We start from the raw sequence: 57671 nt of genomic DNA, 5'->3' as shown, positions 1-57671 counted from the left end.
GAGTATCGTTGCAGTTACACCTACCGCTTCAGGAAAAACCATGTGTTATAATCTGCCCGTTCTTCAAACGATTGTTCAACAGCCTCAAGCGCGAGCATTATACATTTTTCCTACAAAAGCGTTGGCTCAAGACCAGAAAAGTGAAATAAATGAGATCATTCAAGAATCGAATTTGGATATAAATAGCTATACATATGATGGAGACACACCAGCAAATATCCGTGAGAAGGTGCGTAGAGCAGGGCATGTTGTGATTACAAATCCTGACATGCTTCATTCAGCCATTCTCCCCCACCACACGAAATGGGTTTCCCTCTTTGAAAACTTAAAATATGTGGTCATTGATGAGTTACATATTTATAGAGGGGTGTTTGGAAGCCATGTAGCGAACGTGGTTCGTAGGTTGAAAAGAATCTGTCGTTTTTATGGAAGTGACCCCATTTTTATTTGCACATCTGCTACGATTGCTAATCCGTTAGAATTAGCGGAAAATTTGACGGGAGCAAAGATGGAGTTAATTGACAACAACGGGGCTCCAAGTGGAAGAAAACATTTTCTATTTTACAACCCTCCAATCGTCAACAAGCCATTAAATATAAGAAGAAGTGCAACTTTAGAGGCTAGAAAACTTGCTGGAGAGTTATTAAAAAATAGGATTCAAACAATCGTTTTTGCAAGAAGTAGAGTAAGAGTAGAAATCCTTCTTACATACTTACAAGAACTTGTAAAACACCAATTAGGTCCTAAAGCCATCAGAGGCTATAGAGGAGGGTATTTACCTACCGAGCGTAGAAAAATCGAGCAAGGTTTGCGAAATGGAGAAATTTACGGAGTAGTAAGTACAAATGCATTAGAGCTAGGTGTGGACATTGGGCAATTACAGGTTTGTATTATGACTGGCTATCCTGGATCCATTTCAAGCTCTTGGCAGCAAGCTGGAAGAGCAGGTAGAAGGCATGGGGAGTCTTTGGTTGTCATGGTGGCAAGCTCAAGCCCGTTGGATCAATACATCGTTCAGCATCCAGAGTATTTTTTTACAAGAAATCCAGAAACAGCTCGAATTAATGCAGACAACCTCATCATTTTAATTGACCATATTAAATGTGCTGCATACGAGTTACCTTTTAAAAAAGGAGAGCAGTTTGGATCATTAGAGACAGAAGATGTTCTAGAATATTTAGTGGAAGAAAGAGTTCTTTATCAAAATGGTGAAAAGTGGTACTGGATGAATGACTCATTTCCTGCTACGAACATTAGCCTACGGTCAGCTTCACAAGAGAATGTTGTAATTATTGACCAATCGGATATTGCCAATGTAAAAGTCATCGGAGAAATGGATCGCTTTTCAGCCATGACCTTATTGCATGAGGAAGCGATTTATTTGCATCAAGGGGCACAGTTCCAGGTAGAAAAACTAGACTGGGAAGAAAAGAAGGCTTTTGTAAGAGAAGTGGATGTAGATTACTTCACGGATGCTAATCTTGCGGTAGAATTAAAGGTTTTAGAAATAGATAAGAATCGCTCAATCAGTTCGACAGAGATTGGCTATGGGGATGTAAGTGTCTTAGCGAAAGCAACGATTTTTAAAAAAATAAAATTTGAAACCCACGAGAATATTGGATCTGGACCTATCCATTTACCTGAAGAAGAGCTTCACACAAGTGCTGCGTGGATTTCAATTGATGAGGAAGCATCTAATTTCACGAAGGAACGATTAGAAAAGGGGCTTATAGGAACAGCACATGTTTTAAAGCATATTGCTCCACTGTTTGTGATGAGTGACCCACAGGATATTCACGTCGTTCCACAAGTGAAGGCTGTTCATAATGAAAAGCCAACTATTTTCTTCTATGACAGGTACCCTGGTGGAATAGGCTTAAGTGAGAAAATCTACGATGGGATTGAGACCGTGTTACAAGATGCTGTAGGAATGATAGAGCGATGTCAATGTGAGCAAGGATGTCCATCCTGCATCGGTACAGATGTTTCGACTGAATCTGGTAAAAGCGATGTTTTGAAAATCTTACGGAAGTTTTCATCTAGTATGGCAGGGTAGGTGTAAGATATTGTCACTGAAAAACAAACTAAATCGTTTAAAACCGCATCTCTCATTATCATCGTCAAATTTAACAGTCAATATGGAGAAAAATTTAGATAACACTGGGTTAAAAGAGGACATTCCATATCTTATCGAGTGGAAAAAGGACTATGTTTCTCCTTTTTATTTTGATGGTGAATATTGTTTAGTGAGGGAAGTTCGTTACCCATTAACACATACGTATGGAAAATACCGATTTTCTGATTTTATCAGAGCGGTAGAGGCATGGAATCATTCATCTATTTCACATCCATTATCTTCGAAGGGATTTAAAGCAGAGGACTTGTTTTTTTTCGATACAGAGACAACCGGTCTTGGTGGGGGAGCAGGAAATACCATATTTCTATTAGGACATGCTAGTGTAAAAGGTGACCAAATTGTTCTGAAACAGCATTTATTACCCAAACCAGGTGGAGAGATTCCTTTATACCAAAGTTTTTTGGAGAATGTAAATTATACAACTTTGGTCACTTACAATGGGAAAGCATTTGATTGGCCCCAGGTCAAAACTAGGCACACCTTAATTAGAGACCATGTACCCAACCTGCCTTCCTTCGGTCATTTTGATCTATTTCATGCAGCAAGAAGACTTTGGAAGCACAAGTTAGAACGGATGAAACTTTCTATAGTTGAAAAAGAAGTGTTGAATATCGAGAGGAAAGATGATGTCCCAGGATTTTTGGCTCCGATGATCTATTTTGATTTTGTAGAGCGACAAAATCCTGAGGGAATTATGGGGATTTTAAGACATAATGAAATGGACATTTTATCATTGATCACTTTGTATACCCATCTTTCCTTTCAACTCTTGAATGCTGATCAAAACCAAAGTGTGAAAGAAAGATATGAAGTTGGGAGGTGGTATGCCCATCTTGGAGAGAATCAGACTGCTATGGATGTTTTTTCGCAAATCTCTCATGGGGATGAACAAGATGCTGTACAAGCGAAGTTAGCTCTTTCCATGGAATATAAAAAACAAAAGGAATGGAAGGAAGCGGTCGAGTTATGGACAGAGGTTTCTAATAATGGGATAGCCTTATTTGCTTTTGATGCCTGTATCGAATTAGCAAAAGTGTATGAACATAAGGAGAAACAACTAGATAGAGCTCATTTTTATTGCCAAAAAGCAAAGGCATTACTCGCGACAGAATTGGAACATCTGCGACATAAATATGAAAATGAGATTGATAAAAGACTGCTTAGAATAAGAAGAAAATTAAATTAGTATATACAGTAAATTTTGTACTAAAAACACCATAAAAATCCACTATTTCCTAGTTGAATGTGTATCTTTTAACATGTAAAATGTAGGTTGTTATAAATGATATTTAGGTTATAGTGGAGCTGGTTCTTTATGTATAAAGCGATTTTATTCTTATTTTTTCTTGTGATTTGTTTAACAGCATTCTTATTTTCAAACTTAAAAGGCAACTTTTACGCTTTTATGTTTTAAATATAGAAAATTGGCTTATCCAACTAGTCTATTTATGATGAAAACCCATAAAATTAGGTATTTTAATTAGTACAAGATAGTCTCCTTAATCATAGGCTGTTAATGTAAAAACAATAACACAACTATGAAAGGAGATTTTTTATTATGCATCATCACTGCAAACCTAATAATGTACTTCCTGCTGTTGTACACCCAACGAAGTGCTGTGTAAATCATACGTTTACTAATAATGTGGTTCCACACATCCACCCACAGCATACGACAACTGTAAATCATATTAACTTCGAGCATCAACACTTCTTCCCTCAAACACAATCTGTTGTGAATGAGGTAACACACACTCAAGCGGTTGCTCCACCAGCACCAGTAGCTCCTGTTGCTCCAGCACCAGGGCCTGGATTTGGCGGACCTGGATTCGGCGCACCAGGATTCGGTGGACCTGGATTTGGCGGACCTGGTTTCGGTGCACCAGGATTTCGTAAAAAGTAGTAACGATAGTTGATAAGGGCTACCTAGGAAAGTCAGTAGAAGCTGACTTTCCTGGAAGCCTTTTTCTTTAAATATATAAATTTAACGATTTCTATAAACTAAACTACTCAGTGTTTAATGTGAGTAGTTTTTATGTTTTAATAAAAACATAAAACCAATTGAAAAGGGGCCTAAAAAGGTTGGCTAAAGTAGCAGCAGTATCCGGTTATAAGCCTTTTGAGTTAGGGATATTTCAACAAAATCATCCTAGTGTGACATACATAAAAATGGCCATAAAAAAACAACTAGAAGCACTATTAGATGAAGGCCTTGAATGGGTTATGATTAGTGGACAGTTAGGTTCTGAACTTTGGGCAGCAGAAGTTGTATTTGAATTACAAGAAGAGGGCTATGATTATTTACAGTTAGCTTTGATTACCCCCTTTTTAAATCAAGAGGAAAATTGGAAAGAGCCCAATAAAGAATGGTACGAATCGATTATTATGCAAGCTGATTTTGTTGATTCGATTACGAAAAAACCATACGAAAGCCCTGCCCAGTTTCGATTGAAAAATCAATTTTTTATTGAAAAAAGTGATGCTCTTGTTCTTTTGTATGATACGGAAAAGGAAGGAAGTCCAAAGTTTCTGTACGAAACTGCATTGCAATATCAGAGTAAGAAGGAATATGAGATTAGGATGATTACCTTTTACGATTTGCAAGTAGCTGTTGAAGAGGATCAATTAAAAAATCAGGATTTTTAATAAAATGTTTAACACATGAGAGTTAGTCCAGTTCTTTCACACATTTTGTCCTAGTGAGGTATTCCCTTAGAAAGCTTAGAACGTTTATGTTTTGTGTCTGAACATGATATCAAACTCAATTAACTAAAATGATTTTCCCATATTTGTTAATTACGTTCACGTTTTAGTTAATTTTCTGCTAAATTAACTTGAAACTAATAAAGATAAATTGACAAAGGTACATATTTTTGAAAAAATAAAAGATAACGATTGGTGAAATACTGAGGTGAGTTGCATGCTTGATAAAGTTAACCTAACAGCTAAAGATGTTCTAGAAAAAGAATTTAAAACTGCAATGCGTGGATACAAACAAGAAGATGTTGATAAATTTTTAGATCTTATTATTAAAGACTATGAAATATTTCATCAAGAACTTGAGGATCTTCAACAAGAAAACTTGCGGTTAAAAAAGCAGCTGGATGATTCTTCGAGACGTCCATCTACGGCACAACAAACTGCTGGTACGACTAATTTTGATATTTTAAAACGACTGTCAAATTTAGAAAAACACGTTTTTGGAAGTAAGTTGTACGATTAACAGTATTTATCCTTTTTTCTTGTTATTAACCATTGCTAATACATGAGCTATTACATATAATAATATATGTATCGTTAATAGCGTTCGGGTAATCGCTGTGACTCTTAACGAGTTGCAGAGGAAAGTCCATGCTCGCACGAGCTGAGATGCTCGTAGTGTTCGTGCCTAGCCAATTCATAAGCTAGGGCAGCTCGGCAATTAGCTGGGTTGACGGCAGGGAAAATGCCTAAGTCCTTTTTAGGATATGGCATGAATACCTTTAAAGTGCCACAGTGACGGAGCCTACTCAGAAATGTGTAGGGTGGAACGAGGTAAACCCCACGAGCGAGAAACCCAAATAATGGTAGGGGCACTTTCTCTAAGGAACTGAACGAGGAGAAGGACAGATTTAATATCTGTAGATAGATGATTACCACCGGAGTACGAGACGATGAGTCGTTTGTAGTACGAAGGCACAAAACATGGCTTACAGAACGTTATTAATGAATGTTTGAGTGTTTATAAAAGCTCTCCTTGAGGAGAGCTTTTCTTATATACATATAACTTGGATGAAATTTACAGTGTTCTAGTAGTGAAACGTATATATCTGGCCTAACTTTATACATCCTGGGGGTTTTTTATGTGTACAACCGGCGGCTAATTGGGAATGTTGACGAGGAGAAATCTTTATCAGAAATAGTCTTCAAGCATATGCAAGAGGGAATTCTTGTATTAGACGAAAATATGAGAATCTTATCGCTAAATCCTTGGGCTCAAAAAGTGTTAGAGTATGATGAAGAAGAAATCCTTGGTGAAAACTTTAGCCATTTGTTTTTTGATCAAAGAGAATTGGACTCGCTATTAAGTCATCTTAAAAGAGATGGAAAATGGAAGGGCGAAGTCTTAAAGAGACGTAAGAGCGGGGAAGTTTATCCTGAATGGATCAATATACGTACAGTATTGGATTCTGAAGGTGGTCTTTCTAATTACGTTGTCGTTTTTCGAGATATTACCAAACAAAAAAATTCACAAAAAGAGATAAGGTTAGCAGCGAAGGTTTTGGAAAATACTAGTGAAGGAGTTCTTGTTACTGACGGGAGAGGAAAGATTCTATCCGTGAATCCAGCATTCGAGATTGTAACAGGATATAGTCAAGAAGAGGTTATTGGCCAAAATCCTAGCATTCTTCAATCAGGTATCCATGATCAAGATTTCTATAGTAGTATGTGGGGAACGATTGAGAAAAATGGTAATTGGAAAGGGGAAATATGGAATAAACGTAAAAATGGAGAAATTTTCCCTGAATGGTTAACCATAAGCTCAATCAAAGATGAACATAATAAGGTTACTAATTATGTAGCCGTTTTTTCAGATATTACAGATAGAAAACATGCAGAGGAACAATTAAGAAGACTTGCTCATTACGACTCACTAACAGGAGTTGCAAATAGATATTCGCTAAATAAGAGACTAGAAAGCTTAATATCCACTGCAGCAAGATACAACCAGCAATTAGCTGTTCTATTTTTGGATTTAGACCGATTTAAACACATTAACGATACATTAGGTCATAATTATGGTGATTTACTTTTAAAATTAGTTTCCACACGATTGAAGAATTTAATTAAAAATAAAGATATGATTGCTAGACTTGGTGGAGATGAATTTGTCATTGTTCTACCTAATCTTAAGCATCCAAAAGAAGCCATACACATAGCTGAAAGCATCATACAGGCCCTTACACAACCTTTTCAATTGCACCATCAGGAAGTATATATATCTACTAGTATAGGCATTAGTCTCTTTCCACTTGATGGATTTTCCATGGAGTCTTTACTCCGAAATGCCGACAAAGCCATGTATCAGGCGAAATCGCGAGGAAGAAATCAGTTTGAACTTTATCATACTGATATGCATAGAAACGAGACAAAACAAATGCGTATGGAGAATTTTCTTCGAAAAGCATTAGAAAAAGATGAATTCTTTCTTGTATACCATCCTCAAGTAGATACAAAAACAAATAAAATCGTTGGTGTAGAGGCTCTTATTCGTTGGAAACAAGAAGAATTGGGCATCGTATCCCCTGCAGACTTTATTCCCTTAGCCGAGGAAACAGGCTTAATTATCCCGATTAGTGAGTGGGTTCTTAAACAGGCATGTGAAGACCTTAAAAAAATTCATTTAAATGGGTATCCTAATATTAGAATGTCTGTTAATATTTCTGCTCTGCATTTTAACCAAGAAGGTTTCATAAAGTCTATTCATTCAGTAATTCACCATACAAATGTGAACCCGCATTTTATGGAGTTGGAGTTAACTGAAAGCATGATTATGCCAAATGCGACAGAGACCATTGATAAACTTGTTAAATTAAAACAGATTGGTCTCAAACTTTCTGTTGATGATTTTGGGACGGGATATTCATCATTAAGTTACTTAAATCGTTTTCCAATTGATACATTAAAAATAGATAAAGGCTTTATCAAGAAGCTTTGTGATTATAAAGAAGATTTTTCTATTGTACAAGCTATTATTACTATGGCACATCGATTACATCTTCATGTTGTTGCCGAAGGAGTAGAAAATAAGAAGCAGTTTGACTTCTTAAAGGAAGAGAATTGCGACTTAATCCAAGGCTTTTATATAACCAAACCATTAACGTTCCCTGACTTAATTGACTTTCTTGAGAGTTGGGATTACGAATTATTCTTTTAAGGGTGAAAAAATGTCAAAATACAACTTAATTGCAACATCCGCCATGGGTCTTGAAGCGATTGTAGCGAAAGAAGTACGTGACTTAGGCTATGAGTGTGAAGTTGAAAACGGGCGTATCAGTTTTGTCGGAGATGAAAATGCCATTGTGAGGAGCAACCTTTGGTTAAGGACGGCTGACAGAATTAAAATTAAAGTGGGTGAGTTTAAAGCAACCACTTTTGATGAATTGTTTGAAAAGACAAAAGCTCTTCCATGGGAACGATTTTTGCCTGAAAATGCTCAGTTCCCGGTGTCTGGAAAATCTGTTAAATCAAAACTTTTTAGCGTATCGGATTGCCAGGCTATTGTTAAAAAGGCGATTGTTGATCGACTAAAAACTCATTATAAAAAGAGTGGATGGTTAGAAGAAAATGGTCCTGTTTTTAAAATAGAGGTATCTCTTCAAAAAGATATCGCTTTTTTAACCATAGATACAAGTGGAGTTGGTTTACATAAACGTGGTTATAGAGTGGATCAAGGTGAAGCCCCTCTTAAGGAAACGCTGGCGGCAGCACTAGTTCTGTTAACGAATTGGACACCCGATCGACCATTTTTAGATCCGTTTTGTGGCTCTGGAACAATTCCAATTGAAGCAGCTCTAATTGGCCAAAATATCGCACCCGGCTTTAACCGGGAGTTTATATCAGAGCACTGGGGCTTGATTCCCGAAAAAGTTTGGGAAGATGCTAGAAATGAAGTAGAAGACTTGGCAAATTATGATCAGCCATTAGATATTACAGGAACGGATATTGATCATAGAATGGTTAAAATCGCTCAGGAGAATGCTTTTGAAGCGGGATTAGCTGATCTCATTTCCTTTAAGCAAATGCAAGTGAGAGATTTCACGACGACCAAAGAGTACGGTGTAGTAGTTGGGAACCCTCCGTATGGTGAACGCCTGGGTGATAAGCCTGCTGTTGAGCATATGTATAGAGAAATGGGAAAAGCGTTCTTACCATATGAAACATGGTCAGTTTACATGCTTACCTCAAATGAAAACTTTGAAGAATGTTACGGTAAACCTGCGACAAAAAAGAGAAAATTATTTAATGGATTTATTAAGACAGATTACTATCAGTACTGGGGTAAGAGACCCCCTAGAAAACAGTAAATTTGTTCGGAATAAAACTCCTTTATACTGAATAAAATACCCTTATTAAATACAAGGAGAAGGAGGGGTGACAATGAAAGGTTCGAACATTGATTTTAATAGAATTTCACAAGCAATCAATTACTCAATTGAGGTGTTAAAAGGAGAAGAATCTCCATCGTCCTCTTCAGCACTAGATCAGCTAATAAATGCTCAAGATGAGTTAAACCAAGCGTTGTCATTTTCTTTATCCTCAAACCTTAAATAACGGGGTGCTGGCTCAAAAACCTTCTAGAGTCAGCTCTTTTTTTTGAATAAAATAATTTATGGAATTGAATTTAAGTTAGAATTTCGGAGGAAACATCATGCAAAATAGAATGCCGTTCACACTTTCCAAGACAGAATCTTTTTTTGAAAAATTAGGAGAGTGGATTGGAGATGTATTTTACGATATATTACCTGAGGCTGGCTTCGAGCTCAGAGATGAGCAAATATATATGGCCTTTCAGCTTGAAAAAGCATTTAAAGAGAAAAAGGTCATATTTGCTGAGGCTGGTGTAGGAACTGGAAAAACCATTGTTTATCTTCTATACGCAATTTGTTATGCGCGTTATACGAATAGACCAGCAATCATTGCTTGTGCTGATGAAACGTTAATCGAGCAATTAGTAAAAAAAGAGGGAGATATTGCTAAGCTCGAGAAAGCTTTAAATTTGAATGTAGATGTCCGTTTAGCGAAGTCACGTGATCAATATTTGTGCTTAAATAAATTGGATAAATCGGTTATTAAAGACGAGACCTTTAATCAAATTTTTGATGAACTGCCGGAATTTGTTCATAGCGGTGCGTCTATGCAGTCTTTTGATCGGTATGGTGATCGAAAGGAGTATCCAACTCTAACGAATGAGCAATGGGGACATGTTGGCTGGGATCCGCTACAGGACTGTTTTACATGTGACAAGAGGCATCGTTGTGGACAAACTTTACATAGAGAATATTATCGAAATGCAAAGGATCTAATCATCTGTTCTCATGACTTTTACATGGAACATATTTGGACAAAGGAATCACGCAAAAGAGAAGGACAACTACCGCTATTACCTGAAGGTTCAAGCGTCGTTTTTGATGAAGGTCATCTTTTAGAGTATGCTAGCCAAAAGGCTTTAACCTATAGATTAGCGGAAAATACTCTTGAAACGCTCCTTACAAATCTGTTAGAAAATGAGGTCAGGGAAAAAACTCTAAATATTATTGATGAAGCAATCCTGGAAAATGAACGTTTCTTTGATGCATTAGCAAGTGATTCTCTAAAAACAGCTGGTTCTGATAAACAAATGATTACGAAAACCCCTAACGTTATTAAGCATGGGAAGAGATTACACTACCTCTTATCATCCCTAGAAGAAGAACTCGTATTTGAAAGCGAAATGTATACGATAAATGAGTACAATTTGAAGATTGTGGAAGAGTATTTAGAACAGATTACCTTTTCATTGTCGTTATTTTTAAAAGAGTTAAAGGGGATCATTTGGTTTGAGGAGACTGATGGAGAAGGAACATTAGTTATTATGCCAAGAATGGTTGAAGATATTATGCGTGAAGAAGTGTTTTCACAACAAAAGCCTTTTATATTCTCTTCTGCGACCCTATCAAACAATAAGTCATTTGATTATATTGCAACAAGTCTAGGAATTGATGAGTATTTATCATTTACCGTTGCCTCTCCTTTTGATTATGAGGAAAATATGACAATTCAGATGCCTTCATTCCATGAAGGTGATTTAGATGAAAAGATGGAATATACGTTTAAACAATTGAAGGAAGCTGGCGGTAGAGGTCTCGTTTTATTTACGAACGAAAAGGATCTAAATCACTTTAAAACCTATACCAACTCACAAGTAGATTTTCCGATGTTTTTTGAGGGAGATGCTGAGATAAGTACGTTAGTATCCAAGTTTCAAAATGAGGAAAAATCTGTATTATGCTCTACCCATTTATGGGAGGGACTCGATATACCAGGGCGCTCGTTAGAAAATGTGTTCATATTCTCATTACCTTTTCCACCACAAGATCCGGTTTTCACTGCAAAAAGAGAAGGTGCGGAGAATCCATTTGAAGAGGTTGATCTACCATATATGTTGCTTCGTTTAAGACAAGGTGTAGGGAGACTCATTCGAAGTCAAGATGATAAAGGAATTGTACACATTCTAGTTAATAAACAAGAATATCCTCATGTCATTGAACTCGTTAAATCTGTGCTACCAACGAATATTCAATAATTACCAAAGCCCCTGACTTTCCTAATGGTAAAGTCAGGGGCTTTCAAATGATATAAAATTTCCGTCTGTTATTCCTCGTTGCCCTCACTACAAGTGAAACATAGTAATTGCTCACCAGCCACAACACCGTCAAAAAAGCCTTCTAAACAGTACAGCTCCTTCTTGCAAATAAAACAGTGACCGACAAATTCTTTCATCGTTTTCACCCCTTCATTGATTTGTGTGGTTTAACGACTTTGTAAATGTGTATTTACGAATTAGGTAACTGATAAAGAGCGTATTTATGAGTAAGGCAGCACCACCTATTACAAAACCTTCATTATAATCTACTGAAAGAAGTCCAGTGATGGAAGAACCAGCTACTACTCCTAAAGAGAAAAAGGCATAAAATAATCCAAATACTTTCCCTCTTGCCGCTTTCGAGCTATTTTTAATCATCAGTGTAGTTAGTGAAGGGAATAAAATAGCAAAACCTATTCCATAACAAGTCATAACTATAAAGAGTAATTCCAACTTAGATGTGAAGCTTAAGCCAGTAAGTGATATAGCAATAATGACCAATCCTACAACTAACATTTTTGTGTGACTGTACCGGTCAAAAATTCTATTTGTCGGAAGCATGAAAATCATTATGGCTACAATCCCGAATGTACTAAGTAGCAAGCCACTAAAATGACTCCCGTATCCAAGGTCTTCAACTTTCAATGGGAGCATATAGGCTAAAACTCCCTGTGCAAACATTAACGAAAAAGCTCCGACATAGCCCACAAACAATACGGGTGTTTTGATCAACTTGATTGCTTCAGCTAAATGAAGAGACTCGTCTCCTGAATCGGAAGTGGGCGTTCTTGTTAAGTACACACTAACTAGTAAAGCCATTAGAACCATCGTAATAGAAATTGGGATGAAAACGAAATTTATACCAAAGCTACTTGCAACGATCCCACCAAATGCAGGACCAAGAATCGCTGAAATCCCAACAGCTGCTCCCGATAAGGCCATTGATTTACCTTGCTGATCACTTTTACTAATAAAAGAAAGTAATGTGAATGCTGCTGGGACTAAAAAACCAGCACTTAAACCATGGAAGAATCTAACGACTAATAGTTGACCAGGTGTAGAGACAAACACATAAAAACTAACAATTAATCCAGTAATAGAAAGACCTATCACTAACACCGTTTTTGGACCTATTTTATCAATAAAATAACCTGATAGCATGTTACCAATCATGTTTGATAACGAGTACATGCCTATTATTGAACCAATTAAAACGTGTGTGGCACCAAGAGACTGAGCAAACGGACTCATAATTGGTAACTGTGAAAACATATCAATGAATGAAACAATAACAATTAAATAGATTAATTTTTTCATCAACTAAATCTTCCTTTTGGTTCTACTTTAAACACCATATAACAAGTATAAAGGATACCATGTGATCAGGGACATGGGGTGGGAAAATTTCAACTATTATATGAATTATTATAAGTCATTACTTAATATTATTTTACTAGGGATATAAGATTCCCATTTATTATTTATCAGAAAAGTATGATAAAATGATATAGTATTTTGGCTAAATGGGGGTAATCACAGTGAATGAAGCAATTAAACAAGCTGAAAAAGAATTTTTAGAATATGTAAAAAAGATGGGTGCCTATAATGAAGCACTATCCATTATGTTTTGGGATTTAAGAACGGGAGCTCCTAAGCAGGGTGTTGAGCAACGCTCAGAGGTCATTGGAATGCTTTCCTCTGAAGTGTTTAAAATGTCTACATCAGAAGAGATGGCAGCATACATAGCAAACTTAACAACTGCAGAGGCAAAATCGGAACTATCCGAAATCACTCTAAAAACAGTAGAAGAATGTAAGAAAGAGTATGATAGAAATAAGAAAATTCCGGCCGATGAATATAAGGACTATGTTATTCTTCAATCCAAGGCCGAAAGTATTTGGGAAGAAGCAAAAGATAAATCTGATTTTGAATTATTTCGTCCATACTTAGAAAAACTCGTTGAGACAAATAAACGTTTCCTTGAGTATTGGGGATATGAAGGAAATAAATATAATACATTACTAGATATGTATGAACCAGGAGTAACCGTTGAGGTGTTAGACAAAGTTTTTGGTGAGCTTCGCGAAAAAATTGTTCCTCTTGTGCAAGCCATATCAGAATCGCCTAACAAGCCAGAAACAGCGTTTTTATTTGAGAACTTTTCAAAAGATAAGCAACGTGCATTTAGCCTTGAAATCTTAAAACAAATGGGCTATAACTTTGATGCAGGTCGATTGGATGAGACGGTACATCCTTTTGCAATTGGTATTAATCCTGGAGATGTACGTGTTACTACCAACTATGATGAAAATGACTTCCGCACAGCAGTGTTCGGTACGATCCATGAGGGTGGTCATGCCCTATATGAGCAAAATATTTCAAGTGAGTTAATCGGTACTCCTCTTTGTTCTGGAACATCAATGGGGATTCATGAATCGCAGTCGCTGTTCTTTGAAAATTTTGTTGGTCGTAATTATTCTTTCTGGAAGAAGAACTATGCCCTTTTAAAGGAATATGCTAGCGGTCAGTTTGATCATGTGGCATTAGAGGATTTCTATCGAGCTATCAATGAATCGAAGCCTTCCTTAATTCGAATTGAAGCTGATGAATTAACTTATCCGCTACATGTCATTATTCGATATGAAATTGAAAAAGGCTTGTTTAACGACGAAATAGAAGTAAAAGATCTTCCTCAAGTTTGGAACAAGAAGTATGAAGAGTATTTAGGTGTAATACCACCAAATGATGCTAAGGGTGTCCTACAAGATGTACACTGGTCTGGTGGCAGCTTTGGATACTTCCCATCATACGCGCTAGGCTATATGTATGCTGCACAATTAAAAAATGCTTTACTAAAAGAGATTCCAAACTATGATGAATTATTAGAATCAGGAAATATTGACCCAATTAAAGAATGGTTCACGAAAAATGTTCATCAATACGGAAAAATGAAAAAACCACTAGAGATCCTTACTGATGTTACAGGTGAGGGGTTAAATGCAAAGTATCTAGTAGAATATTTATACGAAAAGTACGGGAAGGTCTATCAGCTAAACTTATAAGAAAGCTCAAGCTCCTTGCTAGGCGCTGGAGCTTGACACCAGTTTAGCTTGAAAAAGTTATACTGTATTTCCTAATAAAAACAAAAGGATGACGTCTTGTCATCCTTTTTGAGCGTGGTGATGTAATGAAAAAACTACTTCCATATTTCATGATTGCCTTTGGAGCGTCACTGTGGGGAGGAATAGCTCTCTTTGTAAGGGGATTAAAGGAGCTGGGTCTGACGGAGATGGAAATTGTAGCCGTTCGAGTAACCTTTGCCTCTATGTTTCTACTTGTTATTGGAGTCGCAAGATATAGACATTTATTTAAAATTCAGTTAAGTAAGTTGCCCTTATTTTTAGGAACGGGAATTTTAAGTATTGCTTTTTTTAACTGGTGCTACTTTACAACAATCAATTTGATGAATATTTCTTTAGCGGTTGTATTGTTGTACACTTCACCAGCATTTGTCGCAGTTCTATCATTTATATTTTTGAAAGAATCCTTACACGTAAAAAAAGTAATAGCAGTGATTGGAACAATTATTGGCTGTATTCTTGTAACTGGATTACAAACAAACACTTCATCATCCATAACGCTAATCGGCTTACTTATAGGACTCGGATCGGGGCTTGGTTACGCACTATATAGTATTTTTGGGAAGGTAGCACTAAGGCATTATGCGCCTTTTACTGTAACCCTGTATACCTTTTTAGTTGCCATGATTACGCTGTTGCCTTTATCGGGAGTTTGGAATAAAGGGGAGCTTTTTCTTAATCCTAAGGTGTTATTATATGGGGCAGGTTTAGGGTTAATTCCAACGGTAATCGCCTACTTTGCATATACATGGGGATTGGAGAAAACAGAGAGTAGTAAGGCAGCAGTTATTGCAACTGTAGAGCCAATTGTTGCAACGTTAATGGGGTTGATTTTGTATGACGAACATTTGACAATTATTCAACTGGCCGGATCGACATTTATTATCCTTTCCGTTGTCATCATTAATCTTCCTGGACGAAGAAGGAAGTTACTCCCTAAAATAGTGGATAAATAATTAAAAAAGCTCCGATATATCGGAGCTTTTATAGTGCTTATCTTACCAGAGTTTAAATCCTTTAGATCCAACTGGAGCATTTTGTAACATATCAATAAACGGTATTGTATATGCGAATAGGATTAAAACTACTGTAATACCAAGCCATAGTTTCCAGTTCTCGAAAACCATTGGAGTTTTTTCTACAGGCTCATCACATTCACCCACTGGGAATTCTTCTTCCCCTTTAGGAGCAAAGAATGCAAGGTTTACGAAAATGATAATTACTAGGATGATGCCGATGAAAAGGATTGAACCACCAACTGCTTGTGCAATTTGGTAAGGAATCCATTCAGAAGCTTGTGCAGCTCCGCCGTATTCAGAGAAAGAAGAACGACGTGGCGCTCCAAGAAGTCCTGCAGCATGCATAGCACCAGACATAAATGTCATACCGATTGCCCAAGTCATAGCTTGGATAATGGCTAATTTATTCATTGCTTTTGTTAGTTTTCTTCCAGTGATGTGTGGAACTAACCAATAAGTAATACCAAAGAATGTTAATACAACTGATGTAGCTAAAGTTAAATGGAAGTGTCCAGTTACCCAAATTGTATTATGAACAACTTGGTTCATTTGGTGGGACGCGTTAACCATACCACCAGCACCTGCAGGGATAAATGCTAACATACCAATGAATGGTACAACGAATCTAGCATCTCCCCAAGGAAGTTTCTTTAACCATCCAAAAAGACCTGTTGCTCCTTTAGAGCGGCCAAATGTTTCGAATGTAGCAAATAGTGAGAATGCAGTCATTAATGATGGAATAACTACTAAGAAAGTTAAGATTACTTGTAAGAACTTCCAAGCTGGATCAATACCAGGTTCCATTAACTGATGGTGGAAACCAACAGGAATGGAGAATAGTAAGAATAAAATAAATGACATACGTGCAAGAGAATCTGAGAATACTTTTCCACCGATTACTTTTGGAATAACAACATACCAACACATATAAGCAGGTAATAACCAGAAATAAACTAGTGGATGTCCAAAATACCAGAATAGAGTTCTACTAATTGTTACATCAACTCTTTCCACAAGTCCTAAAGACCAAGGAAGAAGCTGTAAAAGAACAGTAGCAGCCACACCGATTGTTGCAACAATCCAAAGCATTGTATTTACAACAACCATGAATGTTAAAAGTGGACTCGGTTTACCAGGGTTTGTTCTTTTCCATTTCGTATAAGCTGAAAGCATTGCCCCGCCAGCTAACCAGCTACCTACAACGACTAAAGTTAAGCCAATATAAAAAATTGGGTGTGCTTGTAAAGGTGCATAGAATGTAAATAGAACAGAAGCTTCATTAAGTAAAATCATTACAGCTGCCATTGCAGTACCAATCGTCATGACCCAGAAGCCAATCCAACCAACTTGACGAGCACCATTAGAAAGTGCCCCTACCGTACGGCTTACAGCTGCAAATTGGAAACCTAGAATGAAGAAAGTAGTAAGTACAAGACCTAAAAGTACACCATGAACCGTTAAAACTTGATAATATCCAATACCAAAAGGTAATTCCCATTTTCCTGAACGAACTAATACTTGTAATAAACCAGCAAGTCCGCCTAATGCTAAAGCAATGAATGCCACATAAAAGTGGGCCATTGCCAATTTACCATCACGGCGGTCAACTTTTTGGTTAGCTGTTATTGAGCTAATCATTATTCAACCACCCTTATTTTAGAAGTCATCATGTGGTGACCAGTACCACAATACTCGTTACATAAAATTAAGTATTCTCCAGCTTTATCAAATGTTGTTACTATTTCATTGATATAACCTGGTGTTAGCATCATGTTGATATTTGTACCAGCTACTTGGAATCCGTGGATAACATCTTTTGTAGTAGCGATTACTTTTACTTTTGCTCCAAGTGGAACTTCAACATCACCTGGTGTGTAAGCGAAAGCTTGTGCAACAAATACTAATTCGTAATCCCAATCTTTACCTTCAACTTTCTTTAGACCTGGCTGATCAAACGGAGCTGTTGTATCAACTTTTTCAGGGTTGACAGTTGCCAAACAGCTTGGCGGTTGATTCCCTACGTAGAATGCACTAACTCCTAAAACTGTAAGGAAAACAATCAGTGCACCAATTCCGAAGGTAAGCCAGATTTTTTCAAACTTATGGATATGCATGGCTTTAAAATCCCCTTTCTATCTTTTAGAAACGTTCTAAGAATAAGAAGTAAACGCTCACCCATGTTATTACTAGGATAAATCCTAATAAGAAAACGGAAGCTAACGTCCCCTTTAACGAAGAGCTATCCTCAATTTCAGTTTTTGTTTTATTACTGAGTTCCGTTTTCGCCACAACACTCACTCCCTTCGCCGATTTAGAAATATAAATGATTACATTCCCATAATACAAAACAAAATGGAAGATTCCATTAGGTTTCAGACACTTCACAAATTGTTCATTTATTATGTATTTACTATGATAGTAGTGAAAAATTGATGTGGCAGTGATTTATGTCACAAGTATCATGGTGAAAATGTGAAGAATTTGTGAAGGAGGTAAAAGTATCATTGTGTTTACTCTTGAATGTCTTGAACGAGGATGGTTGCATTGAGCATGTTTTATAGGAGGATAGTCTTGTAGCTTAGACTTTTATGGTTGAAAAAACAGGTATTTAGATACGTTTTTTTATGTGTAGGATGGTCAGTGATAAAAGTTGTTGAGAATAATTTTTTATAAAGAACTAATTAATTGCACAGAAAAAAACCGCATAGATCACTAGGCGGTTGTCTATTCCCTTTTCTTTTAAGGGTGTTTATATTTTGGTATGCTATGTTGGGTCTATGCGTCGTATGCATTGGTGAACAAACCTGACCCGTTACAAGAAGGACAATCATATAACCCATCGTAAGGAACCAATTCTATTGCATGGGGGTAAAGTTGAAAACCTTTACCATAGCAATCTGGGCATCTGTTTTCTAACTCCATTTTAGAAATATGGTTTTCATACCTAGACGAAATCCACTCGTTAAAAGCATCAATTAATCCCAATTATTTCACCTCTTTACTAAACTGTTTTGTTCATTTGTTGTTTTTGACTTATCTTATATGGTCTCTAAACAAAAGACTGAACTGTTTGCTTTTTATGGTTGGAGAGTATTTCCTAACGTATCAACATAAAATGTGAAATGTGCGCATAGCCAACTTTCTAAGTTAGAATAGTCATTTACTATTAATCTTTGTAATAACTTGATTTTTATTCATAGAATTTGGATCGAAAAAACGTAAGGTAATACGATTCAAAGTAATGTAGAAGCAAAAGTTATCATATTATATTCTAATCGTACCTTTTAAGGTTAATATTTTTTGATAAATCCATTAATCACACCAAATGATTAAATTCCTCTATATCAGCGGGGAGTAGACACAAAATTAAATTAGGAGTAATAAAATAATAAAACGGAGATGTAGGAAACGAGAGGGATATATATGGAAAAGTATTATTGTGATCACTGCAGGCTTATTTATAATGAAGAAGTTTTATGTAAGGCTTGTGGCTGTGACGTCTCAAAGAAAATTTGGATTGAAGTTCAAAATCAACAGGATTACAATTCTTCAATTACACCGGACTAATCCGGTGTTTTTGTTTAAGTTTGAGTGAAATTTTAGATTAGTTTAAATAGTCAGTCCTTTATTCTTTCTTTTTTTCGTTTCATTTGTTATTTTGAAATAGCATACATACTTATAAAGGGTGATTAATCATGTATTTACCTTCGTTTAGAGTAGATAATCAAATTGCTCTTGTAACAGGAGCTGGTCGTGGAATAGGACGGGCACTTGCTGTAGGGCTGGCGGAAGCAGGGGCCGATGTGGCACTCCTATCAAGAACGAAAGAAGATTTAGAAGAAACTGCTCGCTTAGTTGAAAAGCAAGGAAGAAAAGCTTTAGTGCTACCGACAGATGTAACGAATCGCGAAGATGTAAAAAGAAGTGTGGAAGCTGTTGTAAAAGAATGGGGTAATATTCATATTCTTGTAAATAATGCAGGGATGAATATTCGATCAAAAGCTTTAGAGGTAACAGACGAAGAATGGCAAACCATTATGGACACAAACCTTAAGTCTGCATTTATGATGTCTCAAGAAGTAGGGAAAGTCATGAAGGAAAAGGAGACAAAAGGTAGAATTATTTCTATTTCTTCAGTTGCTGGGCATGTTGCGTTAAGAACGGGTGTAGCTTATGCTGCTACTAAAGCGGCAATGATCCAAATGACAAAGGTGTTGGCACTGGAGTGGGGCCAATACAATATTAATGTAAATTCAATCGGCCCATGGTATTTTAAAACACCATTAACTGAGAAGCTTTTAGCGGACGAAAAATATGTTTCAGATATATTAGCGGTTACTCCACTAAATAGAGTAGGTGAGTTGCCAGAACTTGTTGGTCCTGTTGTGTTCTTGTCATCAGAAGCTGGAAGTTATGTAAGCGGCCAAACGCTGTTTGTAGATGGTGGCATGACTATTCATGGATTTTAAATCTTAAAATAAAAAAATGACACTTTTGGGTGTCATTTTTTTATTTTAATTCTACCATTAGAATGACTTCTAAAATGCCAGCATTTTGGATATGTATCGGTAAGCGAAACGCTTTTTCAAAGCCATATACCTTTGTTTGACCAACAAATACTGTCGGAGGAGTTATATCCATCTCAAAGCCTTTTTGGGCAATAGTAGTAGATAAATTTCCGGCAATCATATTACCGAGTTCCCCTGCGAATGATTCTAGCATATCTCCCTCTAGCACCATTCCAAACATGCCCTCTCCGATTTTACCGAAGATTTCTTCTGTCCCGTCAATAATAATACGACCTCTTACATCTCCGGTCATTCCAATTAATACACCAACAGAATGTTGTGTAAAAGGCTGTGTAAACAAAGATGGCTTGTCTACTGCTACTTCAAACGGGAGCACTGCTTTTACTGCGTCAATAGTCCCGTTTAAGATGTCGGTAACACTCTTAGTTAAAGTCACAAAACATTCCCCCAACATATAAACTAACACTAATATTATCATATATTCTAGAATTAATGAGTAAAGTTTTTTGAAAAATTTTAAATATTTTTAGTTAAAATTATGATAAAAGGATTAGTTAATAAGATACAGAGAGGGAATAGCAAACGAAAAATGGAAAAGATTAAATAATGAAGCCCACTTAAAAACAGATTATAATAAAGGAGCACAGCAACTCCTTCAAGACGTCTACTTCCTCGTAATACGGGGAAGTTTTTTTTTATTTCTAACGAACTATTCCCCTCCTTAAAAATCGTATGTTTTGCCATTTACTTGGGAAAAGTAACCTTACTGTTTTAAATGAAGGAGAGGTTCTATGCCATCGATAGTTTCAGTTGCTGAAGCAATTCCCCCTCACACAATTGACCAACACACCGTAATGGACTTTTCAAGAGAACTATTTTCTGAATCATTTAAGGACATTGAAAGACTGCTTGGCGCCTTTCATAATGGACAAATTAAAAAACGTAGTTTTGTAAAAGGGATTGAATGGTTTAAAACAGATAAGTCCTTCGAGGAAAAGAATAATGCTTACATAGAAAGTGCAGTAGAACTGGGAGCTATAGCAATAGAAAAATGTTTACATAATCAAGAGTTTCTATTAAGAAATATAGACTACACAGAGATTGATGCCATTTTTATGATTTCGAGTACAGGAATTGCAACACCTAGTATTGAAGCACGTATTATGAATCTGCTTCCTTTTTCAGAGTACACAAAAAGAATTCCTCTTTGGGGGTTAGGCTGTGCGGGTGGTGCATCTGGTTTATCCCGTGCGTACGAGTTCTGCCTTGCATATCCATCTGCCAAGGTTCTAGTCCTATCTATTGAACTATGTAGCTTAACATTCCAACGCAATGACCGCTCAAAAAGTAACCTTATAGGAACGTCTCTTTTTGCTGATGGCGTGGCGTGTGCATTATTGATAGGGGATGAGGTGGATCGGGAATCGATACAAAGGCTTTCTTCAATACCGAAAATTACTGCAACTCAATCAACAACAATGAAAAATTCATTAGACGTCATGGGTTGGGAGATTAGAAATGAAGGACTTTATGTTGTTTTTTCTAAGGATATTCCAAGCATAATAGAAAATTGGCTAAAACCAAATGTAACGAGATTCTTAGATGAGAATCATCATGATTTAAATGATATAAAACATTTTGTTGCCCACCCCGGAGGGAAGAAAGTATTGGACGCATATGTGAACTCTTTAAGTTTGCCTCCAACAATGATTGAAGTTTCCTCGGAAGTACTTGAAGAGTATGGAAATATGTCTTCTGCAACCATTCTTTATGTGTTGAAAAGATTTATGGATAAGGGGATTAAGGGCGACATTGGACTAGCGACCGCCTTAGGTCCAGGTTTTAGTTCTGAATTACTCTTATTAAGGTGGGAATAAAATGATCTTTATAGTATTTATCTCGTTTATTATCACTCAAAGACTATTTGAACTTGTCATAGCCAAAAGAAATGAGAAGTGGATGAAACAGCAAGGAGCCAAGGAATTTGGGCGAAGCCACTATTTGGTTATGGTAAGTATACATACGTTATTTTTCTTATTTTATATTTGGGAAGTTCTAACTTTCGAAAAACAACTCTCATTCACATGGCCAATATTACTTCCTGTTTTTCTTTTAACTCAATTGGGTCGGATTTGGGCAATCACTTCACTAGGAAGATATTGGAACACAAAAATCATTGTCCTACCCAATGCCAAAATAATTAAAAAGGGGCCCTATCAATTTTTAAAACATCCTAATTATGTAATTGTGACAATCGAGTTTATTATTTTGCCCTTGTTATTCCAAGCCTATATAACAGCTTGTTTGTTTACATTTTTAAATATGCTCATACTTTCCATTAGAATCCCTGCCGAAGAAAAGGCTTTAAAAGAGCTAACCGAATATGAAAGTGCCTTCCTAGACCTTAAAAGGTTTGTTCCTAATTTTGTGAAAAAAGTGTGAAAATTCCCTCTTCCTATTGAAAATGATTATCGTTCGTGATAAAATCCTAATTGAAGTTGAAAATTATTCTCACTATCAATGATAAGGATGGTGTTACATATGGTTTCTTTGTTCATAATCACTACAATCGGAATTTACGCTGCTGTTATGAAACACGTTTTAAATCATGTTGGCCAACCGCAATCAACCCATACAAGATAAATCCAAGCCAGGCGATTATGCCTGGTTTTTTTAGATTTACTGGAAAAAAGAAACCTCGTTTCTAAACCTTTACCCATCTATCCTAATTCTCATATAATTTTGATATAATAAAGCAATCTAGAAAGCATTTTCAAACGTTACCTTAAGGATCTCAGTTTGAAAAAAAATGATACGAACATACAAGGGGATTTTAGAACATGGTTCAAACGGTCAATCAACAGGAAAAAACAGAGTTACTTAACCAAATTGCTGGGTTGTACACTTTGTTTAAAGAAAACAATGATATTCAAACAGCTGAAAAAGCAAAGCAGTTAGCTATAAAACTACATGACGAGGAATTCTCAATTGGATTTTGTGGTCATTTTTCAGCGGGAAAATCAAGCATGATTAATAAGATCATCGGTGAAAACCTTTTACCTTCAAGTCCAATTCCAACAAGTGCAAATTTAGTAAAAGTTAAAAGTGGAGAGGAATACGCGAAGGTTTTCTTTAAAGAACGAAATCCGATTCTTTATCCGGCTCCATACAACTACGAAAAAGTTAAATCGTATTGTAAAGATGGAGACCTTATTCAGTCGATTGAGATTAGCCATAATACGAATAAGTTACCAAAAGAAGCGGCCATTTTGGATACACCAGGCATTGACTCAACGGATGATGCTCACAGAATTGCGACGGAATCTGCCCTTCATTTAGCAGATTTAGTTTTTTATGTGATGGATTATAATCATGTCCAATCAGAGCTTAATTTCCTATTTACAAAGGAGTTAACGACAGTTGGCAAGGATGTTTATTTAATTATTAATCAAATTGATAAACACCGTGACGAAGAGTTAAGCTTCGAGCATTTTACAGCGACTGTGAAAGATTCTTTTGCTTCATGGGGGGTTAAACCAGCAAAGATATTTTATACTTCTCTAAAGGAAGAAAACCACCCATTCAACCAATTTCATGAACTTCAGCAGTTCATACATGCGAAAATTGAGTCAAGAGATACGATTCTTCCATCATCTATCTACCATTCTTTAAAAAAGTTAATGGAGGAACATTCTCTAACGTTAAAACAGGAACAAACCGAACGCCTTAATAGATATGAAGAGATATTGAATCCTATAGCTGAAGAGGAACAGCAAGAACTTCCAACTAGACTTAAAGAAGTTCATGGAAAGTTACAGCTAATATCTGAAAAAGTTAATCAAAAAGATATAGACTTTTCTAATGAATTAGATGAGGTTTTAAAAAATGCTTATTTAATGCCATTTCAAACAAGGGATTTAGCGGAAAAATACTTGCACTCTCAGCAGCCAGATTTTAAAGTTGGTCTCTTTTTTTCAAAGCAAAAAACTGAGCAAGAGAGAAGTGAGCGAGAGGAAAGCTTCTTCAAAGATCTCCAGGAAAAAGTTCGCGCTCAACTTGATTGGCATCTAAAAGAACTTTTGATTAACACTTTTAAACAAGAGGATATTCAAAATCCGGATTTGCTTGCAAAAGCACAATCCCTGGCTGTGCCTATTACAAAAGCGATGCTAAAGGACACCATTAAACCAGGAGCACGACCTACAGGGGATTATGTATTAAATTATACAAATGACGTTGCTGAAGCTATTAAAAAAGTTTCTAGAAATAAGGTTAATGAAATTAAGGAACTTTACCTACAAATTTTAAAAGATAAAGCGGATAAACAGGCAAAAGAATTGGCAGAAGATAAGGAACTTCTTGAGCAATACGTTGATGCATGGGAGAAAAAGCAAGCTATCTTTGAAAGTCAAATGGCAGTAGAAATTAAAATGGAACAGATTATTTCAGGGCATGCTGACGTTTCTATGTCAAAGGATGCATTAGAGCAATTAGTGACTGACGATAAAAAGGTTGAAGTGGTGCATAATTTAGAATCTGAGCAGGTTGAAAAGGTTACAAAAGAAAACGGACATAAACCTAACATTCAGGTGGAAGAGGAAAAGGAACAAAACAATGTCGAGAATATTCATGATTTAGTGAACAAGCTTACCTTCACGGCAAATCAACTGAAACCCATTCCAGGATTTAAGAAAATTACGAATGACTTGTTGCAAAAGGCAGAACGTCTTGGAAACAGAGGATTCACGGTTGCTTTATTTGGAGCCTTTAGTGCTGGGAAGTCATCATTTGCTAATGCATTAATTGGACACAAGCTATTACCCGTTTCGCCAAACCCTACAACAGCTGCTATTAACAAAATTATGCCAATAGATGACGAGAATCCTCATGGTTCAGTAAAAGTAAAGCTGAAACCATCAAACGTCCTTCTAGAAGATGTTACTCGTTCTTTAGAGGTATTTGGTTCTGTTCCGACTGACTTTGATGAAGCACTTAAGCAAATCAAACACGTTATGGAGAATAGTACGGACTTTGATGCTTATGAGAAAACTCATTACGCTTTTCTACAAGCATTTTACAAAGGATTTGAACCTTTCAGAGACCAACTTGGAGAAATTTTAGTAACAGATTTAACAGAGTTTAGTGATTTTGTTGCGAAAGAAGAGAAATCATGTCTAGTTGAAACAATCGAGGTGTTTTTTGATTGTGAGCTTACGCGCAAAGGGATCACACTTGTTGATACTCCGGGAGCTGATTCTATAAATGCCCGCCATACCGGTGTTGCATTTGAGTATATAAAAAATTCTGATGCGATTCTTTTTGTGACGTATTACAATCATGCTTTTTCAAAAGCTGATCGTGAGTTCCTCATTCAACTTGGCCGTGTAAAAGATGCGTTTGAATTAGATAAAATGTTTTTTATTGTGAACGCCATTGACCTAGCCAATAATGATGAGGAAATGAATGACGTTTTAGATTATGTAGAAGACCAGTTAATTAAATTCGGTATTCGCAGACCAAGTTTATTCCCAGTATCGAGTCTTAGAGCAATTGAGGAAAAGCTTGAACTTACATCTAATCGTGAATCAGGAATTCATCGCTTCGAAAATCAATTTTATTCATTTATAGAAAATGATTTAACTGAAATTGCAGTAAATGCAGCAAAATTTGAATGGCAACGTGCGGTAGAACTATTAAGAAATTACATTGTTTCATCACAAGAAGACAAAGGCTTAAAGGAAAAGAGAAAGCTTGATTTAGAGAATGAACAGAAGAAAATCACAGCGTTTATTCAAAATGAATCTCCAGATTTACTTATTCAAAGGCTAAATCAAGAGTCCGATGAATTAACTTATTATATTAAACAAAGGGTGTTTCTGCGTTTCTCTGATTTCTTCAAAGAATCCTTTAATCCATCCGTGTTAAAGGATGACGGTCGAAATCTGAAGAAAGCCCTTCAGCACGCATTAGATGACTTATTATCAAGCTTTGGGTTTGACTTTTCGCAAGAACTAAGAGCAACAACATTGAGACTGGAAACCTTCATCAGTAAGCTAATTAGTCAAAAGTGGGAAGCCACGACGAAGGAACTACATGAGTTTAATGGTGATTTGTCCTTTAGTAAGTTTGAAAGTCAAGCAATTGAGGGGTTAGATTTTAACTCTCCATTTGAGGACGTAAACAAAGATACCTTTAAGAAATCAATGTCTTATTTTAAGAATCCAAAGTCCTTTTTCGAAAATAATGAAAAAAGATTGATGATGGAAGAATTGGAAAGAGTTCTACAAGACCCAGCCCAGGATTATTTACTAAAAGAGAATGAAAAATTAAAAGGCTATTATGATGAACAGCTTAAAAGGCAGTTCGAGTTGCTTCTTAGCCATCTTCTTGAGGAAGTTAATGATTATTACGAGGGTATGTTCGCTGCATTAAGTAATCATGTCTCAATTGAACAGCTCCAACAGTTAGAGGAGAAAATATTACATTCTTAAGGATCGAAGTTATGGAAAAATGGATTAAGGAAATCGAAAGCAAAGAAAATATTGAGATTTTATTTGCCTGTGAAGGAGGAAGTCATGCATGGGGGACTTCCTCTTCCATTTCTGACTATGATATTAGGTTTATTTTCAAGCATAAGAGCGTGAAAAGTTATGTTTCCTTAACAAAACAGGCTGAAACGATTGAATTATCCACTCCATATGACATACAAGGCTGGGACATCTTGAAAGCATTTCATTTAGTAAAGAAATCTAACCCGAGTCTATATGAGTGGGTTTTCTCACCTATTGTATACAGGGATAAGGATGGGTTTTCAACAGAATTAAAAAAGGTCATTCTAGAAAGCTACTCGTCCTTAACACTTGTGATGCATTACCTTCATGTCATGTCTAAAAACTTAAATGAAGTAAAGCGCAAAGTGACATTTCAACTACATACTCAAAAACAGTTAATCCATGCAGTAAGATCCTACCTTATTTGCAGTATAATTATTAATGACCAATCTATTACTAAGGGACCTTATCAATTAGGCAAAAGTACGGACAAACATACTTTGGAAAGATATCTAGAATTTTACCAACCTCTCGTAGAAGCTAAGGTGACAGATACAGTTATCCCACTTGCACTAGTTGAGGACATTGTTCATACCCTTGAGATGGAAAAAGAAACATTAGTAGGAAAGGCAAAAAAACTACCCACTGGCAAAGACTGTACTCCTGTATTAAATCGTTGGATATGGGATTTACTGAATGTTTAAGGAGGGGCCATGGAAAATCCTTTTCATGCATGTGCAAGCTGTATACATTTTCGATCTGAAAAAGGGTTGGAAGGCATGAAATACGTATGCAGCCGTCTACAGTATGAGACAAAACCAGATTATAAGTTTAATTGTTGGACACCTAAGGAACATGTAAAGAAGTTGATGGAAAAGAGAATGGGGGATAAGTAAATGAGCACTTTTATTCAAAAAGAGATACTACAAGAGCTTATGTCTAATGAAGAAGTTCGAATGGTTGATTGTAGGTTTCAGCTAGGCAAGCCTGATGAAGGTAAAAGTCAATATTTACTTGGACATATTCCAGGTGCAGTTTATTTCCACCTCGAAGAAGATTTATCGGCAATAGTTGAAAAGCATGGTGGCAGACATCCACTACCGGATATAGAGCAATTCAAGAGTTTGCTAGAGGAAGCTGGTATTTCTAACGACACAAAAGTAGTCGCATACGATAATGGTGAAGGAGCTTTTGCAGCCCGCTTATGGTGGCTTCTAACGTACATAGGTCATGAAAAAGTCTACATCTTAAATGGTGGTTTTAAAGATTGGCAACATGTTGGTCTACCTGTAACCCAATCAATTCCTAACTATAAAAGGGGATCTTATACCGTAAACATTCAACAGCATATGCTTGCGGAACACGAGGAAGTAAGAGAAGCCGTATCAGCTAAAACCCACGTTTTAATTGATTCGAGGGAAGAAAAGAGATACCTAGGAATAGAAGAGCCAATTGACAAAAAAGCAGGGCATATTCCTGGAGCTATTAATAAGGTCTGGACCAAGAGTTTTGAGGATGGAAAATTTAAAACACCAGCTGATCAAGAGAAGAGATTTGAAGACATTGAAAAAACACAGTCGATTATTGTGTACTGTGGCTCCGGTATAACGGCAACCCCTAATTTTATCGCCCTTAAAGAAGCAGGATACATGAATGTTAAGTTATACGGTGGGAGCTTCAGTGATTGGATATCTTATGATGATAATGAAATTAACAGTATAAATAAATAAAAATTAAAGTAAAAATATCCCTTTTGAATAAAAAAGGGATATTTTTACTTTTAGAAATAGAGTATAATTTAACAGAATATATAAAAAACAGCGGGGTCAAGAGAAGAGAGAATACCTCGGAGGCTGTTATGTCAAAGAAAAGGGGTTATGTTTGATGATTTCACAAGGGTATACCGTTTCAAAGAAGACAAAAACAGATTGGCATCAAATGCTTATACCGGCTGCATTTATTTTGATTTTAGGGTCAACATTTATTTCTTTGTTTTTTATCGTGCCAGTTCAAAGTGTACTCTATCATCCAGAAGGTGATTGGTTTTTCGAGCCTCCTAAAATTGTCTACTACACGTCTATTGCCTCACAAGTATTAATAGGGATCATTATGATTATCTACGCACTCCTTCTTGGAAAAGGTAAGAATAGTAGTTTGATAAAAATGATAGTGAGTCTCTCAATTCTTGTATCTTTTATAGTCGGTCTTTTGTGTTTTGATTACTATCATTATGCGACTAAAGAAGGCATTCATGTAAATCCATTGTTTTCATTAGATGAAAAGCTTTATGCGTGGAATGATATTGAACATGTTAAGGAGACATTTAGAGTAAAGAATGGGGTTATGAGTAGCGGAACATTGATTTTTACCTTTAAAGGTGGAGAACAGTATACCTTGATGTTAAATAATAATGTTTTAAAGGCAAAAAGAGCCATGATCTTTGAGGTTGAAAATCGAGGAATTGAAATTGAGAGAGACATTCCAGAAGGTTATTAATATGGAAAAAGGTGGTTTTCCTTACGCTTTAAGGACATGGTATAATAGCTAGAATGCTAAAAGGAGGGACACCACTTTGGAACAACCGAACAAATCATCATTAATGTTAGTAGATGGAATGGCTTTACTATTTCGAGCCTTTTATGCAACTGCCGTAAGCGGACAATTTATGATTAACTCAAAAGGAGTCCCTACAAATGGGATTCATGGATTTGTAAAGCATTTTTTAACGGCAATTACCAAATTCAATCCTACCCATGTAGCTGTCTGTTGGGATATGGGAAGCAAAACGTTTAGAACGGAAATGTTTCAAGACTATAAAGCAAATCGATCTGAACCACCAGTTGAATTAATGCCTCAGTTTGACCTAGTAAAAGAGTTAGTTGAAGCTTTTGATGTACCAAACATTGGGCTTGCTGGATTTGAAGCAGACGACTGCATTGGTACTATCGCAAAAAATTGTGATGACCATTTATCAGTGAGCATCTTAACAGGTGACCGAGACATTTTACAACTTTTAGACCATAGAATTTCTGTTATCCTATTACAAAAAGGTTATGGCAACTATTTAGTTCATACTAAGGAATCTTTCTACGAAGAAAAAGGGATTCATCCTGAACAAATGATTGACTTAAAGGCCTTAATGGGCGATCCGAGTGACAACTACCCTGGCGTAAAGGGAATTGGTGAGAAAACTGCATTAAAGCTACTTCAGAGCTATAACAATGTCGATGGGATATTAGCAAACTTGCACCAGATTTCTAAAGCTCAGAAAACAAAAATTGAGCAGGATCTAGAGATGCTTCATTTAAGTAGGAAGCTTGCGGAAATAAAATGTGATGTTCCAATTGATTATGTACTTGAAGATGCTATCTATCAGATTAACCGAGATAAGGTCCTTACCAAGTTTGATGAGTTCGAGTTTCGTGGATTACATCGCTTAGTAGATCAACAAAAGGAATACGCTTAAGGTTCGAAAAGGGCTGTCCAGAAGTTCAGTAGTCACTGATTTCTGGTAGCCCTTTTTCTTATATTTATATGACACTTTACCTGTGTATGGTTAGATTTTCGTATTACTCTTCTTCGCTCTGTTTTCTAATTCACTTTTTGGACTTTTAGTTAATTCTGCGTCTTGGCCATAGCCCTGAGGATTAACACCACCAGCTTTTGTGCCTCTATTTTTCGCTTTATTGTTTCTTCCAGCCATCTACCAAACACCTCCTTTAAAACCCTCTTCGATAAGTATTTCTATCATTGGATGAACTATTCGTGTATTGATTTAACTTTATTGTTACCACAAAGAATATTCTCACTCATTCTACTTCAAAATAATCTAGAGGTGAGAATATGAATAAAGGTGTTTACGTAGCGTTACTTAGTATAGGTTTAGCACAGGGACTTAAGATTCCTATTCATTACTATAAGAAAAAAGAATGGCGGCCTGAGTTGTTTTTTCAGACAGGTGGAATGCCTAGTTCACATTCAGCAGGTGTTTCTTCTTTAACTACGTTTATTGCATTGAGAAGAGGAGTACCAACGATAGACTTTGCATTATCACTTGTATATGGGTTAATTGTTATGTACGATGCCCAAGGTATTAGAAGGCAAACTGGGGAACTCACATTGAAGGTAAATGATCTAGATGATTTAATGGATAAGGTCCAACATGAAGAAACAGTTAAGTTTGAAGAGAAATCCCCAGATAAGTTAAAGGAAATGCTAGGACATCAGCCGGAAGAAGTATTAGGAGGTGCGCTCCTAGGTATTCTTACAGGAACTTTAGGTCATGTTTTAACAAAAAAAGATAGAAAAATGTCGAAATTCAAGGTAAAATTTAGGGGGTAAATGGTCATTGTATAGGGAGAGGAATTGGGGATAAATTGTGTACTGAGGATTATATTTTATTATTAAAAAGTAAAGGCTTCCAACTTCGTGAAGATGCGATCGGCTTCATTCGCTTTGGCAAGCAATATACGAATGCATCAGATGAACTCGCAAACACGGCAATTGAATTAACATTAAAGGCACAAAAGTCCTTTGATGGGAGCTTTTATGTGTCATTACTTGAAATGTTAATTTCCAATAAAATTCACACTAGGCACGAAGCAATAACGTTTGTCAAAAATCAAAAAATTTTAGCCATATAACTTTTCACAAATAAAAGGCGTGTAGATTCACACGCCTTTTTGGCTTTTTTAAACTGCTTCTTTTCTTCCCTTTATTTTATTTAATACATTCTTTTTGGTAGGTAGTTCTGCAAAAATCATCCCGATGAAAATAAATAAGCATCCAATCAACGCACTTGAGGAAAGACGCTCGTCTGCCCAAATATAAGCAGTGGCTGCTGCGAATACAGGTTCCATAGCAAAAATAAGTGCTACCCTTGTAGGGGTTGTATACTTTTGAAAATTAGTCTGAGCAAAAAATGCGATCGCAGTCGCAAAAACGGATGTTATGAGTAACGCAATAAAAACCTCACTACTGAGTAATACGGATGGCTGAAAGGCTAGCTTCCAGTCTTCAAACATGAACGAAAAAAGAGTCGAAGCAATAGCTACTGTAGTAATTTGAATAACTGTTAGCAATAACGTAGGATATTGACTGCTATATTTTCCTGTGAAAATAATGTGAAGAGCAAATCCTATGGCACATATAAAAACAAAAGCGTCCCCACGATTTAGGGATGAAATATCGGTCATGGTAAGCAAATATAGTCCAATCGTTGCAATTAAAACCCCTATTACTGCATTTCTACTTGGTCGCTGTTTTAATAAAAGAATTGCAAACAGTGGGACCATAATGACGCTTAAACCTGTTATAAACCCAGCCTTTGAAGAGGTTGTATATAATAAACCTACTGTTTGAAACGCATATCCAATAAATAGCCATGTACCAATTAGAACACCTGAAACGAGAAGCTTTTTATTAAACTGTTGTAGCTGTCTTCGCTCAAAAATAAGTAGCCAAGCACCTAAAATGAGAGCTGCTATAAAAAATCGCACACCATTAAAAGAAAACGGAGGTAGTAATGAAATGGCATTTTGAACAAGAACAAAAGTTGCACCCCAAATTAGCGCAACGAGTAGTAAGCTTACATCTGCAAAAAGTGACTTATTCATTTATGTAATTAACAACCCTTCTATATATTTTTACGAATAGCTGCCCTCGATAACTCATCGGCAGTTTTATTCTCTGAGCTAGGTATCCATTTTAGAAAAAACAGATCGAATTCTTTCGTAAGTTGTAAAGCTTCTTCTAAAAGTGGAGCAAATAATTTGTTTTTTACATATTCCTTCTCAACGGCTCTGTTAACCAACTGTGAGTCAGTTCGAAAGGATACTACTTTATATTCATTGTCTATGCAGATTTTTAAAGCCTTAACAAAGGCATGGTATTCTGCTTCATGATTGCTCATTGTTCCTAATGGAATTGAATATCGTTCAACGTCACCGTGTCCTTTAATAAATATGCCTGCACCACTTGGTCCAGGATTTCCGGCGCTTGCCCCATCAAAATAAACTTCAATCAATCTTATTTCCTCCATATATAAAAAAAGAGTTAGGGATGATAAACTTAAAAAATGCTAGGTATTTTCAATATTCTTTTTGAGATAGACATAGTATAAACAATATATACTCACGTGTTAAGTGTAAAATGTTTGGAATGCATGAAACGATTCATTTTAAATTGCTCGTTCAAAGTGAATACATTTTAATTGAACTCAAGAAAAAATATACCAATAGTTCTGATTATCAATAACGCGATAGGTAAAAATAACAAATGTGAAATTAAAAAGTACAAACACTATATATTTTTTAAAATTTGATTCTTTTTAGAAAGGGCTGTACTTAATGAAATATAGAATAGAATGGAAATATAAATTAAAAGGAAATGATCCTGTATTATTCACATCCGATTGGCTTGATTCTGAAGTTGCGCTATTAATGGGTGATGACCTTGAACGACTAGGTAAAGCCATTGACATTACATACTACGATGAAATGGAAACTTCTTGGACTCCAAAAGAAGTGAAGAAGCTTACAGAGGAAATAGAAACCGAACCTCATGATGTCCTTTTATATTTTGATGGTGGATTTAACCTAGAAACAAACGAAGCTGGTTTAGGTGCAGTTATTTATTTTAAGCAAGGGAAGAAGAAATACCGCTTACGAGCGAATGAGTTAATTCGAGAAATGGAAACAAATAGTGAAGCTGAATATGCAGCACTTTATTATGCTTTAGGGTTGTTAGAGGAACTAGGTGTTCACCATCTTCCGTGTGATATTAAAGGAGATTCACAAGGAGTGTTAAAACAATTAGAGGGTGAGTGGCCGTGCTATGAAGATTCTTTAAACAGGTGGCTGTATCGGATTGAAGATAAAATAAAGGCTCTTGGAATAGAACCGAGATATACTTCTATTAGCCGAAAAGAGAATAAAGAAGCTGATAAATTAGCTACTCAAGCGCTTGAGGGTAAAGCGATTAATAGTAAAATGCAAATCATCTAGTTGTGTTGAAAGGGTGAGGCGGATGAACCGAAGACAAATATTACAAGAAGTCGAGGAACTTATGACAAGCTACTGTAAGGGTTGCTTCCTACATAAGCTTCATAAGGATGAAAAAGGGAGAAGGTACGCTCATCGATTTTGTATCAACAAATGTACAGTCGGTGAAAAGATAAAAAATTACGGTGAGAAATTGACTTAATTATTTGAAGAAATAAATAAAGGCTGGCATATATGCCAGCCTAGAACTTTTATAGGGTTATATTATAATTTTACAACGTTAGAAGCTTGAGGACCGCGGTTTCCTTCAACTATTTCAAAAGATACCTCTTGGCCTTCTTCTAGTGATTTGAAACCTTCACCTTGAATAGCAGTGAAGTGAACAAACACATCTTCTCCACCTTCAACTTCGATAAACCCGAAACCTTTTTCATTGTTGAACCATTTTACTTTACCGTTTTGCATATTACTATTTCCTCCTAAGCCTTTCAAGACACATGTTCGTGTCCAACATAATATTACCATCAAACTGAATATAAATAACCATATTAACACAATAGCGGAAATATATTCTGTTAAATGATGCTTATAATATACACGATTTTTGCATTTTCAGTCAAGAATAAACATGTCGTTTTTATTAAAAAGTTTAAAAATTACAAAAACTTTAATAAACTCGTAATAAAAAATATACTTTTTTGATTTCCTATAATTTGTTATGATTTAACATAAATATACATTTTTGGTAAAGCGGGTGAGGAAATGAATAAATATAGCTCAACATCCAGAAATCAAGCGACTCCTTTGACCATCCCCGAAATTGATCATCTTCTAGCAAATATAAAAACCAAAAAAGAACATGGTACTCTACCCCAGAAAGTAGGTCAACCTACAGCAAGTCTTTCTATTAAAGAGATTACCAAAAAAGTAGACGATGCCTCTAAGCAAATGGAGGAAATGTTTCAACATATTAAAGACAAGGGGAAGATTCCTCTATCAGAAATTAAGGAAGATATTCTACCAACCATCAAACAGGCTGCCGAAATTCCACACCTGTACCACCTTTTTTACGAGTTAAATTCTAAAGATGAATATACATATAGACACACAATTTGTGTTGGTATTATTGCTACCCTTATAGGAAAATGGCTAAAGTTACATCCTAACGACTTAACAAATCTTACTCTAGGAGCTACACTTCATGACATTGGTAAGACCAAAATTCCAACTGAAATACTAAATAAGCCTGGAAAATTAACAAAAGAAGAGTATTCCGAAATGAAGCTACATACCGTTTATGGGTATGAATTATTAAAAGGAATACAAACCATTAATGAAAGAGTGGCATTAGTCGCCTTACAACACCATGAACGAGAGGATGGAAGAGGTTACCCATTCGGTTTAAAGAGTCATCAAATTGATGCCTTCTCAAAGATTGTATCAATTGCCGATGTGTTTCATGCTATGTCGTCTTCAAGGGTATACCACCAGGCATCACCTTTCTATTTAGTTATGAAACAGATGCAAGAAGATGCTTTCGGGAAATTTGATCCCAATATTATGTTGATATTCCTTTATAAACTAATGGACAGCCTTACAGGGAAAAAAGTACAGCTAACCGATGGCTCTTTTGGTACCATCCTAATGATTCACCCCTATGATCCACTTCGTTCGTTAGTGAAAGTGAATGATCAACTGATTGATTTAAGATATAACAGGGAGCTACAAATTACACAAATTCTAGAAGAAGAAGATTAATGGCTTAAGTTCTTATTTTTGTTGGATTCCCCCATGATAAGGGATTTAGAGTAATGATCACAATCAATGTTATGAAAAAAAGCTTAATCATAAAACAAAAACTTCCTCATATCCTTTATTAAGGATTTTGTTGCCTAAGGCTCTTTTCGTAAACTTTGTTGTTATTTAAATACTTAAAACTGCTTTTAAAGGGATTATGGTGCTGTTTTCTTTATTTTGAGAGGAAAAGATGCCACGAAGTAGCATAGAATCCGTGTTGGAGACCATATACGATTAGCAATAATCAATTAGAAAACAGCGTTGCCTAAAAATAGAGATGTAACATTTTTCGTTTGTAAAATGTGTTATAAGTCTACTGATAAAGGGTGAGGAAATGTACCGATTTTCAATAGATAAAGAGGATTGGATTCTAAGGTTCTCCCCCAACATTCAAATCGAGCAAAATGTAAAGCAGTCTATTGTTGCATCCATCGTACAAATGGGCAAGGATTTACCTTCCTTCAGCCACGGAGAATCGTTTCTCGTGTTTAATGAAGAGCTAGGAGCTCTTATTTTTAACATTGAAAAAATACCCTCCATGATCCTAACCTTGTCAAGTATCATCTCCAAAGATAGGTGGTACTCACAAAACAAACTTATAATAAAGAAGTATCGATAAAAGGTCTCGAGAGTTTTTCTCGAGACCTTTTATCGATTAGATATAGATAGTTTGTAACATTATTAGTTTCTTTAGATTCAGGGTAAGCTTCGATTAAGGACAAACTGGAATTAGATCGAGGGGGAAATGTCTTTCATAGCAATGATGAAAGACAAAAAGGGAAAAGATTGATATGAAAATGTCTTTTATAAAAGCGATGAAAGACAAAAGTGAATAAGATTGAGAGGGAAGTGTCCTTCATAGCGATGATGAAAGACAAACAGGTAAAAGATGGAGGAGGAATTGTCCTTCATAGCAATGATGAAAGACAAAATGTAAAAAGATTAGGAAGGAACTGTCCTTCAAAACAATGATAAAGGAGAAAACCAAAAATGTAGAAAGCCAGTAATTATTTCACCATAAACTTTCCATATTTAGGCTACAAAATAATCTAATTTATGCTCTATAATTATGTTAGACAAAACCACAGTTGTAAGGAGGCCCTTGTATATGAATATTAGAATTGAAGCATTAAAAAAGGGAGATGAGGATCAGCTATTTGCTTTTGAATGTGAGAATAGGGAATTCTTTGAATCTATGGTTCCTGGTCGAGGAGAGGAATACTATGAATTCACACATTTCTCTAAAGTGCTAGATGCGTTATTAAAAGAACAACAGGAAGGTACTGACTATTACTACTTAATTAAGAATGACATTAATCAGATTGTCGGTAGAATGAACCTTGTAAATATTAATAGTGAGGAGCTAAGTGCTCAAGTTGGCTACCGCATTGGAGAAAAGTTTTTAGGACAAGGGATAGCCTCTAAAGCGTTAAACCTTCTTATAAATGAAGGGACACAGAAAAAAGTACATACATTCCATGCCAAAACCACGAGTAATAATATCCCGTCACAAAAGGTTTTGGAAAAAAATAAGTTTGTTCTTTCTCAAATAGAAAAAGATGCTATTTCCTTAAATGGTGAGAAAGCAGATTTTTTTCATTATCATTTAAAAAATTAACCTTTACTAGAAACATTACTTTTGAGTAAAATGAGAATCTATAGAAAAAGTAGTAAGGAGCAATGATATGAAACTTGTTATTGCAGAAAAGCCTGACCAAGGAATAACACTTGCTTCTGTCTTTAAAACAAAGAAAAATCAAGGGTTTGTTGAAATATTACCGAATGAAGTTTTTCCTGATGGAGCCTTTGTAACTTGGGCAGTTGGACACCTCTGTCAATTAGTTTCCCCTGAAAAATATGAACCTCAATGGAAAAAGTGGTCTCTTCAAACTTTACCTATCATTCCCTCACAATTTCAATATGAGGTAACAAAAGATAAATGGAAGCAATTTGGAGTTATAAAAAAGTTAGTAAATCATCCACAAATCACAGAAGTCATTCATGCAGGAGATGCTGGTCGAGAAGGTGAATTAATTGTTCGAAATATTCTCCGATTAACAAAGTGTGATAAACCAATGAAGAGATTGTGGATTTCTTCTTTGACTCCAAAAGCAATTAAGGAAGGGTTTCTATCACTTTTGTCAGAAGGAGATACACGTAACCTTTACTTTGAAGCTTACACGAGAGCATGTTCTGACTGGATTGTAGGGATGAACGCTTCAAGATTATACAGTCTTCTTTTGCAACAAAAAGGGTTTTCAGATGTTTTTTCAGTTGGTAGGGTTCAAACCCCGACGCTAGCTTTAATTGTTAAAAGAGAGCGAGAGATTAATGAGTTTGTATCCGAGCCTTTTTGGGAGGTACAAGCGCATTTCAATATCGATGGTAAGAAGTATACAGGTAAATGGGAGAAAGATGGAGAAACACGAATTGATCAGAAAGAATTAGCAGAGAAAATTGCTGCTTTTTGCAAAGATAAAACTGCTGAAGTAACAAATGTGCAAGCGGAGAAAAAAGAGTATCTCCCACCATTTCTATATAATTTATCTGCCTTACAGGCTGAAGCGAACCGACGTTTTAAGTTTCCGCCGAAAAAGACATTGGATGTTCTTCAAGGGCTATATCAAAAAGGAAATGTTTCATACCCACGTTCTGATTCTCGCCATGTTACACAAGGGGAGGCGGAAACATTTCCTGAAATCTTAAATAAGCTTTCTGCTCTAGATGCGTACCGTGATCTATTTCCATTGCCTTATTCCTCTTTGCTAAACAATAAACGATATGTAAATGATAAAAAGGTAACGGATCACTATGCGATTATTCCAACTGAACAAGTACCAAATATAGACAAGCTGTCAGCAGACGAGCAAAAGCTGTATGATTTAATTGTAAAAAGCTTAATTGCTGCCCATTACGATAAATCAATCACTGAATATACAACCGTAACCACAATGGTAGATGGCCGAGCAGCCTTTTTATCTAAAGGGAAGGTTCAGTTAGAAGAAGGTTGGAAAAAGGTTATCCCTTCCTATGAAAAAGATAAAGACCCAACTTTGCCTATTTTACAAAAAAATGAGGTTGGTAAAGTAGCTAAAGTAGAAGTTAAAGAAAGTAAGACACAGCCACCCAAACGGTACACGGAAGGTCAATTAATTACTTTAATGAAGACCGCCGGTAAGCATATAGAAGATAAAGAACTTGAAAAGGTTTTAATGAAAACAGAGGGGTTGGGTACAGAAGCTACTAGGGCTGGAATTATTACCATGCTTAAAGACCGGAACTATATTGATATTAAAAAGAATCTAGTGTATGCAACCCCGAAAGCGAACATATTAATAGAAGCAATTGGTGAGGAAATTCTTGCTTCCCCTGAAATGACTGCTAAGTGGGAGCAACGTTTAAAGGGGATCTCTGAAGGTACGGCGTCTCCAAAACAATTTATGGAGCAAACCAATAAAATGGTGAGTCACCTTGTTTCTGTGACAGTCAAAAACGCCGAACAATGGAATTTCTCCGAGGATGACACGGAAAACTTTTTGCCGGGGAAGCAAAAAAAGGCAAGAACAGTGAAACTAGGACCGTGTAAAAAGTGCGATGGATATGTGATTGATAAGGGGAGCTTTTACGGTTGCTCTCAATATAGTAAAAATAATTGTAACTTTACAATCTCTAAGAAGATGCTCGGAAAATCGTTAACACAAAAGCATGTTAAAAGTATCCTTACAGAAGGAACTACGGATCTTATCGAGGGTTTCCAAAGCAAAGATAAGACGTTTGCTGCTAAACTCTCATGGGACGACAAAGAAAATAAAATAAAATTTTCCTTTGCAAATAAAGAACCTGTCCAATAACTGCTATTTATTACCTTGTCTCCCTTTTTCATCTATAGTAAACTTTTAATAAAGCGCTTTTATACGGGAAAGTCTATCCCATTGAACAGTATGGGATTTCCGAATAAGGTTAACCAAATAGGAAAACAGCCTATATAAACAATGGTTGTTGCAATGGAGGATACCGGATGCCAACACCAAGTATGGAAGACTATATTGAACAAATATATATGCTGATTGAACAAAAAGGCTATGCAAGAGTATCAGATATCGCAGAGGCTCTTTCTGTTCATCCCTCCTCTGTAACAAAAATGGTTCAGAAGTTGGATAAGGATGAATACCTTGTTTATGAAAAATATAGAGGGCTTATTTTAACATCTAAAGGAAAAAAAATCGGAAAAAGGCTAGTGTATCGACATGAGCTATTAGAGCAAATTCTCCGATTAATAGGTGTTAAAGAGGAAAACATTTATGAGGACGTCGAAGGAATTGAGCACCATTTAAGTTGGGATGCCATTGACCGGATTGGTGACTTAGTTCAATTCTTTGAAGAAGATGAACAACGGGTAGAAGCTTTGAGGGAAGTTCAGCGAAAGAATGAAGAACAATGAATGAAAGCACCTGATTTTGTCGGGTGCTTTTCCTTTTGGCTCTTTTAAGCGTGGTTGTTAATTTTCACTTCAATTAAACTTGTTGTTATATAGAGCGTTAAAATAAATATATGTTGGTTGATTTTAATACATAGTTGGGAAATCATCAAAATTGTCAGCTGTCGCTGGAGTTAGATAAGGTGTACCTTCTGGTTCTTCTACCACGATCCCGCTAATGACTCCGGTTTCCACTTCTTCAATTGCTTTTCGGTAAGAAATGATTCTACCAGATGAAGTTTTAAAGCTAATAATATCGCCAAAATGATTTCGATGAACGGCTACGATTTGTTCACTTTCCATAATAGCCTCCAAATATTCTAAGTATTGATGTTCAGTATCTCTCAGTATTCCACTTTTTTAGCAAATATAAACGCAGGGATTAGAAGACTTTTATAGAAATACATATCATAATGGCCATTTAGATATGTAAGGAACCTGTAGAAGGGAATACGAAAATCATCTTTTTAATTTAGGCCTCATAAAATGAAGACGTAAGAGGGGAAATGGATGGGTAATTTTAATTGGGCAGAAGAGTCTAGTAGATTATGGGACGAAAAATCGAATTTTTGGAATTCAAGAAGCCAGGAAATGTGGGAGAATGGAAGTAGAAAAGAGATAATCCCATTTTTCCAAAAGTTTGTCGATGAACAAGCTATGGTATGTGATTTAGGATGTGGCGATGGCTATGGATCATTAAAGTTAGCCCAAAGTGGGTATGCTGTAACAGGTGTCGATTTTTCAGAAGAAATGGTACATAAAGCAACACTTCTAAACTCTGAGAATAATTCTAAATTTATTAAAGGAGATATGGCTGAACTTCCATTCTCTGAAAATCAGTTTGATGCAGCCATGGCGATTAACTCATTGGAATGGACAGAACATCCATTGAAGGTATTAAAAGAAATACAAAGAATTGTAAACCCTGGAGGCAAAGCATGCATCGGAATTTTAGGTCCAACTGCTGCACCTAGAGTAAATAGCTATCGTCGACTATACGGGGAACAGGTTGTCTGCAATACCATGATGCCTTGGGAGTTTGAGCAGTTAGCTACAGAAAATCATTGGAGAAAAATATCTGAGTTTGGTGTATATAAACGTGAAAGTGAGCAACTCCCAACAGGGTCGTTGTCATCGTCAATCAGACAGGCAATTTCTTTTATGTGGGTGTTTATGTTAGAAAATATAAAAGAATAAAAAGGGTGATGAAATTGAGCCGATATTCTATTCAAGAATTCGTAAATCAAACAAAACAGCAAGACAAAGGAGAAGGGCTTTTTGAGTTAGAAACTCCCCGTATGCTTGAAATCAATTTGAATGGACAGGTATGGGCAAAAGCAGGTGCGATGGTATCATACCGTGGTCAAATTAAGTTTGAGCGGGAAGGAATCCTAGAACATGGCCTGGGCAAGATGTTCAAGAAGGCATTAACTGGCGAAGGAACATCTTTAATGAAAGCTAACGGATCTGGTAAGCTTTATTTAGCTGATCAAGGAAAGAAAATTTCTATTCTAGAGTTACAGGGCGAGTCCATCTTTGTAAATGGGAACGATTTATTGGCGTTTGAACCTTCAATTAACTGGGACATTAAACTTATGAGAAGAGTGGCCGGAATGATGGCAGGTGGATTATTCAATGTTCGATTAGAGGGAAATGGAATGATTGCCATCACCTCACACTATGAACCACTAACATTACTTGTTACTCCACAGAATCCTGTTTATACAGATCCAAATGCAACAGTGGCCTGGTCAGGTACATTAGAGCCTGAATTTGTAACCGATGTATCACTTAAAACTTTTCTAGGAAGAGGAAGCGGAGAGTCCATCCAAATGAAATTCTCCGGTGATGGATTTGTCGTTGTGCAGCCTTTCGAAGAAGTGTACTATACTCAACAAGGTTAGAAATAACAAAGCCCTAGCGTAAATGCTAGGGCTTAAAACCTGTTTCGCTACTCCCATTCATAAGGTGTTTCTTGGTATACGTAGTAGTTTAACCAGTTTGAAAATAATAAGTGTGCATGCGAACGCCATCGATTCATGGGCTGTTTCGAGGGATCATTGTTTGGAAAATAATTCTCGGGTATATGAATATGTAAGCCTTTTTCCGTATCCCTATGGTATTCATCAGCTAAAGTGCCAGCCTCATACTCTAAATGTCCCGTAATCATAATTTGCTTTCCTTCATGGGAGCTTATGATAAAGGGACCTGCTATTTCAGAATGTGATAATAATTTTAACGAATTACAAGCTTGAATTTCTTCTTTTAAAACGTCCGTGTATCGTGAATGAGGAGCTATAAAAAGGTCATCGAATCCTTGCAAAAGTTTTTCTGTCCTGTCATTAACGGTATGTTCAAAAACACCAGAGCACTTACGAGTTAGTTCATATTTGCCTATTCCAAAATGATAATATAATGCTGCTTGTGCCCCCCAGCAAATATGAAGAGTGGAAGTGACATTTGTTTTTGTCCACTCCATGATTTCGGTAAGTTCCTCCCAATAATCGACTTGTTCAAAGGTAAGCAGCTCAATAGGGGCCCCTGTAATAATCATTCCATCAAATTTCCGGTGCTTGATATCTGAAAAAGTAGTGTAGAACTGTTCTAGATGGAGCTGGCTAGTATTTTTTGACACATGAGTAACCGTTTGAAGAAAGGAAATGTTCACTTGTAATGGAGTGTTACCTAGCAATCTTAGTAATTGTGCCTCTGTTTTTTCCTTTTCTGGCATTAAGTTCAGTATCAAGATGTTAAGTGGACGAATATCTTGAGTGTTTGCACGATCCTCATCCATGATAAAAATATTTTCAGATTCTAGAATTTCACGTGCTGGAAGAAGCTTGGGAATTTTAATAGGCAAATGACCACCACCTTGTTAGAATTTTCAATTATTTCTATTATATAGGCGAGGTTCTAATGTATCAATGATAAAGTAGAGGTATGCTCACATGATCAAAAGAAGTCATACTTATATCTTATGTTAAGTGGTACAATATAGAAGGAATTCCAAAAGATGATTCAATGGTCTTAAATTGATTTAAATTTTCTTAAGGTGGGGTATTAATGAGTGTAAATATCAATGTAAAGTCAGATATCGAAATTGCTCAGGATGCAACGATAAAGCCCATTATAGAAGTGGCGGAAAAAATCGGTTTAACAAACGATGATTTAGAATTGTATGGTAAATATAAAGCTAAATTGTCTTCTGAAACGTTAAAAAAGTTAGAAACAGAAAAAAGTGGAAAAGTGATTCTGGTTACAGCCATTAATCCTACCCCAGCTGGAGAAGGAAAATCTACGGTAACAGTTGGACTAGGGGATGCATTACATCAATTAGGAAAAAAAGTAATGATTGCCATGCGTGAGCCTTCTCTTGGGCCAACGATGGGTATTAAAGGTGGAGCAACTGGAGGAGGATATGCACAAGTGCTTCCAATGGAGGATATAAACCTTCATTTTACAGGTGACTTGCACGCCATTACAACAGCTAATAATGCTTTAGCAGCCTTAATTGATAACCATCTACAACAAGGAAACGAATTAAACATTGATCAAAGAAGAATCGTATGGAAACGAGCAGTAGATCTAAATGACCGTGCGCTAAGAAAAGTAATCATCGGGTTGGGTGGTCCTATCCAAGGCGTACCTAGAGAAGATGGATTTGATATCACCGTTGCATCCGAAATCATGGCCGTCCTATGTCTTGCAAATGATTTGAAGGACTTAAAATTAAGACTATCTAGAATGGTAGTAGCTTACAATTTTAAAAAGGAACCGGTAACGGTCGGTGATTTAGGTGTAGAAGGAGCACTAGCCCTTTTATTAAAAGATGCAGTTAAACCGAATCTTGTACAAACCATTGAACATACGCCTGCACTCATTCATGGCGGACCTTTTGCCAATATCGCTCATGGATGCAACAGTGTCATTGCAACGAAAACAGCTTCGAAACTTGCGGATTACGTTATCACTGAAGCTGGATTTGGAGCTGACTTGGGGGCAGAAAAGTTCTTACATATTAAAGGAAGAAGCGCTGGAATTAAACCAGAGGCTGTCGTTATTGTTGCGACAATCCGTGCATTAAAAATGCATGGTGGAGTACCTAAAACAGAACTTGGTCAAGAAAATAGTAACGCCTTAACAGCTGGTTTCACTAACTTAAAGAAGCATGTAGAAACGATTAAAAGCTTTGGATTACCGCTTATAGTGGCAATTAATAAGTTTGTAGCAGATACCGATTTAGAAGTTGAAACACTCCTAAGCTTATGCGAAAAAGAAGAAATTCCAGTTGCACTAACAGAAGTTTGGGAAAAGGGCGGTAAAGGCGGATTAGCACTAGCAGAAAAAGTTTTAAATGAAATAGAAAACAATCAGATGGATTTTAATCCGCTGTATGATTTATCAGATTCTATTGAAAATAAAATTCGTACAGTTGTTCAGAATGTTTATGGAGGGAAAGATGTTGAGTTCTCTTCAAAGGCTCAAAAACAACTGAAGGATTTTGAATCTTTTGGCTGGGGAAGCCTTCCAGTATGTATGGCTAAAACACAATACTCCTTATCAGACGATCCATCAAAACTCGGTAGGCCAACTGATTTTGTTGTCCACGTTAGAGAGTTAAAGCCTTCTATCGGAGCTGGTTTTATTGTTGCATTAACAGGTGACGTCATGACGATGCCAGGACTACCAAAGTCACCTGCTGCATTAAAAATGGATGTAGATGAAGAAGGAAATGCAATTGGGTTATTTTAGTCTGAAATAGTGAGAAAAGTGGTGGGGATGAAGCCTTCACCACTTGTTTTTTGAATATGCGGAGATTGGAGGTGAGTGGATGTTTGATCCAACTGCTTTTGAAAATATGAGAGTCGTAATGGAAGGTGCTCTCTATGATCAGGACTTGAACGGAGAGATACGCATTATTGATCGCAATGATCTCATTAATACGGCAAAAATGTCTAGAGCTTATGAGATAACATTATCGCTCCCAGAGGGAAGTGACAAAAATACATGCACGTTTCTTATGGAGGCAAAGCTTGAAAATCTTGCTGCAGAGCTTTTGCCCCCGGTCCACTCTGAAGCTCTTTCAGGATGTCATGTGTCTATTACGTTCAATATTTCTCACCAAGCTATTGAAGGAATTCAACACACAATTAATGAAATTATTAAAGAAGTTTGGGGAGAAGAGAGACAGTTTGAACAGAAGATCGTAGTGGACCCTTTTTCCCAAAATGATTTAGTAACGACAGAAGTAAAGGTACAATTCAACCGTTTAGTATATGAGGACCATATAGATGACCTTGTTCATATGGTCGAATATATGATTCTCACTTTACAGAGGTTGAAAAATATCTAAAACCATTAATTCGCTTTTTATACAGAAAAGATTTATATTCATGCTAGGAGGTGTTCATGTGACTGTTTATCAATATGAAGCAAAAATGATTGATGGTAAAACAATCTCTCTTCAAAGTTTTGAAGGAAAGGTCCTACTTATCGTTAATACGGCAAGTAAATGTGGATTTACTCCACAATTTAAAGATTTACAAGACCTCTATGAAAGATACAACAATAAAGGTCTTGAAATTCTAGGGTTTCCATGTAATCAATTTATGAACCAAGAGCCTGGAAATGAGGAAGATATTCAATCCTTTTGTGAGTTAAATTATGGTGTTACTTTTCCCATGTTTGCAAAGATTGATGTAAATGGAAAAGATGCGCATCCTCTATTCAAACACTTAACCGAAGCCTCGCCAGGTTTGTTAGGAAGCAAGGCAGTTAAGTGGAATTTTACTAAATTTCTCGTTGATCAAGATGGCAATGCAGTAGAACGATTTGCGCCAAATGTTAATCCCAAGGATATCGCTAAACACATAGAAAAATTATTAGGATGATGGCCTTTCCAGTTAGTGGGAAGGTTTTTTTGTTGAAAAAAGAGTACGTGTGGTTTGATAATTCAGAATTATCTTTACATAAGTAAATGTCCGATTTACGATAGTGTATAGGGTCTGGAAAAACATTCCTTACCTTATTTAAATTCTGCTGCTCTTTCTATTTTAAACTCTTATATGGCTATTCACCATCATAGAATTAGAGAGGGCCAACTTAAAGGAGGAGTTCATATTGATTCAAAAACAAGCATTTGAGGGATTTCAAAAAGAAAGACAAGAAGGAACCTAGTTTAGGAGGAACGAGTGATGAAATCAATTGTAAGTAACATTCAAATAACGGAGTACAATGAAAAGCTTGCAAAGGGAATTGCGAAAATGTGGAACATGAGCCGTGATAGTTGGGGCGGCGATACAAGAATGACAACGGAGGAACAAACGAAGGAGAAGGAGGCCAATTCTGGCAATCTTGCATTGTTCCTAGCTTTAGATGGAGAAGAAGTGGTTGGGTACTGCTCACTTGCCCAATATAAAGAAGATATAGGCTCCCTGTATATCCCATTATTAAATGTACGACCTGATTACCATGGGAAGAAAATTGGTAAAATGCTTACACTTAAAGCATTGGAAAGAACGATTGAACTAGGTTGGCCACGACTTGATTTGTACACCTGGCCTGGAAATACGAAAGCAGTTCCTCTATACAAGAAATGTGGATTCTTTTGGGAGGATCGAGATGATACAACACACTTAATGAATTTTATTCCAACTGTGCTAAATACACCATTGTTAAAACCTCTTTTTACTCAAATGGATTGGTACGAAGCAAGTGTTCGAGAAATTGATGTGAAACCAGATGGGATAAAGGAAAATAATTTTACCTTCTATGAGTATGAGTGGAAGAATGAAGATGTTTTTGCGAAAGTTCAATTCGAGCGCACTGGTAGAGGAATGTGCTATCTAAACACAACTGATGTTGAAATAGAACTGAAGCTATCCGACCACGAATGTATAGAAGGGCAAACTGAAACGTTTGAATTGCTCATAAACAATAAAACCGGTAAACCGATATCTGTAAAAGCTAAGAATAATCATCATGAAAGAGTTAAATGTAATTTAGATATTGAATGTCTTGTGGAAACATCTCAAGTCATAAAGGGAGATTTGGTTGTTTTAACTGGGGATGAGCCAAGTCAGTGGAAAACACATCCTTACCTGTCTATTACAGTGACAATAGATGGAAAGGAAAGTGAATTTAGACTAGGTATATCTCCTAAAAAGCCAGCAACCATTGAGGCGAAATATCACAGCAATCTTTGCTATTTAAACAAGGAAACTGCCTTTGAAATCGAAATTCAAAATAGTATGAAGGAAGCAGCGCTTTTTTCAATTACTTTTCCTGCATGTGAGCAGGTTGAGTTAAAAGATAGAACGCTAGAAGTCTTATTAAATGAGCACGAGCGGAAAACTCTATCTATCCCTGTAACGGTAAAGAAACATGGATTTTACCATCCAGAACTTTCCGTAATTGCTAAGAATCAAGAAGGAAAACAAATCTCCTTTGAAGCGGATATAGCCATTCCTTTTAAAGGACTTGGGCAAAAATTTGGAGGGCAAACAAAAGAGTTCTATCAAATTTTTAACGGGCTAAGCCAGGTAAACATAAGGAAACGTGATTTATTAACGTTTGCTGGTCGAAATCAGGAGATCAACCAACCATTTGTTTTCTTAACACCTAGAATAGGAAAGCCTTTTTCGACCGAATTTACAAAGGCTAAGCCAAAAGAGTTTAATTGGGAAACGAGTGAGGAGTGCATAACGCTCAAACTTCAGTTCAATCCTGATGATTTTAAAGGTGTGACTTTTACCTTTTATACCTCTTTATATGGAGAGGGAATCGTGAAACGATGGGCAACCATTAAGAATAACGAATCAGAAATTAGAGATTTATATGTTTCCCAATCTATGTATCATGAGATGTCTAAAACTTACTATCCTTTAGACAATGAAATTGTCTACTTCGCGGAACAGAAAGAGCTGGAATACGGGGATATTAAGCCAGAACAAATAACGGAGAACTGGTATTTCTCTGAACATGATGGTCAACCTATAGGAGTCGCATGGTCTCCTAAATCAAAGGTTAGACCGGAGAACTGGCAATGCCATATTGAAAATCATTTAGGAAAGATAAATGAAGGAGAAGAAAAATCATCAGAACCTATTTTCCTATCTATTGGTGCTTTTCAAACATGGGAAGAGTTTAGGGCATTTGCGAAGGAAAATACTTCAGCCATAAGATCTGAGACAGTAACAGAAAAGACTTTCCTCTTACGGAATGGTAGAGTCATATCTTCAGAGAAGGAAGTAGAAATAACATTAAAATCCTTTAGAAGCAATTACTTGGCAGGACAATTAGATGTGGAATTAAATGACAATCCGGTATATTCCACAACGATTGATATGGAAGAAGAAACATTTATTCACGAGTTAAATATAAAGAATATTGATAAACAGCCTGTTTCCATTTTGAAGGGAGCCTTTAAGGAGCAGAGTATTACAAGCGAATTAAAGGAAATGCTTCTGTGTCCTTCGGATCAAAAAATCGTGAAAAGCACGGATAACGAAGAGAGTATAGAGATCTTATCCATTAACAATGGATGTATGGATGTAAAAGTAGCACCTAACTTCTATCCAGGAATTTATTCGTTATCGGTTAAAGGAAAAGAGTGGCTAGACACGGAGTTTCCTAACTTAGTTGCTAAGGGTTGGTGGAATCCTTGGGCTGGCGGAATGAAGACCGTTCCGTCTGAGTTAAATACTTTCTCATTATTAAAAGAAGAGAGTACGGCTCAATTTGTAGAGATGACAGATGAACATCAAAATATATGGACAGGAATAGAAGTCAAGACAAGTGTAACTAATCACACGAAGTATAAAGGCTTTTCATTCGCTCAATATTATTTGGTTCTTCCTGGTGTGCCCGTTTTAGCAACCTTTGTTAAGGTTATGGATTCAGGTGGTAAGAACTTACATTCAGTAAAGTGGGATACAGATTTATTTGTTGGAGCTAAAAACCTGACTGATTTTTCCCTTCAGACTAGTGATTCTTCCATCTTTAAAACATATCAGGCAGGAATGGAAGAACACGGACTAGAATATAGAATAGGGAACTATGTCTCTTCAGAGAATAGTAAGGATAAAATGTATATAGTGGAAAGTTTGGATTGTTTGCGGAACGGAGCTTACATGAACAAAGTTGCGTTTGAATTTGTCATGTCTCAAAAAGCTGTTCCAGATTCAAATGATCGAGTCAGCACGAAGCCAGTATTCCTACTGTTTGATGAACGGGTTCTTTCAAGTGATTTATTAAAACAGCTGAGAACGATTCACTTTTAGATTCAGCACTATAATCATAGAGGCATTCAAGGAGAGACGAATGAAAATCATTGATGCACATTTACACTACTCAGACATTAAATCTTTTCATGAAACGGCAAATACCATTTCTTTTGTAGATTACTCTTATAAGGGGATTATCAAAGAGTATGAAGAGGCAAATGTTGTACTCGGAATTGCAATGGGATTAACAGAAACAAACGGGATGGGATTTCCTGACAACAATGCCGAAACCCCAATGGGATTAGACTTAGAGGCTATGGTACCCGAAAATATCGTGTATTGTGCGGGTATCAATCCCTACAATCTAGATGCTGAGGCCTTTGAAAGACTTGAGAAGGAGGTTCAGAAGCCGAATGTTGTGGGTATTAAAATCTACCTCGGATACTATCCATTTTATGCCTATGATGAAGTATACGAGCCGGTTTATAAACTGGCTGAAAAATGGGGACTACCGGTCGTTTTCCATACTGGTGATACTTACTCCGAAAGAGGACTGTTAAAGTATTCTCATCCAATGGCAATTGATGAAGTGGCCGTTAAACATAGAAAAGTTAATTTTATGATGGCACACTTTGGTGACCCGTGGACATTGACTGGTGCCGAGATTGTATACAAAAATTCAAATGTATATGCTGATTTATCTGGTCTCATTGTTGGAACAGAGAGAGAATTATTGAAGCGGAGTCAAGGGCGGTTTTTAGACCATTTACGTCATGCTATAGAGTTTTCTGATGCATATGACAAACTTATCTTTGGAACAGATTGGCCATTGATTCCCGTAGGACCATACATTGAGTTTATTAAGGACTTGATTCCTAGTGAATTCCATGAAGATGTTTTTTACAATAATGCACTAAAGATTTTTCCTAAAATAAGACCACTTTTAAGATCGTAAATCATTTGTTATTAGGCATGGCTATGTTTTTATAAAAATATAGCCATGTTTTTATACTCTTTTAATATACATAGATAAAAAGGGGGAAAAGCATTTGAAGAAAGTAGCTTGGGTTACCGATAGTACTGCATCTTTAGATGAAGATTTAAAGAATCATCCGGATCTTTATACCATTCCGATGTCAATTCTACTAGATGATGAGCAATTTTTAGATAATGTTGATTTAACTCCAGAACAACTGTTTCAACGATTAAAGACTCTAAAAACCCCACCTAAAACATCACAACCGTCTGTTGGAGAATTTAAACAGTTATACGACAAACTAGCGGAAGATTATGAGATGATTTGTTCTATTTTAATATCTTCCAAATTAAGTGGAACCGTTTCATCGAGTGAGCAAGCCTCACAACTAGTTGATATCCCTGTAACAACGATAGATTCAAAGATACTATCCTATCCACTTTCTGTTCAAATTAAAAAAGGAATGGAATGGGTTACAGAGGGGTGTAGTTTGGAGACCGTTAAGGATCGAATTGAGAGATTAAGAGAAACGCATGAAACATACGTAATTGTAGGTAGTCTTGATCAGCTTCATAGAAGTGGTAGGATGTCAGGTCTTCAATTTTTCCTAGGTAGCATGCTTAACATAAAGCCAATTATTTCAATTCGAGATGGTGCACTTGAAGCGAAGGAAAAAATCAGAAGTGAGAAAAAAGCAAAAGATAAAATGATTGAATATTTACAGCACTCCTACGAAAAGTATAAATTTGAGGATGCGTATCTTTTATATGGGCTTCATATAAGTCAGGCAACCGAATGGATGGAAGAGTTAAAAGAGATTTTTCCTAATATCAATTTTTCTTGCTACCCACTGGGAGCAGCGGTAGGGGTTCATGCAGGTGAAAACACGATTGGTATTAGCTGGTATAATGGATTAAACGAAAAGTGCTAAGTGTAGCACTTTTTTGTTTTGTTGGAGTAGACAGGGCCGTTAAAATGAAAAAGAGACTGCTGAGTATTGATTGCCGATAAAGTAAAAAAAGTGGCCGGTATATTTAGAATCTTGCCGATAAAAGAGAAAAGTTGCTGAAATAATTTATTCCTCGCCGATATTTGATCAAAACTCGCCGATATGAGGCTTAGCAGACTTCCACGGCAGGAAAAAGAGCGATTTACCCCTGAACATGTTAAAATAAGAGTCGTATATGGAAGAGGGTGGACAAGATCGGAAATATCATTGAGGTAACAGAAGCATTTGTGAAACAATCATTAGAAGAAGATTCAACAGGTCATGATTGGTTTCATATTGAACGGGTTCGACGTAACGCGTTAACAATTAGTGAGAATGAACAAAAGGGAAACTCTTTTATTATAGAAATGGCATCTCTTCTACATGATATTCCAGACGAGAAGCTAAATGAGTCGGCAGAGGCAGGGAAAGAGAAGCTTCAAAGCTTTTTAAATACTCTTCCGTTAAAAGAAAGTGAAAAAGAGCATATTACAGAAATTATATTTTCAATATCCTTTAAGGGTGGAAATGGACAAACGTTAGCTTCCGTCGAAGCTGAAGTCGTGCAGGATGCTGATCGATTAGATGCAATTGGAGCCATCGGAATCGCAAGAGCGTTTGCATATGGTGGTAAAAAAGGAAATCCGATCTATCATCCAGATTTTGAAGTGCGAGAAAATATGACGTTGGAAGAATATAGAGGAGGGAAGTCGTCCTCTATCCATCACTTTTATGAAAAGCTTTTAAAACTAAAAGATCAATTAAATACACATACAGCAAAGAAAATGGCAGATAAGCGGCATGATTTTATGGAACTATTTTTAAAAGAATTTTACAATGACTGGAATGGAAAAGATGAAAACAATCTCGATTGAAAATGTCACAAAAACATATGGTGAAAAGACTTTATTTAACGATCTCTCATTTGCAATCTCCGAGAAGGAACGTGTTGGATTAATAGGTGTCAACGGTACAGGCAAATCATCTCTATTAAAAATTGTAGCAGGAGTTGACTTACCAGATTCAGGAGAACTAACAGCTCCAAAAGACTATAAAATAGCTTATTCTGCTCAAAATCCAGATTTAAATCCTGAATTAACCGTTTTAGAACAAGTATTTGAAGGAGATGCTCCAATCTTAAAGGTTATGCGAGATTATGAACGTGTTCTTCTTCAATTAAACGATTCACCGAATGACACTGGATTGCATGATAAGCTATTTGAGTTGCAAAAGAAAATGGATGCGATGAATGGATGGGATGCAAGTACTAATGCAAAGACCATCCTATCAAAGTTAGGAATTGAAGATTATAACAAGTTAGTTGGAAGTCTGTCTGGTGGACAGAAGAAACGTGTTGCACTCGCGCAAGTATTAATCCAAGAGCCAGATCTGCTTATTTTGGACGAGCCTACCAATCATTTGGATTATGAATCGGTTAAGTGGTTGGAAGAGTACCTAGGGCGTTATCGTGGCGCACTTTTACTGGTAACGCATGATCGTTATTTCCTTGACAGAGTTACTAATCGAATTTTTGAATTAGATGGCGGAAATTTATATAGCTATAAGGGAAATTATGCTGCATTTCTTGAAGCGAAAGCCATTCGTGAAGAAAACGAAGCAGCAACTCTTGATAAACAGAGAAATCTTTATAGACGTGAGCTTGAGTGGATTCGTCGTGGCGCAAAGGCTAGGACAACCAAGCAAAAAGCCCGTATTCAAAGATTTGATAAACTAGATGATCAAATTTCTAGCGTCAAAACGACGGAGAAGTTGGATATGTCTTTGAGTGGAAGCAGACTTGGTAAGCAGGTTTTCGAACTTAAGGATGCTTGCAAGTCATATGGCTCACAACCCATTCTAGACCACTTTAATCTACTGGTTAAGCCTGGTGACAGACTAGGGGTAATTGGGAAAAATGGAACTGGAAAATCCACTCTTCTAAATGTCTTAACAGGTAAAATTCCGTTAGATTCAGGAGAGCTCGTCATTGGTCAAACGGTAAAAGTAGCATACTATACGCAAGAAACAGAAGATATGGATGAAAATAAACGAATGATTGAGTACCTAAAGGAAACAGCTGAAATGGTTAGCACATCAGATGGGAAAACGATTTCCGTTGCACAAATGTTAGAGCGTTTTCTGTTTCCTTCTTTTACACATGGTACGCCGATTCGTAAACTATCCGGTGGTGAAAAACGTCGCCTCTATTTATTAAAAATACTTCTAACGGAGCCCAATGTGTTAATTCTAGATGAGCCTACGAATGACCTAGATACACAGACACTAACGGTTTTAGAAGATTATTTGGAGGAGTTCCCTGGAGTCGTTATTACGGTTTCACATGATCGTTACTTCTTAGATAAGGTTGCTGAGCAATTACTGATCTTAAAGGGTAATGGGGACATAGAGTCTTATTATGGAAATTATACCGAGTTTCTAGAAACTCAAACAGAGAAACCAGCAGCAAAACCAATTGCGGACGAGCCTCAAAAAGAAATCGAGCAAGAGAAACCAAAAAAGAAAAAAATGTCCTACAAAGAAAAACTAGAATGGGAATCGATTGACGACGACATCGCAAAGGTAGAATCCCGATTAGAAGAAATAGCTGTGGAAATGACGAAAACAGGTAGTAACTTTGAAAAGGCTCATGAGCTTATGAAAGAAGAAACGGACTTAAACGAAAAGTTAGAGTATTTAATCGAGAGATGGAGTTACCTGTCTGAAATAGCTGAAAGCTAATCGGTAAGCATGGTTTGTGATGTGCATAGTAAGTTATGTTAAAATCTTAATAATGATTAAACATAAAAATTACTCCAATGACAGAAGGTGAACCAATGAAGATTAAATCAATAGAACCTACTCCCAGTCCGAACACAATGAAAATTAATTTGAACGAAGAGCTTCCAATGGGGTCCAGTAATAACTATAAAAAGGAAACAGCTGAAGGTGCTCCTAAAGTGATTCAAGATATTCTCCAAGTTGAAGGCATTAAAGGTGTATACCATGTTGCAGACTTTTTAGCAGTTGAGAGAAATGCAAAATACGACTGGAAAGATCTTTTACCACAGGTCCGATTAGCGTTTGGAGAAGAAGCGGGTAACCAAGGATCAAGTGAAACAGAACTAAATGAACATTTTGGTGAAATCAAAGTACTTGTACAAATGTACAAAGGGATTCCAATGCAAGTGAAATTAACTGATGGATCTGAAGAAAAGCGCTTTGGTCTGCCTGATGCGTTTGTAAAAGCGGTTGGAGAAGTCCAAGATCCAAGTGACAACATCGTTGTTGCAAGAAAATGGAAAGAGCATGGCGTCCGATATGGTGATTTTGAACAAGTTGGAAATGATGTAGTAGAGGAATTGCTTGCTGCTTATCCGGAGGAGAGAATAAATGATTTAATTGCTCAAGCTAAAAGCCCAGATCAGTCAGCAGTGGCCAAGCAAGCACGTCAAAAGATGAAAGTGACAATTGAGGATTTAAATGACCCTGATTGGAGAAAGCGATATCAGCTTTTAGAACAAATGGAGGACCCAACAGTTGAAGACCTCCCATTACTCGATCAGGCACTTCAAGACGAAAAGGCCTCAATTAGAAGACTGGCAACGGTGTACCTTGGGATGATCGAAGATAAGCAAGTTCTACCCTATCTTTATAAAGCTTTAAAAGATAAAACGGTAACAGTGAGACGAACTGCAGGTGATTGCTTATCAGACCTAGGGTTTGAAGAAGCAATGGATGAAATGATGGCAGCTTTGAAAGATGATAGTAAGCTTGTTCGATGGAGAGCAGCTATGTTTTTATATGAGGTTGGAGATGAGCGAGCACTTTCTGCATTAAAGGCTGCAGAAGATGATCCAGAATTTGAAGTAAGCATGCAAATTCGACTCGCTATTGAGAGAATTGAGCACGGTGAGGAAGCAAAAGGCTCTGTTTGGAAACAGATGACGGAAGCAAGGAAACAATAAGTACATGAAAAAACTAATCCATAAAACTGGATTAGTTTTTTATTTTGAATTGCAATGGTTTGTCGTTAGTGGTTATGGCTCTAAAGGAATAACCCATTTCACTTAGTTTTGTAATGATAGTAGGCAAAGCTTTTACGGTAATCTCTGTATCATGGAGCAAGATAACAGGAACAATATCCTTCTCTTTTAAATCTGATACTTGTTTAATGACGGTATTCACGAGTTGGTCAGGAGACTGATTCTTGGGACCCCAATCCATACTATCTACATTCCAATCCCACATGATATAACCTGCACCATCTAAATTTGTTTTTTGCTTAAGTGTTAAGTGAGGAAAACTCCCGAATGGCACACGAATAAGGGATATCTTTTCACCGACTACTGTCTGAATGGCTTCGTTACATAAATCCATTTCGTTAACAGGAGCAACATCGTTTGCATAGAATTGATCTACTTTATGTGTGACCCCATGACATGCTAACGAGTGGCTACCGTTTTTTACGGATCTAACAATCTCAGGAAATTTATTAATATTTCCTTGAAGCATAAAAAAGGTAGATTTTATTCCATTTTGATTAAGAATGTCTAGAATCGGTTCTGTATGTCTAGTTGGTCCATCATCAAAGGTTAAATACAAATGCGGGTCGGTACTTTTAAACTCATGAATTTCTTTATATGTAATATTAATAATTTTAGTAGAATGCGTTCGTATTTTAGATTCTTCTACTGCTGATTCTATAGTCTTAGCTTCAGCTTTTTCTTCTATTAATAAAACATCCTGTAAAAAAGTAGAAGATAGAAAAATGATAAAAGTTAAGCTAACGAGTGTGAGGAATAGAGTATATCGTTTTGTGCCAATCATTCTTAGGTCTTACTCCCCTTCATATTCTTGTGTTGGTTTTATAGGAATATAATAGGATTTATAATGCTTTCCTTGTGTTTTTTAAATAAATATTTCTATTATCTTAGTACTATATCATCATATGACAAAACTTTACAGAATTATAGGGAAAATTGTCACATATTGAAAAAGAATTTTATAGAAAGAAATTTCAAAAAAATATTTTTTGTGAAAATTATTGAAATTTTCGCACAAAACCTCTATATTGAAAAGAAATCAATTCTGGAGGGATTTAAAGTGACAAAGGATTTAAGGATAAAAAGCCAAGTATTTAGCGATGAAAAAAGAGCGCCTAACCGTGCGATGCTAAGAGCTGTTGGTTTTACAGATGAGGATTTTTTGAAGCCTCAAGTTGGAATTGCAAGTACATGGAGCGAAGTCACTCCTTGTAATATACATATTAATGAGTTAGCAGTAAGGGCAAAACAAGGTGCGAAGGAAGCTGGAGCTGCACCATTAATTTTTAATACGATTACGGTATCGGATGGGATTTCCATGGGAACAGAGGGCATGAGGTATTCTCTTCCGAGTCGTGATTTAATTGCTGACTCGATTGAAACGGTAGTAGGCGGAGAAAGTCTTGATGGATTTGTAGCCATTGGTGGTTGTGACAAAAATATGCCAGGATGTATGATGGCGATTGCTAGAATGAATCTTCCTTCCGTGTTTGTATACGGAGGTACGATTAAACCAGGTAAATTAGAAGGAAAAGATCTAGATATCGTTTCGGTTTTTGAAGGTGTTGGACAGTACAATAGTGGTGCGATTGATAGTCAGGAGTTAACCAAAATCGAGTGTCATGCATGTCCAGGCGCAGGTTCATGTGGTGGAATGTATACTGCAAACACAATGGCTAGTGCAATTGAAGCACTTGGTATGAGCCTTCCAGGTAGCTCCTCAAACCCTGCTGAAACAGATGAGAAACGTAATGATTGTTTTGATGCTGGTCAAGCGGTTTACCACTTGCTAGAGAAGAATATTCGTCCACGAGATATCCTAACTAAGGAAGCTTTTGAAAATGCAATTACGGTGGTAATGGCTCTAGGTGGATCAACAAATGCAATTCTGCATTTAATGGCCATTGCCCATTCGGCAGATGTTGACTTAAGTCTTGAAGACTTTAATAAACTTCAAAAGAAGGTTCCACACATTGCTGATTTAAAGCCAAGTGGAAAGTATGTCATGCAGGACTTACACGACGTTGGTGGGGTAACAGCTGTGATGAAGCTATTACTTAAAGAAGGATATTTACATGGAGATTGTTTAACGGTAACAGGTAAAACTCTTGCTGAAAATTTAGCTGAAGCAGAGGATTTAAAAGAGGGCCAAAAAGTGATCCTTCCATTAGATCAGCCACTACGTGCAAATGGACCATTAGTGGTTTTAAAAGGAAACCTAGCTCCAGAAGGCGCTGTTGCTAAAGTTTCTGGTTTAAAGGTTACCAGGATAACCGGCCCAGCAAAGGTTTTTGATGATGAAGAATCTGCTACAAAAGCTATTTTAGCCGATGAAATTGTAGAGGGGGATGTAGTTGTCATTCGCTATGAAGGGCCAAAAGGTGGTCCTGGAATGCCAGAAATG

General features: G+C 36.5%; 55 protein-coding genes and 1 other RNA gene (2 of these 56 running past the window's edge). 42 read left to right on the top strand and 14 right to left on the bottom strand.

Going from position 1 to position 57671, the window contains the following annotated elements:
* The 10 genes from ACFYKX_RS16425 to ACFYKX_RS16380 all read left to right on the top strand — a co-directional run.
* On the top strand, window positions 1–2056 hold the 3' portion of the coding sequence (locus ACFYKX_RS16425; protein WP_389362146.1) for a DEAD/DEAH box helicase. The gene continues 224 nt to the left of window position 1, outside the view; only the last 2056 of its 2280 coding nucleotides appear in the window; its start codon lies beyond the left edge, outside the window; it ends in the stop codon at window positions 2054–2056.
* A 10-nt stretch (window positions 2057–2066) separates the two neighbouring features.
* Window positions 2067–3323, top strand: coding sequence for a ribonuclease H-like domain-containing protein (locus ACFYKX_RS16420; protein ID WP_389362145.1), 1257 nt, complete (start codon window positions 2067–2069; stop codon window positions 3321–3323).
* Window positions 3324–3695: 372 nt separating this feature from the next.
* On the top strand, window positions 3696–4040 hold the full coding sequence (locus ACFYKX_RS16415) for a CotD family spore coat protein (RefSeq protein ID WP_389362144.1): 345 nt from the start codon (window positions 3696–3698) through the stop codon (window positions 4038–4040).
* A gap of 179 nt (window positions 4041–4219) precedes the next feature.
* On the top strand, window positions 4220–4783 hold the full coding sequence (locus tag ACFYKX_RS16410; protein WP_389362143.1) for a DUF1273 domain-containing protein: 564 nt from the start codon (window positions 4220–4222) through the stop codon (window positions 4781–4783).
* 274 nt (window positions 4784–5057) lie between these two features.
* Window positions 5058–5360, top strand: coding sequence for a cell division regulator GpsB (gene gpsB, locus ACFYKX_RS16405; protein ID WP_389362142.1), 303 nt, complete (start codon window positions 5058–5060; stop codon window positions 5358–5360).
* 80 nt (window positions 5361–5440) lie between these two features.
* Window positions 5441–5834: RNase P RNA component class B (rnpB, locus tag ACFYKX_RS16400), an RNA gene on the top strand.
* A gap of 216 nt (window positions 5835–6050) precedes the next feature.
* Complete coding sequence (locus ACFYKX_RS16395) at window positions 6051–8054, top strand: sensor domain-containing protein (protein ID WP_389362209.1); 2004 nt, start codon at window positions 6051–6053, stop codon at window positions 8052–8054.
* A 10-nt stretch (window positions 8055–8064) separates the two neighbouring features.
* Window positions 8065–9204, top strand: coding sequence for a THUMP domain-containing class I SAM-dependent RNA methyltransferase (locus ACFYKX_RS16390; protein WP_389362141.1), 1140 nt, complete (start codon window positions 8065–8067; stop codon window positions 9202–9204).
* A gap of 73 nt (window positions 9205–9277) precedes the next feature.
* Complete coding sequence (locus ACFYKX_RS16385; protein ID WP_389362140.1) at window positions 9278–9451, top strand: hypothetical protein; 174 nt, start codon at window positions 9278–9280, stop codon at window positions 9449–9451.
* A gap of 97 nt (window positions 9452–9548) precedes the next feature.
* Window positions 9549–11462, top strand: coding sequence for an ATP-dependent DNA helicase (locus tag ACFYKX_RS16380; protein WP_389362139.1), 1914 nt, complete (start codon window positions 9549–9551; stop codon window positions 11460–11462).
* 68 nt (window positions 11463–11530) lie between these two features.
* On the opposite strand, the gene ACFYKX_RS16375 is transcribed toward ACFYKX_RS16380, so the two are convergent.
* Together ACFYKX_RS16375 and ACFYKX_RS16370 are read right to left on the bottom strand one after the other, a co-directional pair.
* Window positions 11531–11659: a hypothetical protein gene (locus ACFYKX_RS16375; protein WP_389362138.1), complete on the bottom strand. Its 129-nt coding sequence runs from the start codon at window positions 11657–11659 to the stop codon at window positions 11531–11533.
* A 13-nt stretch (window positions 11660–11672) separates the two neighbouring features.
* Entirely contained in the window at window positions 11673–12839 is a 1167-nt protein-coding gene (locus tag ACFYKX_RS16370; RefSeq protein WP_389362137.1) for an MFS transporter, read from the bottom strand.
* A gap of 221 nt (window positions 12840–13060) precedes the next feature.
* Between ACFYKX_RS16370 and ACFYKX_RS16365 the strand changes: the two genes are divergently transcribed.
* Together ACFYKX_RS16365 and ACFYKX_RS16360 are read left to right on the top strand one after the other, a co-directional pair.
* Window positions 13061–14584 (top strand): carboxypeptidase M32, encoded by a 1524-nt coding sequence (locus ACFYKX_RS16365; protein WP_389362136.1) that lies wholly within the window; start codon window positions 13061–13063, stop codon window positions 14582–14584.
* A gap of 125 nt (window positions 14585–14709) precedes the next feature.
* Window positions 14710–15618 carry a DMT family transporter gene (locus tag ACFYKX_RS16360; protein ID WP_389362135.1) on the top strand — a complete coding sequence of 303 codons (909 nt, stop codon included), beginning with the start codon at window positions 14710–14712 and terminating at the stop codon, window positions 15616–15618.
* Window positions 15619–15660: 42 nt separating this feature from the next.
* Here ACFYKX_RS16360 and ACFYKX_RS16355 read toward each other — a convergent pair whose 3' ends face one another.
* The 4 genes from ACFYKX_RS16355 to ACFYKX_RS16340 all read right to left on the bottom strand — a co-directional run bounded on the left by ACFYKX_RS16355 (window position 15661) and on the right by ACFYKX_RS16340 (window position 18666).
* The gene (locus ACFYKX_RS16355) at window positions 15661–17319 is read right to left on the bottom strand and encodes a b(o/a)3-type cytochrome-c oxidase subunit 1 (protein ID WP_389362134.1); all 1659 of its coding nucleotides are present in this window, start codon (window positions 17317–17319) and stop codon (window positions 15661–15663) included.
* On the bottom strand, window positions 17319–17795 hold the full coding sequence (locus ACFYKX_RS16350) for a cytochrome c oxidase subunit II (RefSeq protein ID WP_389362133.1): 477 nt from the start codon (window positions 17793–17795) through the stop codon (window positions 17319–17321). Before ACFYKX_RS16350 ends, ACFYKX_RS16355 begins: the two co-directional genes overlap by 1 nt.
* Window positions 17796–17820: 25 nt before the next feature.
* Window positions 17821–17970 carry a cytochrome c oxidase subunit 2A gene (locus tag ACFYKX_RS16345; RefSeq protein ID WP_389362132.1) on the bottom strand — a complete coding sequence of 50 codons (150 nt, stop codon included), beginning with the start codon at window positions 17968–17970 and terminating at the stop codon, window positions 17821–17823.
* 486 nt (window positions 17971–18456) lie between these two features.
* The gene (locus tag ACFYKX_RS16340) at window positions 18457–18666 is read right to left on the bottom strand and encodes a methionine aminopeptidase (protein ID WP_389362131.1); all 210 of its coding nucleotides are present in this window, start codon (window positions 18664–18666) and stop codon (window positions 18457–18459) included.
* Between the two features lie 710 nt (window positions 18667–19376).
* Here ACFYKX_RS16340 and ACFYKX_RS16335 point away from each other — a divergent pair.
* On the top strand, window positions 19377–20150 hold the full coding sequence (locus tag ACFYKX_RS16335; protein ID WP_389362130.1) for an SDR family NAD(P)-dependent oxidoreductase: 774 nt from the start codon (window positions 19377–19379) through the stop codon (window positions 20148–20150).
* A gap of 40 nt (window positions 20151–20190) precedes the next feature.
* Here the strand turns inward: ACFYKX_RS16335 and ACFYKX_RS16330 are convergent, their stop codons facing one another.
* The gene (locus tag ACFYKX_RS16330; RefSeq protein WP_389362129.1) at window positions 20191–20646 is read right to left on the bottom strand and encodes a chemotaxis protein CheX; all 456 of its coding nucleotides are present in this window, start codon (window positions 20644–20646) and stop codon (window positions 20191–20193) included.
* 355 nt (window positions 20647–21001) lie between these two features.
* On the opposite strand from ACFYKX_RS16330, the gene ACFYKX_RS16325 reads away from it, so the two are divergent.
* The 8 genes from ACFYKX_RS16325 (at window position 21002) to ACFYKX_RS16290 (ending at window position 30227) form a co-directional block, all read left to right on the top strand.
* Window positions 21002–22087 (top strand): type III polyketide synthase, encoded by a 1086-nt coding sequence (locus tag ACFYKX_RS16325; protein WP_389362128.1) that lies wholly within the window; start codon window positions 21002–21004, stop codon window positions 22085–22087.
* Between the two features lies 1 nt (window position 22088).
* Complete coding sequence (locus ACFYKX_RS16320; RefSeq protein ID WP_389362127.1) at window positions 22089–22652, top strand: isoprenylcysteine carboxyl methyltransferase family protein; 564 nt, start codon at window positions 22089–22091, stop codon at window positions 22650–22652.
* Between the two features lie 398 nt (window positions 22653–23050).
* Entirely contained in the window at window positions 23051–26701 is a 3651-nt protein-coding gene (locus tag ACFYKX_RS16315; RefSeq protein ID WP_389362126.1) for a dynamin family protein, read from the top strand.
* An 11-nt stretch (window positions 26702–26712) separates the two neighbouring features.
* Window positions 26713–27465, top strand: a complete 753-nt coding sequence (locus ACFYKX_RS16310) for a nucleotidyltransferase domain-containing protein (protein ID WP_389362125.1) — start codon at window positions 26713–26715, stop codon at window positions 27463–27465.
* A gap of 9 nt (window positions 27466–27474) precedes the next feature.
* Entirely contained in the window at window positions 27475–27657 is a 183-nt protein-coding gene (locus ACFYKX_RS16305) for a hypothetical protein (RefSeq protein WP_389362124.1), read from the top strand.
* Window positions 27658–28491, top strand: coding sequence for a sulfurtransferase (locus ACFYKX_RS16300; RefSeq protein WP_389362123.1), 834 nt, complete (start codon window positions 27658–27660; stop codon window positions 28489–28491).
* 154 nt (window positions 28492–28645) lie between these two features.
* Entirely contained in the window at window positions 28646–29257 is a 612-nt protein-coding gene (locus ACFYKX_RS16295) for a hypothetical protein (protein WP_389362122.1), read from the top strand.
* A gap of 103 nt (window positions 29258–29360) precedes the next feature.
* Window positions 29361–30227 (top strand): 5'-3' exonuclease, encoded by an 867-nt coding sequence (locus ACFYKX_RS16290; RefSeq protein WP_389362208.1) that lies wholly within the window; start codon window positions 29361–29363, stop codon window positions 30225–30227.
* A gap of 90 nt (window positions 30228–30317) precedes the next feature.
* Here the strand turns inward: ACFYKX_RS16290 and sspL are convergent, their stop codons facing one another.
* The gene (gene sspL, locus ACFYKX_RS16285) at window positions 30318–30464 is read right to left on the bottom strand and encodes a small, acid-soluble spore protein L (protein ID WP_389362121.1); all 147 of its coding nucleotides are present in this window, start codon (window positions 30462–30464) and stop codon (window positions 30318–30320) included.
* A gap of 140 nt (window positions 30465–30604) precedes the next feature.
* Here sspL and ACFYKX_RS16280 point away from each other — a divergent pair, with 140 nt between their 5' ends.
* Both ACFYKX_RS16280 and ACFYKX_RS16275 read left to right on the top strand, forming a co-directional pair.
* Complete coding sequence (locus ACFYKX_RS16280; RefSeq protein ID WP_389362120.1) at window positions 30605–31102, top strand: divergent PAP2 family protein; 498 nt, start codon at window positions 30605–30607, stop codon at window positions 31100–31102.
* A 35-nt stretch (window positions 31103–31137) separates the two neighbouring features.
* Window positions 31138–31404 (top strand): DUF6123 family protein, encoded by a 267-nt coding sequence (locus ACFYKX_RS16275; protein WP_389362119.1) that lies wholly within the window; start codon window positions 31138–31140, stop codon window positions 31402–31404.
* A 48-nt stretch (window positions 31405–31452) separates the two neighbouring features.
* On the opposite strand, the gene ACFYKX_RS16270 is transcribed toward ACFYKX_RS16275, so the two are convergent.
* A complete protein-coding gene (locus tag ACFYKX_RS16270; protein ID WP_389362118.1) occupies window positions 31453–32376 on the bottom strand; it encodes a DMT family transporter in 924 nt (307 codons plus the stop codon).
* Window positions 32377–32396: 20 nt separating this feature from the next.
* On the bottom strand, window positions 32397–32786 hold the full coding sequence (locus tag ACFYKX_RS16265) for a reverse transcriptase-like protein (RefSeq protein WP_389362117.1): 390 nt from the start codon (window positions 32784–32786) through the stop codon (window positions 32397–32399).
* A 322-nt stretch (window positions 32787–33108) separates the two neighbouring features.
* On the opposite strand from ACFYKX_RS16265, the gene ACFYKX_RS16260 reads away from it, so the two are divergent.
* A complete protein-coding gene (locus tag ACFYKX_RS16260; protein WP_389362116.1) occupies window positions 33109–33765 on the top strand; it encodes a reverse transcriptase-like protein in 657 nt (218 codons plus the stop codon).
* Window positions 33766–33787: 22 nt separating this feature from the next.
* Entirely contained in the window at window positions 33788–33964 is a 177-nt protein-coding gene (locus ACFYKX_RS16255) for a zinc-finger domain-containing protein (protein ID WP_389362115.1), read from the top strand.
* Window positions 33965–34026: 62 nt separating this feature from the next.
* On the opposite strand, the gene cspD is transcribed toward ACFYKX_RS16255, so the two are convergent.
* On the bottom strand, window positions 34027–34227 hold the full coding sequence (gene cspD, locus ACFYKX_RS16250; protein ID WP_389362114.1) for a cold-shock protein CspD: 201 nt from the start codon (window positions 34225–34227) through the stop codon (window positions 34027–34029).
* A 297-nt stretch (window positions 34228–34524) separates the two neighbouring features.
* On the opposite strand from cspD, the gene ACFYKX_RS16245 reads away from it, so the two are divergent.
* The 5 genes from ACFYKX_RS16245 (at window position 34525) to mntR (ending at window position 40000) form a co-directional block, all read left to right on the top strand.
* Window positions 34525–35520 (top strand): HD-GYP domain-containing protein, encoded by a 996-nt coding sequence (locus ACFYKX_RS16245; protein WP_389362113.1) that lies wholly within the window; start codon window positions 34525–34527, stop codon window positions 35518–35520.
* Between the two features lie 373 nt (window positions 35521–35893).
* Window positions 35894–36178 (top strand): hypothetical protein, encoded by a 285-nt coding sequence (locus tag ACFYKX_RS16240; RefSeq protein ID WP_389362112.1) that lies wholly within the window; start codon window positions 35894–35896, stop codon window positions 36176–36178.
* 489 nt (window positions 36179–36667) lie between these two features.
* A complete protein-coding gene (locus tag ACFYKX_RS16235; protein WP_389362111.1) occupies window positions 36668–37177 on the top strand; it encodes a GNAT family N-acetyltransferase in 510 nt (169 codons plus the stop codon).
* Between the two features lie 67 nt (window positions 37178–37244).
* Window positions 37245–39410 carry a DNA topoisomerase III gene (locus ACFYKX_RS16230; protein ID WP_389362110.1) on the top strand — a complete coding sequence of 722 codons (2166 nt, stop codon included), beginning with the start codon at window positions 37245–37247 and terminating at the stop codon, window positions 39408–39410.
* Between the two features lie 167 nt (window positions 39411–39577).
* A complete protein-coding gene (gene mntR, locus ACFYKX_RS16225) occupies window positions 39578–40000 on the top strand; it encodes a transcriptional regulator MntR (RefSeq protein WP_389362109.1) in 423 nt (140 codons plus the stop codon).
* Window positions 40001–40123: 123 nt separating this feature from the next.
* Here mntR and ACFYKX_RS16220 read toward each other — a convergent pair whose 3' ends face one another.
* Complete coding sequence (locus ACFYKX_RS16220; RefSeq protein WP_389362108.1) at window positions 40124–40339, bottom strand: DUF3892 domain-containing protein; 216 nt, start codon at window positions 40337–40339, stop codon at window positions 40124–40126.
* 207 nt (window positions 40340–40546) lie between these two features.
* Here ACFYKX_RS16220 and ACFYKX_RS16215 point away from each other — a divergent pair, with 207 nt between their 5' ends.
* Entirely contained in the window at window positions 40547–41233 is a 687-nt protein-coding gene (locus ACFYKX_RS16215) for a class I SAM-dependent methyltransferase (RefSeq protein ID WP_389362107.1), read from the top strand.
* Between the two features lie 14 nt (window positions 41234–41247).
* A complete protein-coding gene (locus ACFYKX_RS16210; protein ID WP_389362106.1) occupies window positions 41248–41940 on the top strand; it encodes an AIM24 family protein in 693 nt (230 codons plus the stop codon).
* Between the two features lie 47 nt (window positions 41941–41987).
* On the opposite strand, the gene metA is transcribed toward ACFYKX_RS16210, so the two are convergent.
* The gene (gene metA / locus ACFYKX_RS16205) at window positions 41988–42896 is read right to left on the bottom strand and encodes a homoserine O-acetyltransferase MetA (RefSeq protein ID WP_389362105.1); all 909 of its coding nucleotides are present in this window, start codon (window positions 42894–42896) and stop codon (window positions 41988–41990) included.
* 203 nt (window positions 42897–43099) lie between these two features.
* Here metA and ACFYKX_RS16200 point away from each other — a divergent pair, with 203 nt between their 5' ends.
* The 9 genes from ACFYKX_RS16200 (at window position 43100) to ACFYKX_RS16160 (ending at window position 55189) form a co-directional block, all read left to right on the top strand.
* Window positions 43100–44788: a formate--tetrahydrofolate ligase gene (locus ACFYKX_RS16200; protein ID WP_389362104.1), complete on the top strand. Its 1689-nt coding sequence runs from the start codon at window positions 43100–43102 to the stop codon at window positions 44786–44788.
* 79 nt (window positions 44789–44867) lie between these two features.
* Window positions 44868–45389 (top strand): hypothetical protein, encoded by a 522-nt coding sequence (locus ACFYKX_RS16195; RefSeq protein ID WP_389362103.1) that lies wholly within the window; start codon window positions 44868–44870, stop codon window positions 45387–45389.
* A 58-nt stretch (window positions 45390–45447) separates the two neighbouring features.
* Complete coding sequence (locus ACFYKX_RS16190) at window positions 45448–45927, top strand: glutathione peroxidase (RefSeq protein WP_389362102.1); 480 nt, start codon at window positions 45448–45450, stop codon at window positions 45925–45927.
* A 303-nt stretch (window positions 45928–46230) separates the two neighbouring features.
* On the top strand, window positions 46231–49317 hold the full coding sequence (locus ACFYKX_RS16185; RefSeq protein WP_389362101.1) for a GNAT family N-acetyltransferase: 3087 nt from the start codon (window positions 46231–46233) through the stop codon (window positions 49315–49317).
* Between the two features lie 40 nt (window positions 49318–49357).
* Window positions 49358–50215, top strand: a complete 858-nt coding sequence (locus ACFYKX_RS16180; protein ID WP_389362100.1) for an amidohydrolase family protein — start codon at window positions 49358–49360, stop codon at window positions 50213–50215.
* A gap of 94 nt (window positions 50216–50309) precedes the next feature.
* A complete protein-coding gene (locus ACFYKX_RS16175) occupies window positions 50310–51167 on the top strand; it encodes a DegV family protein (RefSeq protein ID WP_389362099.1) in 858 nt (285 codons plus the stop codon).
* 272 nt (window positions 51168–51439) lie between these two features.
* Window positions 51440–52099, top strand: coding sequence for an HD domain-containing protein (locus ACFYKX_RS16170; RefSeq protein ID WP_389362207.1), 660 nt, complete (start codon window positions 51440–51442; stop codon window positions 52097–52099).
* Window positions 52080–53963, top strand: coding sequence for an ABC-F family ATP-binding cassette domain-containing protein (locus ACFYKX_RS16165; protein WP_389362098.1), 1884 nt, complete (start codon window positions 52080–52082; stop codon window positions 53961–53963). The genes ACFYKX_RS16170 and ACFYKX_RS16165 overlap by 20 nt, the downstream gene beginning before the upstream one ends.
* Before the next feature lie 95 nt (window positions 53964–54058).
* Window positions 54059–55189 (top strand): conserved virulence factor C family protein, encoded by a 1131-nt coding sequence (locus ACFYKX_RS16160; protein ID WP_389362097.1) that lies wholly within the window; start codon window positions 54059–54061, stop codon window positions 55187–55189.
* A gap of 31 nt (window positions 55190–55220) precedes the next feature.
* On the opposite strand, the gene ACFYKX_RS16155 is transcribed toward ACFYKX_RS16160, so the two are convergent.
* Window positions 55221–56051 (bottom strand): polysaccharide deacetylase family protein, encoded by an 831-nt coding sequence (locus ACFYKX_RS16155; RefSeq protein WP_389362096.1) that lies wholly within the window; start codon window positions 56049–56051, stop codon window positions 55221–55223.
* A 276-nt stretch (window positions 56052–56327) separates the two neighbouring features.
* Here ACFYKX_RS16155 and ilvD point away from each other — a divergent pair, with 276 nt between their 5' ends.
* A protein-coding gene (ilvD, locus tag ACFYKX_RS16150; RefSeq protein WP_389362095.1) for a dihydroxy-acid dehydratase crosses the window boundary here: on the top strand, window positions 56328–57671 show its 5' portion. It continues 339 nt past the right edge of the window; 1344 of the gene's 1683 nt are visible here — the first part of the coding sequence; the start codon lies at window positions 56328–56330; the stop codon falls past the right edge of the window.

The sequence above is a fragment of the Cytobacillus spartinae genome (assembly GCF_042865285.1).
Classification (GTDB): Bacteria; Bacillota; Bacilli; order Bacillales; family Cytobacillaceae; genus Robertmurraya_A; species Robertmurraya_A spartinae.
The sequence above is the reverse complement of the archived record's forward strand: the minus strand, read 5'-3'. Positions and strand labels throughout refer to the sequence as shown.

Bases quoted from the DNA above. Each gene is read 5' to 3' on its own strand.
- mntR (WP_389362109.1), top strand. From the start codon at position 39,578: ATGCCAACACCAAGTATGGAAGACTATATTGAACAAATATATATGCTG.
- ACFYKX_RS16325 (WP_389362128.1), top strand. From the start codon at position 21,002: ATGCCATCGATAGTTTCAGTTGCTGAAGCAATTCCCCCTCACACAATT.
- ACFYKX_RS16160 (WP_389362097.1), top strand. From the start codon at position 54,059: ATGAAGATTAAATCAATAGAACCTACTCCCAGTCCGAACACAATGAAA.
- ACFYKX_RS16415 (WP_389362144.1), top strand. From the start codon at position 3,696: ATGCATCATCACTGCAAACCTAATAATGTACTTCCTGCTGTTGTACAC.
- cspD (WP_389362114.1), bottom strand. From the start codon at position 34,227: ATGCAAAACGGTAAAGTAAAATGGTTCAACAATGAAAAAGGTTTCGGG.
- ACFYKX_RS16195 (WP_389362103.1), top strand. From the start codon at position 44,868: ATGTTTGATCCAACTGCTTTTGAAAATATGAGAGTCGTAATGGAAGGT.
- ACFYKX_RS16165 (WP_389362098.1), top strand. From the start codon at position 52,080: ATGAAAACAATCTCGATTGAAAATGTCACAAAAACATATGGTGAAAAG.
- ACFYKX_RS16310 (WP_389362125.1), top strand. From the start codon at position 26,713: ATGGAAAAATGGATTAAGGAAATCGAAAGCAAAGAAAATATTGAGATT.
- ACFYKX_RS16200 (WP_389362104.1), top strand. From the start codon at position 43,100: ATGAGTGTAAATATCAATGTAAAGTCAGATATCGAAATTGCTCAGGAT.
- gpsB (WP_389362142.1), top strand. From the start codon at position 5,058: ATGCTTGATAAAGTTAACCTAACAGCTAAAGATGTTCTAGAAAAAGAA.
- ACFYKX_RS16270 (WP_389362118.1), bottom strand. From the start codon at position 32,376: ATGAATAAGTCACTTTTTGCAGATGTAAGCTTACTACTCGTTGCGCTA.
- ACFYKX_RS16375 (WP_389362138.1), bottom strand. From the start codon at position 11,659: ATGAAAGAATTTGTCGGTCACTGTTTTATTTGCAAGAAGGAGCTGTAC.
- ACFYKX_RS16315 (WP_389362126.1), top strand. From the start codon at position 23,051: ATGGTTCAAACGGTCAATCAACAGGAAAAAACAGAGTTACTTAACCAA.
- sspL (WP_389362121.1), bottom strand. From the start codon at position 30,464: ATGGCTGGAAGAAACAATAAAGCGAAAAATAGAGGCACAAAAGCTGGT.
- ACFYKX_RS16385 (WP_389362140.1), top strand. From the start codon at position 9,278: ATGAAAGGTTCGAACATTGATTTTAATAGAATTTCACAAGCAATCAAT.
- ACFYKX_RS16220 (WP_389362108.1), bottom strand. From the start codon at position 40,339: ATGGAAAGTGAACAAATCGTAGCCGTTCATCGAAATCATTTTGGCGAT.
- ACFYKX_RS16230 (WP_389362110.1), top strand. From the start codon at position 37,245: ATGAAACTTGTTATTGCAGAAAAGCCTGACCAAGGAATAACACTTGCT.
- ACFYKX_RS16260 (WP_389362116.1), top strand. From the start codon at position 33,109: ATGAAATATAGAATAGAATGGAAATATAAATTAAAAGGAAATGATCCT.
- ACFYKX_RS16240 (WP_389362112.1), top strand. From the start codon at position 35,894: ATGTACCGATTTTCAATAGATAAAGAGGATTGGATTCTAAGGTTCTCC.
- ACFYKX_RS16305 (WP_389362124.1), top strand. From the start codon at position 27,475: ATGGAAAATCCTTTTCATGCATGTGCAAGCTGTATACATTTTCGATCT.
- ACFYKX_RS16350 (WP_389362133.1), bottom strand. From the start codon at position 17,795: ATGCATATCCATAAGTTTGAAAAAATCTGGCTTACCTTCGGAATTGGT.
- ACFYKX_RS16155 (WP_389362096.1), bottom strand. From the start codon at position 56,051: ATGATTGGCACAAAACGATATACTCTATTCCTCACACTCGTTAGCTTA.
- ACFYKX_RS16295 (WP_389362122.1), top strand. From the start codon at position 28,646: ATGATTTCACAAGGGTATACCGTTTCAAAGAAGACAAAAACAGATTGG.
- ACFYKX_RS16215 (WP_389362107.1), top strand. From the start codon at position 40,547: ATGGGTAATTTTAATTGGGCAGAAGAGTCTAGTAGATTATGGGACGAA.
- ACFYKX_RS16255 (WP_389362115.1), top strand. From the start codon at position 33,788: ATGAACCGAAGACAAATATTACAAGAAGTCGAGGAACTTATGACAAGC.
- ACFYKX_RS16380 (WP_389362139.1), top strand. From the start codon at position 9,549: ATGCAAAATAGAATGCCGTTCACACTTTCCAAGACAGAATCTTTTTTT.
- ACFYKX_RS16355 (WP_389362134.1), bottom strand. From the start codon at position 17,319: ATGATTAGCTCAATAACAGCTAACCAAAAAGTTGACCGCCGTGATGGT.
- ACFYKX_RS16290 (WP_389362208.1), top strand. From the start codon at position 29,361: ATGTTAGTAGATGGAATGGCTTTACTATTTCGAGCCTTTTATGCAACT.
- ACFYKX_RS16245 (WP_389362113.1), top strand. From the start codon at position 34,525: ATGAATAAATATAGCTCAACATCCAGAAATCAAGCGACTCCTTTGACC.
- ACFYKX_RS16390 (WP_389362141.1), top strand. From the start codon at position 8,065: ATGTCAAAATACAACTTAATTGCAACATCCGCCATGGGTCTTGAAGCG.
- ACFYKX_RS16320 (WP_389362127.1), top strand. From the start codon at position 22,089: ATGATCTTTATAGTATTTATCTCGTTTATTATCACTCAAAGACTATTT.
- ACFYKX_RS16300 (WP_389362123.1), top strand. From the start codon at position 27,658: ATGAGCACTTTTATTCAAAAAGAGATACTACAAGAGCTTATGTCTAAT.
- ACFYKX_RS16370 (WP_389362137.1), bottom strand. From the start codon at position 12,839: ATGAAAAAATTAATCTATTTAATTGTTATTGTTTCATTCATTGATATG.
- ACFYKX_RS16280 (WP_389362120.1), top strand. From the start codon at position 30,605: ATGAATAAAGGTGTTTACGTAGCGTTACTTAGTATAGGTTTAGCACAG.
- ACFYKX_RS16235 (WP_389362111.1), top strand. From the start codon at position 36,668: ATGAATATTAGAATTGAAGCATTAAAAAAGGGAGATGAGGATCAGCTA.
- ACFYKX_RS16360 (WP_389362135.1), top strand. From the start codon at position 14,710: ATGAAAAAACTACTTCCATATTTCATGATTGCCTTTGGAGCGTCACTG.
- ACFYKX_RS16335 (WP_389362130.1), top strand. From the start codon at position 19,377: ATGTATTTACCTTCGTTTAGAGTAGATAATCAAATTGCTCTTGTAACA.
- ACFYKX_RS16180 (WP_389362100.1), top strand. From the start codon at position 49,358: ATGAAAATCATTGATGCACATTTACACTACTCAGACATTAAATCTTTT.
- ACFYKX_RS16395 (WP_389362209.1), top strand. From the start codon at position 6,051: ATGCAAGAGGGAATTCTTGTATTAGACGAAAATATGAGAATCTTATCG.
- ACFYKX_RS16185 (WP_389362101.1), top strand. From the start codon at position 46,231: ATGAAATCAATTGTAAGTAACATTCAAATAACGGAGTACAATGAAAAG.